Here is a 57,671-nt window from a genome sequence, read left to right as displayed (position 1 = left end):
TGCTCCAAGACACTGATATCACCAACTATCAAACAGTATTTGATATTGATGGACAAAAAGTCTGGTTAAAAATTCCAGTACCTGGATATTATGCTGATTGGACGGAGTTAGATCTTAAAGAACTCTTTGCCTAACCTTTATCAATACCTATTAATAAGTAATCTCAATATCTGAATATAAATCTCAAATGAATACAACTACACCCCTATTTCATTCCGCTACGTTATTCGTTTTATCACTAATTCTTTTGATAAGTTGTGAACAGCCAATAGACCCTGTAATTAATCATGTAAATGAGACAGAATCGGTACTTCATAAATACAAATGGTATTTAAATAATTTTCAGATTGAAACTAAAAGTGATGCCGTACCCCCTCCAATTTTATGGGGAGAAAACCAGTTTGAGTTGCCTCAAGGTGATTATGATATTGATGATATGCCATTCGATGCTATCTCAAATACTGTACATGAGTTTACCGCAGAAAAAGACATTGTAGCCGCTAGGGAAGTAAATGATTTTCAAATTGAAAATATAGGTAGTTACTTCATCATAAATGATCAGAAGATTAGAATATCAAATGATAATATCAAGCTAAACTATCGCTATCAATACCTTCCTGAATTGAAACATTTTGAGTTGACTGTCAATGAAGAGGATGTATCAAAGCTAATCAATGATGCTAATGAAAAATTGGTCAAGTATGCAGCCAACGGAACACCTGATAAAATTGGCGGTCTTGTGACAAGATTATTGTACCATAACGAAACAATCCAAGGAATCATCAATGACGCAATACGAAATTGGTTATCAGGAAAAGTCGAATTTATTGATACGATAACACCTGAAGAAAGTGCTCAATATGTATCTGAAGAACTTTTTAATTACCTAGAAAGTCTACAGTTAAGAAATAAATTGGCAATCATCATTCAAGAAGAACTCAATAATATATTAGATTTTGATGCAGAAGAAGTATCAAAAAAAATTAGTGAAGAGGTCGCTTCTCTTGTTTCTGAAAAATTAAGTACAGAACAAATATATGAGTATATCTTACCTTATATGGATGAAGCAACTAATCATCCTAAAGAAAGCGCTGAGAATATCTCTAAGGCATTAATAAAGTTAGTAGGCAGTGTTTTATCTGAGGAAAATGTTAGTGCGATAGTAAATAAAGCATGGGAATCATTTACTGAAATGAAGCCAGAAGAAGTCACTGAAATTGCTTTGGTTTTTACTTCTACTATTGAAGAAAACTGGATAAATGAAGCAAATATCTATTATGTATTGTACCCTTTTGTTCAAAAAATTGAAGATACTTCTATTCTAAAAATGGGAGAGTTAGCCGATGAAGCAACTGATGCGATCAAGAGTATTGTTGATATTGTAAACGATACTTTCGATGATATCCAATTGGATCCCGATTACGATACTATATCTTCCACTTTAAAAACAGCATTTACTGCTGCAAAACCTATTATTAGTTTAAATGGCGGAGCAGAAAAAACAACCACTCAAATCAGTAGTTTAGTAAAAAACGAATTCTTATCGACTCAATTTATTCAAAACACAATTGAATCGATCATTATTAAATTACAACAAATTCCTTCAGAAGAAGCTGCTAAGAAAATAACAGGATTGTTATCCCGAATTGGTCAATATCTTTCACCTGAGGTGGAAAAGTATATCACAACAAAATTAACATTAGCATTTACTGATAAAGATCCAGAGTATCTATCTTTTAAAATTGCTAAATCTGTAAATACAGCAATCACTAATCTAATTAATGAAGAGAATTTGACTAGTATAGTCTTCCCTGTGATAGAAAAGATACGAAATCTTGATACTGAACAAATCGGAAGTTTTGTTGCTAATAAGATTATGGATTTAGATATTATACAAGACAATATCAATCAGGAAAATGTGAGTAAAATTATTACTGATATTTTAGTAGAAGCACAAGATCTTGGATCTGAAAATATAGCACAAGGTATCATTAATGGAGTAGTAAATTCAGGAATTTTTGAAAATACGATTACTGAAGAAAGAGTTTCTTTGGTGATTTCACTAATTCTCTATAATGCTGCCTACCAAGATGTCAAGGTGGCCAACAACTTTAGTTCTGCTACAATAGTCTTAGAGCATAAATAAGAAAGAAGAGGTACCATAATCTATTTAGTTATAGTACCTCTTTTTTATTCTTCATTGATCGCCTGAAGCATTTTATCCAAAATTATTTTCATTTGGTGTATGTCTTCTTTACTGATTGATAAACTTTCTAATTTTTCAAGCAGTTGAACCGGCACTTGCTCCGCTTCTTCCTTCAAAAGTTTTCCTTCTTGAGTTAGCGAGATAGTAACAATTCTTTCGTCTTTTTTAGACCTTGTTCTAACTATCAATCCATTACCTTGCATTCTTTTTAGTAATGGAGTCAGCGTGTTTGTCTCAAGGAAAAGCTTTTCACTAATTTCTTTTATTGGAACTTCATCATTTTCCCATAGGACCAATAATACTAAGTATTGAGGATATGTAACTCCCAACTTATCTAATAATGGGCGATATAACTGTGTCACAAACCTAGAGGTTGCATAAAGTGGAAAACACAGTTGCTGATTTAGTTTTAATTGATCCATCTTAGTTTGAATTCTTTCTCTCTTTCAAGTATTGTAGGCCTCCTGATGACCATAAAGCCCATAATACTAAAACCGGTTGGAATAATAAACGAACAAAACGTTTAGTATCGGTATTTAAACCAAACGAGTCAATATGATTAATATATTGATTGATGTTTCCAGGAAAGATTAATATATAGAAAATAGCTAATGTGATACCTATTTGTACTTTCACATTTCTACCCCATACCATTAATGCACCGAATAAAATCTCTACAACCCCTGATGCTAAAACTACAAAGTCAACAAATGCCTCATCTGTAGTTAACCAAGTGGGCACTTGAGCTTGGAAGGCTATTCTCCTAAATGTTAGGTGACCGATACCGGCATATAGCATGGCTAAACCTAATAATACTCTAAAAATATTCTGTACAGTAGATGTTTTAACTTGTTTCATAATTAATATCGTTGTTGATTATATCGTTCACGATGTAATTATAGACGAATAATCATTCACATGCAAATTTTATGAAAAAAAATACCTCCATATCTAGTATGAAGGTATCATTTAGTATCAAATTGTCATATTATTATTAGAATCTTAATGTAAATTCACTACCGGCATCAATACTTGTCTTTAATGTAAGACGACCATGATTTCTTCTCATTATTTGTCTCGCAAGACTCAACCCAATACCAGTATGTCCTTTTTTCGTTGTAAAGAAAGGAACAAATATTCTTTGCTGAGCATCAGTATCTATACCAGATCCATTATCAATAATTCTAATAATAGGCTTATTTTTAATATCATCTTGGGTACATCTAATAATGATCTCTGCTCCTTCTTTTCCTTCTAATTCTTCGACAGCATTCTTTAAAATATTCTCAATCACTACTTTAATTTGATGAGGATCTGCCGTCACTAACAAGCCGTCTTGTTGGACTTGGAACTTCAGAGAGATTCCTTTTTGCTCACAGACTAAAACTTGCTGGTCATATATTTCTTTACATAATTCAGATACATTGATATGCTGCAACTGACTATCTCTCAGGTGAGCCATTACCCTAAAATCTTCTACTAAAGCAGACATAGAATTTGTTCTCTGAGTAATCGTTTGCATTGGCTCAATAAGATCCGTAATTTCTTCAAGTGTAGGTGCATCACCTTTTTCCTCATAGTTGCTTTTTAGGTATTCTAATTCCGATTTTACCGTATCACTAAGTGAAGAAACTGGTGCCATAGCATTCATGATCTCATGAGTTAGTACTGTAATCAGTGATTCCCATGCCTGAATTTCTACTTTCTCTACTTCTTCCTGTACTCTCATTATACTAAAGACTTTGATGACCTCGCCTTTTACATAAAGGATGATTTTTTGGACAATCACTCGTTCCGTAGCATAAACACCAGGAATTGTACAGTAATAAGTTTCTTTCTCCTCTTCACTCTTAAAAATATCATACAACTCCTCAGAGATGACTTTAAAGTCTTCTAAATGAGATGACTTAATGCCTGAGAACAGACGCTTAGTAACCATATTAGAAAAAATTACTTTTCCTTTAGTGTTAAAAGCCAATACACCTGTATCTACATGCTGTGCAATACTCTTATAAAACATTAAATCGGATTCCCTCTCTGTCCTGATTTCTCTAAAACGGTCCAAAGTCTTTTGAAGAGAAATATTCAATTCATCTTGAATCTCTCCACTACCATTTACTGTAAAGGTCTGAGTAAGGTCATCATAATTAATAGAATCCAAAAACTTCTTCATATCAAAAGCGATAGAATTCAGCTTTTGTATCAAGAGCCATACTTGATACCAAATCAGGCCAAATACAAATACGGAAGTGGCAAACAATTCTTTCTGTATAAAGAAGCCAAGAATAATTGCACTCAAGACAATCAGGAATACTCTTAAGGAGACCTGAAGTCTGAATTGTTTATAGACCATGTTTTTCTAATCTTCTATACAGGGATGCTCTCGTCAGTCCCAATGATTTTGCTGCCTTAGAGATATTACCAGAATATTTACTTACAGCTTTTTGGATCATCATTTTTTCAACCGTATCCAAATCAAATTCAGATAGGTCGAATTCTTCTTCCTCTTTATTTTTTTCCACTAAGAATGTGAAATCTGTTGGCTGAAGGGTATCCGTATCTGCCATAATTACAGCTCTTTCCAAAGCATGTTGCAGCTCCCTTACGTTACCAGGCCAATAGTATTTCTGAAGCTTTTTCATTGTAGCTGCTGCTACCTTCATAGTTCCTTTTCTATATTTATTTGCATAAATTTTTAAGAAATGTGATACTAATAAAGGAATATCTTCTGAACGATCTCTCAATGGAGGAAGATGAATCTCTACGGTATTTATTCTATACAATAAATCTTGTCTAAATTCCTTACTTTCAACCATTTCATAGACAGGCATGTTGGTCGCACAAACCAATCTGATATCTACGGGTATCGATTTATTATCACCAACCCTAATTACCTCTCTTTTTTGTAATACCGTTAATAGTTTAGATTGTAGAGTCATTGGAAGGTTACCAATTTCATCTAAAAATAGTGTTCCTTTATTGGCAATCTCAAACCTACCGGCTCTATCTTCTCTTGCGTCTGTAAATGCTCCTTTTTTGTGTCCAAATAATTCAGACTGGAAAAGCGTTTCAGAGATCGAGCCCATATCAACACCAATAAACACATTTTCATGTCTTAAGGATTGTTCATGAACGGCTCTAGCAATAACTTCTTTACCAGTACCGTTTTCTCCAAGGATTAAGATATTGGCATCGGTCTTTGCTACTTTTGAAATCAACGCAAAAACTTTCTTCATTGCAGGACTATCTCCAATAACAATACCCTCAGTACCTCCCGCTTGGTTTAATGCATTTGATAATTCAGATTTCTCCTCTTTAAGCGTCTTTACTTCATCGTAAGATTTCTTTAATCTTACAGCTGATGTAAGGGTTGCAATCAATTTTTCATTGTTCCAAGGTTTTAATACAAAATCTGTAGCACCTTGCTTAACAGCATTGACAGCAGTTTCTACATCACCATAAGCAGTAATCATTACGACAACAGCATTGGGATCAATTTCTATGATCTGTTCCAACCAATGGAAACCTTCTTTACCCGATGTTGTATCTTTTGTAAAATTCATATCCAATAAAATGACATCATAACTATCATTTTTTAGAAGAAAAGGAATTTTACCTGGATTGCTTTCCACCTGAACTAAATCAGCATGTTTCTTTAACAACATCTTGGCTGCTAATAAGATATCTTCGTTATCGTCAATAACTAAGATTTTACCGAGAGGTTTACTCATTGTTGGACGGTTAGTTTAAATTTAAATGTACGCTTTTGAACAGAACAATAAAGGAATAAAAAAAGAACATTAAAAATTTTTTTAGTGTTTTCTATTTATATCATCAATAAATTGACAAAAAAAGAGGGATATTAATTGATTCGTTACAATAAAACAGAATAAATATATAGAAATTTACAATTAGAAACACTTATAAAAATCTCGTTAGGAATCATTAAAAAATACTAAGCAACAAAAGTTATAATTTTGGAGTATAAATAAGTGTAGGTAATACAATAGAACATATAAACATCAACAACCATGGCTAAAAAATTAATTGGAACTTTACTTCTCGCTACTGTAGTTTCTATGGCATCTTTTGCTGATAATCCTATCAAGAAAAAGAATCAAGTTAGAAAGGGTTACAAGACAACTACAATTGCTAAAACTGAAAAAAGTATTAAGACAAATGATGATCTTGTGGTTACCAAAAGGTCTCGAAAAGGTGCTTACCACATACAAAACACAAATGGTGTAACTAACCTTGCTGATGCACAAGGTGTAAACGCAGGGAAAACTGTAGATCAAACTACGGTGAAGTATCCTTACATGAAATGGTCTAAATAATATATTTGATCAATAAAAAAATCCCGTTTCTATTTCTTAATTGAAATAAAAACGGGATTTTTTTTGTTTGACTTTTAATCAAAAATTTTAAATACCGGTGATATTAACCCAAACACTCCAAAAACTAATGCTCCAAAGACAGTTGCAATGGTTGACACAATAGTTATCCATGAGAAGTGGTGTAATATCGAAATCGTTCCTAATAGTAATCCAAAAACCATAGTTATTATTGCTAATACAATAAATACATATGAGTTGGGAAAGATTAAACTCGAAAATGCTCGTATGGCTCTCATTCTTTGATAGTTCTCTTAGTTGATGTTTTTAAATTACAGTCTTAAATCTATTGTACGAAGTTTATCTTGTTAAGTATTAAACATTTTAGAAATATTTAAAACCTAACAAGTATAGTGAATTTCATTTTAAATTAACAATATGTTAATGGATTTATTAGAAACAATTTATTAACGGTTGCTTAGGTACGTTCTTAATGGTTTTTCCTGAGCAATAATTCCAGTGTTTCTAGAAAAAGATTTAGGGATATCAATAGTCCTTTTGAAACAAACTTTATTTGTCTTATTTCCTTTACAGGCAAGACCTCCGAAAGCAAATATTCCAACGAAAGATATGAATAGTAATGCAGTAAGTGTAATGATGAATCTAAACATAAAAAAAGTCCTTAGGTGATGTTATTGAAATTAATAAACACAACTAAGGATCAATAGCAATTCTATTAATATCACAATAGATACCTCTAAAAATTACAAATTATTGCTGAAAATGCATCTTTATATGATTTTGATTTAACACACCATTAATTTTCAGCTCTTTTTCGATAGGAGCTTTATGGTCTAATTCTTTTTCAAATACTAATGCTAATGACATAGTAAAAAGTGTTAGAACACTCATTACTATTAATTTCTTCTGCGAAGTTGGGCTATATTTGGACATGAAATAATCAGTTTTGGTTGATATCACTATCTATACATTTAAAGGAGCTAAAAGGTTAGTTTCCTTCTCATTCATTAAGTAAGTTCTAGTCTGGCAGCAAAACTATTAATCAAGAATTTGTAATAAAGCACTAATTGCTAACGTCGGTAACTACTGCATCTGAGCATATCACTATAATTTAAGACTACATTTATATCAATAAAATCAGGAACCTTTTTCATGTATGGTATTTATTAAAAAGTTATATTTGTTTCAACAATACTTATGAGCATGAAACAAACTTTTATCAAAATTCTTTCTATCGTAACTGTGGTACTCACCTTAGGTTGTGAAAAACAACAACCTATGACTTTACAACCATCAAAAGTGATATCTCTTGAACAGCAGGACATCCCCTATTTCAATCATTTTGATCAGATGTCGAATCTTTTATCACACAGAGATGATACCTTAAGGGTAATTAATTATTGGGCGACATGGTGTAAGCCGTGTGTTCAAGAACTACCCTACTTTTTAGCATTAGACAAAGAATTCAAAGATAAAGGACAAAAAGCAAAAGTAATCTTGGTTAGTCTTGATATGACACAGAAGCCACTAGAGAACTTTATCAAAAGAAAAAACATAACTACTCAGGTCTTCTGGCTCGACGATCCGGATGCAAATTATTGGGTAGGGAAAGTAAATGCACAATGGGATGGAGCAATTCCTGTAACTCAAGCAATCAATAAAAATAAATCCCTCTTTCATAGTGCCGACTTTAGCTCACTAGAGGAAATAAAACAGTTTATCCAATCAAATTAACCAACATGAAAAAATTAATTCTTTCATTCATTATTCTTGGAGCTCTTATATCTTGTACTCCTTCAGAAAAGAAACAAAACAGTGAAAAGCAAGCAGCGACTGAAACTGTAAAAAGACAAGGTGTACAAATTGAGCAAAAAGCTATCGATTTTGAACTAAAAGGCATTGATGATCAAATGCATCAATTAAGTGCATTAGCTGGCGATAAAGGTGCTATTGTAATTTTTACTTGTAACCATTGCCCTTATGCTGTGGCTTATGAAGACCGTATTATTGCCCTTGATAAAAAATATAAAGATGCTGGCTACCCAGTAATTGCTATTAATCCAAATGATCCTACTGTTCAACCAGAAGATTCATTTGATAAAATGAAGGTGAGAGCTGAAGAAAAAGGTTTTACGTTCCCTTATCTATTTGATGAAGAACAAAAAGTATATCCTGCCTATGGAGCTACTAAGACTCCTCATGTATTCTTATTGAATAAAGAAAATGGTTCTTTGGTAGTTAAATATATTGGTGCAATAGATGATAATTACAAAGACGCTGCCGCAGTAAAAAGACATTATGTTGAAGAAGCTATCGAATCATTAAATAATAATAAGGTGATCGTAGATACTGAAACAAAGGCTGTTGGCTGTTCTATCAAAGTTTCGAAAGGGTAATTCATTATCTATTTATCAAAAAAGGTTGTTTGATGCATGTCAGGCAACCTTTTTTCGTTTAAATTTGTATTGAAATCAGAAACTACAGACAAACAAGATTCTATGTCCAAGAAAGTAAATATCTTTCCTTTTTCATCTTTCCTTTTGATATTTTTTATGGGATTGGGATACCTTATCAAAGAGAATCCTGATGTTAAAGCTTCATTAGGACCTTACATAGAAAAGAGTATCAATTTGGTCCTTAATGTAAGAGATTATATTGAGGTGCCTTTTTATAAACACATTGATGGATACGGAGTAAAACTCCCTAATAAATACAGTGTGCATGGCATTGATGTCTCTCACCATCAAAAATTGATCGATTGGAAGAGAGTTTCTGAGATGTATGCTCAAGACACCCAAGTTAAATTTGTTTACGCAAAGGCTACTGAAGGAGAAGATCATAAGGATAGACATTTCTATCACAATAGAAAAAATGCAAAGAAAGAACTTATCTCATTCGGAGCATATCACTTTTTTAGGCCCAAGAAATCAGGTACAAAACAAGCTGAATTTTTTATCGAAACGATTGGAGAACTTCATGCCTCAGAAATGGTACCTGTAGTTGATATAGAAATATTAGATGGAATCCCACCTGAAATAATGAGAGAACGGTTAGCTGATTTTCTACAGAAAGTAGAGGACGAATGGAATATCAAACCCATGATATATACTGGCGACTCTTTCTATAAAGACTACCTCAAAGGGCATTTTAGAAAATATAGAGTTTGGATAGCAAACTATGGGCAAGAAACTCAAGCCTCAACTAAAAGATGGACGATGTGGCAACATACACAATCTGCTACAATTGATGGCATTCCAGAGTCTGTTGATATGAATGTTTTCTATGGTGATTGGGAGGCTTTTAAAAAAGCAATGCTAGTAGGATATCAATCTCATTAAGATTTGTTGGAGTCATCATTAGAATAAATCATCTATTTTTGTGATATACAAAGTTGATATCAACTACATTAAATAAGCAACTTCACGATTTCATGAAAATACTTAAATATATAAATTTAGCATTACTACTCATTTTCTCATTTGCCTGTAAAGACGATTCTTTAATAGAAGATTTACCGGAGGTGACAGGTAACGTTTATACGGAATTATCAGCCATCAATAATGATGCAGTCAGTCGATCTGATTGGAGAGAATATATGATTTCTGAAGCATTTTTAGGTGTCAACACAATCACCTATCAAACAGAACAAAATGAAATTACAGATGCCAATTATACTGGACCTTTCGAGTACGAATTACTAACTAAGAAAAGTACTCCTACCCTAGATTATGCTACTGTAATTCCAAATACCTACCACTATATATCAGTCCAATTAATCAATCAACTTGAAAACAATAAATCGATTATTGTAAATGGACATTATACACCAAACAGTCCAACCAAAATTGATTTCGAATTTTCCACTGATGATACCATAACTTTTTCAGCAAGACATGAAGATGGCTTGGAAGTAAATAATGAAAAGCTTCTAAGTACAGGGTTTGTCTTCGATTTACGTCTTTGGTTTAATAATGTAGACTTTGCTTCTGCAGAACAAGATACAATTGATGTAGAACTTGGAAATGGAGAAATAGTAAAAAAGCCAATTATATATATCAATGAAAATAGAAATACAGCACTCTATGAAAGTGTCATGAATGAAATAGAATTTTCAACTTTTATTAGACCGCTGAATTAATAGAAAAAAGGGTGATTTAGTTTGAACTAAATCACCCTTTTTTTATTCAACTGTATATCCTTTACCTTCCATACATGCTGAAAATGCTTTCTTAAAGTTATCCTCCAATGCTTTATTTTGTGCAGCAGCCTGCTGATTATTCTGTTGTTGCTGAGCAGCAGCAGCTTTTCTATTAGACATACGCCCGCGTAGACCACCAGCAATTGCTCCTATAGCAGCGCCTTCACCAGCATCGCCCGCTATTGCACCGATTGCGGCACCAGCTGCGGCTCCTCCAGCAGCTCCTTTTACCATAGATTTTCCAGATTTTGTACTTACTTGAGTTGCTTCAACTTTTGTAGGATTCATAGGATCATAACCACTTTGTTGAACAGCCCATTTATAACAAGACATTTCATCAGCATCCATAGTTGCCTGATCTTGTCCTTTTGAAGGGAAAACATAAAGTCCAACATTCTTCGCTATTGAAGTTGTAGGGGTAGAGTTTTGTGCATTTACTGTTATAGCAGTGGTGATAAATACAATTAGAGAGATGATGAATTGTTTCATAAGAATAATTAATGATAATCGTCTATTTTATTATATTCCATATGAACGTATCTATCTCTTGCCATTTTTATAGAAACTTCTTAATTGATATCAAAAAGTGAACTTTTTACAATGAGCTATAGGGTTTTCAATAACAAAAAACACATATGATAGTAAATAGCTAACCTTACTATCTCATATGAAAACGATATTACCTTTATTATGCGTTATACTTCTCACTTTCTTGTTTACACAAGAGCTCAAAGAAGGTATACAACTGATTCTTCAACTCATCCCAATTCATCTGTCTTTAAATAGCTTAGAAGTTTTTTACTTTAATATATCCTCAATAATCTTTATATGATGATTAGTATGAATATACATTAACTTCTTTGTTGCTTTCACATTAAGGTGTCCAAATGCAAAATGTTTAATAAAGGCATTCTCTGGTAAGTTATCTACCTGTAGTACCAATTTTTTTGTCTTTTCTAATTCTGCTTGAACATTGGCCATAATTACTTCATTAGTATTGTCTGAATACTTAGGTGCCTTTGCCTTTCCTCTCGGTATCTTATTTAAAAACTTTACAACTCTCCATCCTAGGTTAAATGAGGGAGAATACAATTCAGGATTAGATTGAATTAACCCTTCAATCATCAAATTTATTGCTTTCAAACTATGCTCTACATGCCAATCTACACCCCTAGCAGAAATTGATGTATTGACTTGTTCGAAATGCTCAGAATGAAGTAAATTTTCTAGTTTTTGGATCTCTGTTTCTAGTAGCATAAAAAATTAATTTTCTCTCAATTGTATTTCATCAACTTATCTAACAACAATCATACAAATTATCACATTTCAAATCACATATTGTACTTTAATAATATTGAAGAAATATTCACAAAATATAATTTTAACAACAACGAACAGAAAAAGCATAGTTACTCACCTTTTCAAAAACACAACATTTAATGCTATAATACAGTATTTTACATATTTAAAGTTGACACTAATGATATTCCATTACTCTGAATTTTTAAATCATAATATAATTATTTAAAGAACTCATTTCAAATTACACTGAATATTTATACAGTTTATATATTCATATTTCTAGGTTTCGTATTTTTAAAGTGTTATTAGAGGTCGTTAATATTGTACTGCTATTATGAATTATTTTATCACAACAAACAAAAACTTAATGAAGATCAAGCTCCAGGGCAAGATCGATAATGAACAATTAGAACTCGCATTAATTGAATTTGCTAAAAGTATTACTGAAGAAAAACAAATTTGTGTGGTTGATGGAAAAGAACTAGAAAATCAATTAGATTTATCAGCAAAATATTCCATCATAACTGCATTAGATTCATTTGGTTTTCAAAGAGGCAATGTATTTTATGTTGCTGCAAATTCCCCGAGAGATCAATTAGACATTATTGAAAACATTGCTTTCAATAGAGGATGGAGACTTTATTGTTTTACAACTCTAGAAGAGACGCTTGCAGCGGCTGAAGAAATGTATCTAAAGCTGAACGGTTCAAAAGTTATATAAGTCAATTTACTTTTTATTAAAATAAAAATCCTGATTCTTCATTCTTATGAAAAATCAGGATTTCCTTTTTATAGATTGAATTTGATTTATTTATTATCAAATACTTTCTCAATTCTTGCTATAATATCATTGATATGTGCGGCTTCCATAGACGTAGATTTGTATTTATACCTCACAGATTTAGCATCTTTTAGAATCTTACTTAACTCTAATCGAACCACAGCTTGAACATCAAAACTTGAATTCTTATCATCCTTAAGTTTTAGTGCAAGTACTTTTATATGTTCTCTTTGAAGATCTCTTCGATAAGTGTCAATTTTTCTCACCGATCTTAATTCTGTCCAAATAGATTTTCTGAGGTCTTCGTTCATTTCTAGAATAGAATAAGCAGCTTCTCCATTCAACGCTTCATTATCAATCATTCTATTTAAACGATCATTATCAAACAGATTATTCAAGGTTCTTGATTGAAGTTTTTGTATTTCTTCAACATTACCAGAGTACTGGATTTTCGACAATACTTCTTTATTAATTAACCAGGTAGGTGTAGTAAAGAGTTGTTCATTTAAAAATGTGATGGCTCTTTTCTGTTTGTCCTTCAGTACAGGAACATATACCTCACCTTCTTGTTCTGTTGTTTTATGATTAATAATTACCCCACCAACATTGTTCGATACATGACCCATATATCTATTATATTGAGAGATTACATTAAAGTACAATTCTTCAAGATCGTTATAGAACTGGCCTTCTCTCTTAGTCCAAGTAATAAGTTGAGGAACTATTCTTTCTAAATTTTTAATTCCTAACTCACTTGCTTCCATCGCATCATCACTCAAATCTTCAGTCTGAGCCGATGGATCTATAACTTTTGGCCACTGTTGTGCTCCAAATCTGTACCATGGGTTAGTAGCTCTTTCTTTGATCCATTGATTTAAAATAGGCTTTTCCTCTAATGCAGAATTTGCTTCTGTTAATCGGTAACCATATTGAATTGACCATTTATCGTATGGGCCAATGATGGGATATAAACCTACACCTTTGTCTTCTGGTTGAGCAACATAATTCATCCTTGCGTAATCCATTATCGAAGGAGCAACACCATTCTCTTGTACAAATCCAGGTGTTCTTAACTGCTTTACAGAATAATTACTACTAGAACCCATATTATGAGGAAGACCTAAAGTATGCCCTACTTCATGCGTTGCTACAAACTCTATAAGTTTACCCATCAATTCATCATCAAACTTTGCTTTCTGAGCATCTGCATTTACTGCTCCTGTTTGGATTAAGCACCAATTCCTTAAAAGTTTCATGACATTGTGGTACCAAAGAATATCTGACTCTAAAATCTCACCTGTTCTTGGATCGTGTACATGAGGTCCTTGTGCATTTTGGATAGGAGTAGTAATATACCTAATTACTGAGTATCGTACATCTTCAGGGCTCCAATCTGGATCTTCTTCCTTTGTAGGAGCATCTTTTGCTATTATGGCATTTTTAAAACCGGCTAATTCAAAAGATTCCTGCCAAGCTTCAACACCATTTTTAATATATTTTCTCCACTTTAAAGGAGTCGCTGGATCTATATAATAAACAATAGGTTTTATAGGTTCTACCAATTCACCTCTTTTATAAGCATCCCAATCTTTTGGCTCTAACTTCCAACGTGTAATAAATCTCTGTGTAGCTGCTTTATGTTCATCTAAACTATAATTCGTCTGCATTACAGAAAAATATCCAACTCTTGGATCATAATAACGTGGTTGCCATTGAACTTCTGGAAGTTCAATAAACGATTGGTTCATTTCAATCGAAAGAGTTTTTGTTAATTGATTATCAGGAAGTTTATCTCCTTTGTAAGTCAAGACATGTCTCACTTCTACATTTTTAGGAAATGATTTCATTGAAGTAACGATACTCCTTTTTGAATCTAAACCTTTAATACCAAAGTGTTTCCTTTCTGAATCTCTTAATGCACCTAACATAGGTACATCAGTTGTAAATAAAGAAGTAACATCAATAACAAATGCAGATGAATCAGTACTGATGGCTTCTAGTGTAAAGGTCTGGATGATGGGTTCAAAATTGTTATTCTTAACCGATTTATAAATAGGATCTTCTAAACTAGCTACACTATTATAAGATACCGATCTTAACAAAACCTTCTCATCTTGTTTTTGCCAACGGATCACTTGTTGAGGTCTTGATTTCATTCCGGCTCCTCCGAAATTTAGGCCTTGCACATGGCCTGAAATTCTACTCACTACAAGGATCTCTTTCTCAAGAAGTTCATTCTTTATTTCAAAGTAATATTTATCCCCTACTTTGTGTGTAGTAAATAGGCCATCATCAGAAATGGCTTTATCTGTAATCACCTCATCGTAGGTTTTTAAATCACCTTTTTTCTTTTTGGTTGAAGTTGTTTCTGTTTCTTCTACTTTTTTACCTTTACTCTTTTTCTTCTTCTGAGCAAAAGTGTTCAAATGAATAGAACCCAAAAAAATGGTTAATAATAAAAATAGGAATTTACGTCTCATTGCGTTTAAATAATTGTTGATCACGCAAAGATAAAATAAAGAACGAGAACAGTTAGTAATCGTTAATTAAATCTGAAAAATTCTTAATTTTAAAATTTATTTTGTTTATAGTTAAACTTTAATTTTTATTAACCTATTCATTAATATCAATCATCTTAATTCTAATTATTTATAACCTATATTTGTTACAGCTTGTACAAATATACTTATCGTGACTCATCAGTATGAATATTAAAATTCACTATCAAACACTCATTGGGTATTTAGTTTTCTTATTGACATTAATCTCAGCATCAGACTTGTTTGGGCAAGACTTCTTATGGCTACATTATTTCAATAAATATAAATTATCCTACAAATTTTCTATTGATTCTGATTTTGGGTGGAGACAATATGGCAATCCAGAAGAATATCGAGGTCAATTTAGAACAGGTTTACATTATGATTTAAGTGATGTAAGCTATGTTAGGGGAGGTATTATGTATGTGAATGGCACTGTAGCAGCAGAGGAAATTAGATATTACCAAGACTTTGTTTATAAATTTAGAATTGGTGATGTTACTGTACAACAAAGAGTACGATTTGAAGAACAAACCTTTACAGATCCAGAAAGAGACTTTAGATTTAGGTTAAGGTATAACCCAGCAGTAAAGTTTCCATCCCCCATAGGTCAATTCACATTATCGGCTGAACCTTTCTTTACTTTGACAGACCCCAACTCAAGAGTCAGTTCTAACAGACTATTAGTTGGGCTAACAAATAAGGTATATAAGAATATCAGTTTATCCATTCAGTATATCAATGAGAGGAGCTACACTAAGGCAGAAACCAATTTCATAGATGAGGCACAGATGATCAGAATCAAAATCGATCATGTGATACATCCTCTGAAAACTGGACCTTTATTTGGACGAAATAAAATGTAATATAACACACTAATAAACAACCATATTTTGACATTTTCGTAGCAGAAAAAATCTTCAAAATTTAAACAAAATAACTGTAAATAGGCTCAACTCAACCCTACAGGGAGTCGTATTTATATGTGAAAATTATTTAAAACTCCTAAAAATAAAACACATGGAAGATTTTGCTACTCTTGATTTTGAAGACCAATTATTCGATAACGAGTCTGACTTATATGACACATTAGAAGATTTAAATATCGATGAATGGGGTGAAGATATCGATAACTTAGAAAAGTTTGAATTAGATATTGATGATGAAATTTAATTTTCATCTGTATTATAAATTATAGTAAAGCACCTTGTTATTAGTTCAACAAGGTGCTTTTTTATTATATTATTAAGGTTAATGAATCAATAATTTCTTTCTTGATTGTTTTTGACCGTCAGTGATCAGCTCCAATATATACAATCCGTTATGAAGTGAATGAATTGGTAATGATAATTTTTCTTTATCATCTATAACTTCCATTATTAACTTTCCATTGATATCAAATAATTTGACATGGCCAACATTAAAGTTCATATCAAACTTAAAGTTAACTACACTGTTCGATTGAGATGGGTTTGGAAAAATCACCCAATCATTAGTTTCAACAAGTTCATTTTCCAATGATAGAATAGTATGTGATGAATCTTCAAGTGCCAATATTGATAATTCGGAAAGCTGGTCTATCTCAGCATCAATCATCAATTTACCTTCTTCAACTACATAAGATAGCTTCTCTCCTCCTTTTGATTTTGGTAAGTTATATTTGATATCAAAGTTCGTTGTAGCTAATCCTAGTTTTTCAAGATCAACTATAAAATTACCATTCCAAACATTATCGTTGTGGCCGGTTAGTGCTGCAGGTACACCATCTTGATTTCCATGGAACTGGGCCGCTAATGTATAAGAAGCAGAATCATTCTGCATTAGAAAAGTTTCTACCCACTCGTTATGATCATCCGTTTCAACCAATGAAGCTGATGAGGCATATTCTTTAATATAATCTCTAAAATTACCTATTGTTGAAGCATTATCTGCATGATTTAATGCTTCAGCTGCTACTAGGATCAATTTACCTTCACCTACTTCGTACTCTACAATTTTCGGGTTTGTACCGTCCCATGTTTCTAATACGTTTCCTACATTCGACGGTATCTTGTAGGTGATATAGTTATTATTAAACTTAGTTGATTGGTCTAAGACCTCTGGTTGTGATCCGTTTGAATACGATAACCCTGCCGCACTTAATAATGAACCTCCTGTAACAGTACGTTCACCATATTTTTCTTCACCCAATGCCTGTCCTAATGCCATAATCAATGTACCTCCATTTTCTACATAGGCTTTTAGATTGTCTGATTGTGTCTCAGTCATTGCATTCAGGCCAAAAAGCATAATCATATTGTAGTTATTGAAAGTTGATGTATTTGCGTCAAAAGGAATCATATCCATTGTACCGTACGGTGTACCTGCAAAAAGCTTGTCTGGGTGCGATTCAAAACTGTAACCGAAGTTGGCTACAAATACATCTAAGTAATTAAAATCTCTATCGTATCTGGCTCTTCTTTCGTTTTTGTCACCATTAAAATTACCCCAAGAACTGTATGTGATTCTTCCCGATAACGTTCCTCTACCACTAATTACAGCAAAAGGTACTTTTAACTCTCCCCTTCCTGGGTGCTCACTCATCCATTTTGTAAAATCAAAGAGTGCTCTACCCATTTCGTTCGGATAAACTTTTCTGTCGATCACCTCAATGGCCTGTGCAGATTCATGATCAATAAAGTCTGCTCCCCCATAATAGAACGTTTTGTACACTTTCTTCATTTCCTCTGGCCACCAAACAATATTGGAAGGACCCCAAGCATCCAAACGCATCACAGCTTCTGTATTGGTTGCTTTTGCATGCCCCCTTGAGTTGGCCATCATCAATTGTACATTTTGCCTTTTGATGGTCTTGTTCATAAATGCATCAATACCACTCTGGAAATTCCATGAAAATGGGAACATCACCATATTGGAGTTGTGGATAATCTTAATCCCTTCAGGCCCTCCTTCAGTTCTTTGATTATCATTAAAAGCCTTCATATTTTCCACCCAATTATTTAGATGCTCGTATAATTCTGGTGTTGGAAAATCATAACCATACTCTTGTTCTCTTTCTTTGTAATAGACATTCTCTTGTCCTGTTAGCTCGGGTTGTTGGTACCATAAATCAACCTTTGGGCTATGCTCAGCAAACATTTCTGCAATTTCTTGCTGATTTTGTGTATCGTAATAATCTCTTCTTAACGCATCATTTTTTACAATTACTCTCTTCAGTTTTCCTTGTTCTGAAAGAGACTTGATCTTTTCTTTGAATCGAGTATCCACAATCTCTACTGATTCAATTTTTGGATTATCGCTTATCGTTGATGGTTTAGCATAATCAATAAAATCATGGTTGTGATGATCTCTAAAACTTTGAATATAAATGGCACTAACCCCTCTATTTGCAAGGTATTCATATACATCAGGGTTCAATCTGTCATAGTATAACTCTGTACCGATCATAGGTTTTGTTGGATCGTCTACGGTAGCAAATGCAGGGATTTCCAATGTTTGAATGCCTTTCTCGAATTCTGGTGCATTCGGGAAATAAAGTGGTGAAGATTTAATGGTAGAAGGTAAAACTTGTTGTGCATAACTACCTTTTTCATCTGTAGATGCAATCGTTTTACAAGAAACCAAAAGCCAATCTACAGCTCCATAAAAGATCTTATCATAAGGTGAATCTGTTACATCATCATGGTAGAACCAAACCCATGGAACTTCATCTTCTTCAGGAATATAAGTAAAAGTAAAACCTAAATTTTCTCTTAAATCAAAATCATCTGATGGACGTTCCCAAACGATGTTATTATTAAATAAGATTCGTTTAGGCCCTTTTGGTTCTTTATTTATTAAGTTCGCTGCATACCATACCTGAAAAGTATACTTGTACCCTTTCAGTAATTTCTTCATGGCAACTCCTCTTGCGATAGGATAATTTGGAGCTGCTTCGATATTGTAAACATCACCATTTCTATTGATGATTTCGACATCTGGGTCATCACAAGCAAGTTTCATATTTCCTGCAAAATGATAACGTATTTGTAAATCCGCTCTTACTTTTTCTACATCAATATCTTTGTGCGATACCTGAGTTAGAGAGAAGTTATCAAAATAAAAAACCTTGTGTTGATTTGCAGCTAACACATTACTAATCTTTAAACTTTGGTTATTTAAAGCAAGATCAGAAGTTGTAAAGTAAGTTGTAAACTCTTTCCAAAGCCCTGGCTTGATCAATAGCGTTTCATCTTTCAATAAATTCGTATTGCCATTCGATAAATTGATAAAGAGTGTATCACTGATGGTTTCGCTTGCTGATAAAACATGGAAAGACAGCTTGTAAATCACATTGGATTTTAAACCTGATATACCCTGACTTAACATGACCTCATCACTTTCAATAGATGTAACATCCAATTTCAAAAATTGATCAGCATCTATGGGCGTTATCTTAAAATCATTTTCTATTGCTTCAAAAGTAGCATTCTCATGTTCGGAAAATGTCCAGTTTGATGTGCCCGATTCAAAGCTTGGATTACTAATAATATTTTGAGCTGTTGAATAGTTAGTAAAGGCAGTTGTTATAAGTAATAAGAGTAAAAATTTATTCATTTCAGCTACGTTTAATGGTACATAGAGAATGAAGTGTCTATTTTAAAAACAATATGTATCTACAGTATGAGTTGAGTTATTGTCAATAAAAAAGTTCTACTTCGATTCATTCATTTCATTGATAATTATCTATCAACAAAACTATGAACAAACCGGAGTAGAACTTATATCTATATCTGACTTCTTCATATATGAAAAAGCCATTTACATATTATTTGCTTAAACCTGCCGTCTTCATCACTTTGTAATTGCCAGGCGTAGCATCAAATGAAATTCCATTTTTAGAAGTCAACTTTACCTTTTGCTCTTTACCATTTTCAATCTTTACTACTTTGCTGTTATCGGCATTCCATTTGTCCAATTGGATTGTCATTGGATGAGAAGATTTTGTATCTAAATCTGTGACTAAACCGACTAACCAATCTTTACCCCAAAGTGGTTTTAATTCAAATGCATTTGGAGCGATATAAAGGTTAATTTCCTGATCAGCAATATCCAATCTATATACTCCCTTTCCTTCGTATTTTACAACCTCAGAACTACCATAACCCAATACATGTTTTACATCTTTAGAGGGCTGTGGGTCAACATTTTGAGCAACATCTCCTGAGTAGAAATAGTTGTCTTTGTCACTATAAATACTAAGGTCTTTTTTGAATGAATACATAAAGTGATCCGTCGTATTTTCTACCGCCTTTTTCACATCATATTTGTGATATAATGGCATCGATCTGAACACCTCTCCGGCAACAGCATATGATGCTGCTTTGTGAGGAGTACAAGTTAAACTTAAGTGGTGTGAACCGTTTCTATAAGGAGCGTATCTTGGCATACTGTAGTGCCACATTGTAGCCATTTGTACACCCATAGCTCTGAAGAAAGCCGCTTGTGCAGGGTATAAATAACCACTTTGGTTGTAGAAAATTTCAAATTCGTAGGCCACTTTTGCTTTCTTCATAAACTTAGGTGTTAGTGCCCAATTGTACCAATCATCTTGCTGATATGCATCTGTAAAGAACGATGTGAAATCATAATTAGAAAGGTCTTCAGGGTTTTTAGTATATGGCTTTTTACATACACTTTGTCCTGGGTAATTACAGAAACTAACCACCTCCACTTTAGATTCGGCAACAGCATCAAACACATCTTTGTGCTTTGTGATCATACGGTGCCAGTTACAGTTCCAAACTACAGGCTGAACTGCTCCTGTTTCTCTGATTACATCGTACATTCCATCGATATAGTTCAACACTTTATCATGACGGAACTTGAAATAATTCTCCTTGTTATCTTTCAATTTTTGCTCAGTTAACCAAGTTGTGTATTGAGAGAAATAAGGAGTTTCTTTGATCTCTTTATAGCTGTAATATATAGGCTCATTTACAATCTCCCAAACAGCAATTGCAGAAGTTTCTTTGTATGATTTTGATGTGTATGGGTTCTTTCTATCCAACAATGCTTTTAGATACACCTTAGACTTTTCTATCAATTCTTTGTTTAAAAGAAGCTCTTTTCTTGTTTTTCCTTTTAAGTAAGAATTCTCTACAAAAGTAGGCGTATGTGCATGAGGATCTTCAACATTGATATCAAAGCCCATGTTTGAATTTAAGAAAGTGATATATACATACATTCCTCTTTTGGCTGCTTCGGCAACCATATAATCCAACTGATCCAAGTAAAAAGTCTCTACCAATTCTCCCTTATCATTTGTAAAATCAGACGGAGTTAAGTGAACTCTTACAAGGTCACAATCCATTTTCTCAATTTCGTCTAACGATAAATCTGTAGCTAACTTTAATGTGTCCGAATCCATCGGTGCTCCTACTAATTTAAACAGACTATTGTATTCCCAACTAAGTGCAGGTTGTAGGTTTACCCCCCACAAAGCAACTTCTTCGCCATTAGGAAAAAAGAGTCTACCATCTTTCGCATAAATAAACTCATTACTTTTACCTTCTTCTTGGGCAACATTTTTTTGCGGTCCTCCACACCCAATCAAAAATATTGAAAGGACAATCGAAGTAAAAGTTGTTTTTATGATATTATGTAAGTTCATATTGTTCGTCATTTCTTTCGTCGAGCAGTGCCCCACATCAAATTCTTATAAAGTTACTTTAGAATAAAATTTCTTCTTGTGAGCTTCAGCAAAAGCCTGTAATTCTTTTACTACTTCAGGATGCTTATCAGCCACATTGACTTTTTCATATGGATCATTCTCCAGGTCAAATAAAGAAAGCTCTATTTTCTCTCTAGTATATTTTCCATAGCCACCATCTTTACCATACTTTTTCACTTTTCTGTATTTGTGTGGTAAATGAAGTTTCCACTTTCCATCTGCACTCATAATTACTTCTAATTGAGCACCTGTTGAAAAGGCATAATATGGATGCGGATTATCTTTTTCGTCTCCCGATAAATAAGGCCAAATATCTTTTCCGTCAATTTCAGTTTCCCCTAAAGATACATCGCACAAGTTAGCAAGTGTTGGCAAAAGATCAATAGAACAAATCGCTTTATCAAACGCACCCGCTTTTAATCCGTTAGGATATTTGATAATTGTTGCCGACTTTGTTCCCCCATCAAAAGAAGTTGCTTTCGCTTCTCTGAAAGGTGTTTTGCCTGCATGATTTCCAAAGATTGACCATGGTCCGTTGTCTGAACTAAAAATCACAATCGTATTTTCATCAAGACCATTTTCTTTTAGTGCTTTTGTGATTTGACCTACAGACCAATCCAACTCCAACGTCACATCGGCATATAAACCTTTACCTGATTTCCCATCAAACTCATCACTACAGTAAATTGGAGCATGAGGCATTGAATGAGTAACATACAACAGGAATGGATCTTCGTTATTTCTATTGATAAAGTCTACCGCTTTTTCAGTATACCATTTCGTTAACTGCTTTTGGTCGTCTTTTGTGATATCATTGATTGTCACTTTTCCATTTTCCCAATATTGTAAAGGGTTTTTACCCCAAACTTCTGGAGCAACTGGGTGGTATTTCCACATATCATTGGAATACATTAAACCAGCAGTTTCTTGAAAACCTCTGTTATGAGGTCTTGTGTCTTCTTGATCTCCACAGTGCCACTTACCGAAAAGTGCTGTTTTATATCCACTCTTTTCAAACAACTCTCCCATAGTTGGGAATTGTGTATCCAAACCTCTTTCTTTTGCTTTGTGTGCGGCAAAAACTTTAGTTCGGCCAGGATAACTCCCTGTAAGCAACGCCGCCCTAGATGCAGAACAAACCGCTTGAGGTACATAGAAGTTCGTTAATTTAACTCCTTCTTGCGATAATTGATCGACATGAGGTGTAGCTACTGCATTTTTATCATCATTAAATGGGTTAAAGTCTGCGTAACCAGAATCATCCAAAAAGATGATAACTACATTTGGCTTTTTCTTATTTGAAGTATCTTCTACAAAGTTATTTTTTGATGAAGTACAACTACTAAAGAAAGTTAGTCCTAATAAAAGTAATAGATGTAGTTTAATGAATTTCATTTCAAAAAGAATATATATGATTATTATTACAAAGATAGCATCAGGAGTTTTAAATTATTTTATACAAATCTGCCAAAACGAATTAGTATATATAATCATATAGTTAAATAAAATTGTAACACTTATGTTAGTCTCATATAGGTTCATGCCAACCAATAAAATTTATTTAAAATCTAATACATCAAGCATATTGTATCCTTTTAAAGTTTCATCTTCTTCCATTAATAACTTTTCAATACCTTTATTGTTCTTAGCTTTTTCTTCTAGTTCCAACCACACCGAATATTGAAAATTATCTAATAACGATTTAATACTAGATTTGTACTTTTTATAGTTTTTCTCTTTTATAGTTTTAAACTTTTCAGGAATTGCTCCATATTCATAGATTGCTTCCAGATCACTAGAGAATCTTTCTCTCGCTGCCGCTTTCCAAAGCTCTTGTTTTGACTGTGAAAGTAAGAATCTATTCTGCATCTTAGACATTTCTGCATTTAAGATTAAGTTATGATTCATCATACTGTACTTCTCATCCAAATTCGAAAGCATGTAGGTAGTAAAATCAACCCTATCATTCATCCCTGTCACAGACTTTGGTGATTTAAAAGAAAGACTTTGTATTCCTTCTCTCTTTACTTGTACTTCAACATTACCTTGTTTCAAAGGAACATATGTAGTATGCAGACCCTTCGGTACATTTTGAATAAACTTACCGTTAAAATATAGCGATCCTTCTTCTTTCAAAAGTGTCAGTACTTCCAAGCTATCCAATGCTTCTTTTTTGTAAAATCTATTCAGCAGATTTACTTTGATATTATCATTCGAATTTAGTTCTCCAGGTAATACATTCTTATAGGAAGTCATGATCATTTCTTCATCAATCTGCTCTGTTTTTCCTACCCATTTATTTTTATAGAAGTTCAATAATACACCTAAACCATAACTGTGATGGATCTCTGGAGCAAAATGTGATCCTTCATCAAAAAGGTTCCATGAACTTAAGTTTATTAAATGTACATCATCAGTGATGTTATCTTCCATCAATCTTCTAAAGGTTGACGTTTGCTTATGATTGCTAGCTTTAAACTGAGTGTCTTTGTTAGGAATTGATTTTGCAAATTCAGAATTCTCAGTAAGACGTTTATTCTCTTCTACACTAAATAATTGAGTATGCTGCTGCTCTAAAAATACTGTAGGAATATATTCTCTATTGTGTTTCTTACATAGTGCTCTTAATTGTTGAACATTCTTTTTTCTTCTTACTGTATTTCTTGATGTGGTTACTGCTGCAAAATGTTCTAAAATTAAAGGCGTAGAAATCTTATTGTCAATATTAGAAATCTGATATACAAAAGCTACAGGTGCAAATAAGTCTTCTTTAAGTTGATCAAACTTATCTCCTAGCTGACCAATAATTGCAGGATTATTTCTTACTTCTTTTAAGAATTTTTTATTGATCCCTTCATCAATACCATGGTGTGGGTCCTTGGTAAAAACAATGATTTTATCATTCCCTGTTCTCATCCATTTTTTAGAGAATTTTGTCTCCTGAAATAAATGATTCAAGTCCTTTTTGATATCACTAAATAGATTATCACTAGAGTATTTTAAAGGACGAGTCATAATCACCTCAATAGAGAATTTGAAATCAATATTCTTTTGTTCAGCTACACTGATATAAGACGAAAGTACTTTTGCGAAGTTTTTCTTATACGCTTTTGCACTATAAACTCTATACTCAAACTTAAACCCATCAATTCCCATCATCATAGCTGAACGGATATCATATTCGAAAGCATCTAAGTTTTCCATAGGATTGGACATCATTGTCACTTCAGGTACAAAGTTCCTCCATGTTCCCTTAATATCATCTAACGGTTCTCCAAACGTATTTTCATATCTCATTCTGTTGATATATGCATAAGACGTACTGTAGTTATAATAAGGGTGTACAGCTGCTAGGATATATTTTTTCTGTAGAAAATTTGTAGCCGTTTCCTCTATATCATATACTTTGGAATCTTGAGCTAAAGTTGAAGTATAAGAAATCAATGAGATAAGCAATAGAGATATTAGTTGTTTCATAGCGTAAAGGTTTTGAAATCATTCAATATTAATTTAGTTAACTAGTAAAATCTATATTGGATGATGTGATTTTAAGGTTACGAATAATTTCTATTTCATTTCTTGATATATACAAATGTAAAGTATCTAAGCTAATTAGTCCTTACACATTTCAGCCAAAATAAATCACTTGCAAATCTTTAATAATCAAACAAAACCCCCAATTTTAATAAAAAAACCAAATCAACAATAAAATTTCATCTTATCATTGATTTGGTATATATATTTTCAAGCCAAAAAATACTTTTATAGAATTTACTAGTTTACTAAAGAAGCAGTTGTTGCGGATTCCCAACCGATTACAATCGTTTCTTCAGGTTTGATCGTAAACGCCGTTTTACCATTTACTTTTTTACCTAATGATTCACCATATAGAGAAACTCCTGTGAAGTCATTTAAACCTGTTAATTGAACGCTTTGAGTTTTTTGACCTTTATTGATTAACACAGTTAAATATGTGCCTTCTGTCTTTAGAGTTTTCAAAAGAACATTTGGTGTAGTAGTAGCAAATGCTATTATCTCTTCGTTTTTTTGTGGTAGGGTTACTTTCTTTAAAAACTCAACCAATGAAGTATTATCTTCACTAACTCTAGCTCCTAAACCAATACAAGAAGGCACCCAATATACTTCACCTTTACCAAACTTGTTTTTTGTACCTAAAATTTCATTCTCTGCCACAATAACAGGCTTTGCATTTTTCACTTCAATGCTTCCTTTCCATAAATGTGCATTTAATGCTGCATGTGTATCAAGCAACGGGATCTCAAAGGTATTACCTACTACCTTATATTCAGCAATATTACCTCCTAATAGGTTCTCAAAAGGAGTTGATGTATTCAATAAGCAAATTGCTCTTTTATCGTAGTAACCTGTAAGTCCCGTAACAATTAGTTTCCCACCTTTAGAAACAAAACTTTCTAGATCTTTCTTATATTCTGGGTCAAGACTCACTTGGTTAGCCAAAACAATTGTTTCGCCGATGTAATTCTTCTTAGTGAAATCAAATCCTCTGATATCTTTAATATTTGATTGAATCCCCAAATCATTGAAAGCTTTGTAGAAAGCCATAATCGATTTGATCGATGCTCCTTCCAATCTTCCTTCAAAATCCCCAGGTTTAGGAGATTGTAGTTTTTGTTCAATGTAAAAACTTGGGGAAGTATATAACAAGTTGACTCCTGATTCTACAACTACCGATTTTTCAAAATAAGTTGGGTTATCTTTGACTGCTTTTGCAACTTGTGATGCTGCAATTAGACGATCACTTGGTTTGTTTTGGAAATTAAGCATAGACCACTCACCAGCTTCTACACCAGAGGTTCTAGGGTTTAATGTCCAAAAAATTGCACCTCTAGCACCTCCCGCAAAAGAAGACCATAACCATTGTTCAATTTCCTCTTTGGTAGGACACATAGCGTCATAACCACTAAACGTATTGTTACCCCCTTGCAGTTCTGTCATCATCCAAGGTAAATTACCTGCACCTCCTCTAACGATTTCACCTATACCAGAAATACCATGTGTATATTCCTCCCTATTAAATATTCCTAAATGCCAACTTGCATGGGCAGATGCTCCTAACGAACCCAAAATAGGTTCCCATTCCTGCAGATCATACTCAGGTAAATTTTCAAAAATACCATGAGGGTTTACATGAACATGGCTTTCTGGATGATATTCATGTACTTGATCTTTTAACCATGTTAAGTACCATGTATTAGAATAACGGTAAAACTCATACCAAGAAAGGTCTAGGTATTGGTATCCAGTTCTTTCATCAAAACCTGTTCGATCTAAAGACTTCTTAAAGTCTTCATATTTCTCTAACGCAAAAGTATTTTCTTCTAATTCGCCACCACCAGGCTCATTAATTAACACCCAAGTATCTAAAGCAGGATGATCTTTATAATGAGAAACTACAGCTTTAATAAATGCAGATACTTCATCAAGCTTTTCTTTAGAGCCAGGAAATTTAAAGCCTCCCAAATCATCAAAGGCAGTTTCAGGAAAAATTGTAGCAAATACTCTAATATCGTTTTTCTTTGCTTCATCAAATGCAATATCAAACAACGAAAAATCCCAATTTCCTTGGGTGTCTTTCATGTACGTTTCAAACATTCTAATACGACATACATTCATATCATGGTCCTTTAGGATTTTGAACCATGTCCTAATTTCCTCTTTAGTCTGACCAGGCTCTATAAATACCTGACCTCCTACAAATGGAGTTTCAGTTAATACTGTTTGTGCCGATATGTTATTTGTTATTCCGATCAAACTAATAGATAGTAATATTGTACTAAGATGTAAATATTCTCTTAGCATTAAAAAAAATTTTTTCATTGTTATGCTTTTTATAGAAGTCACTATGTGCAATACTTTTGTTCATCGAATTCTATTTGCTTTTACCTTGGTCCCATTCAACACAATACTTTCCTGCGTTTACTCCAATATCAGTAACCAACTTATTTTTAAGGATTAAGGTTTTATGACCTTTCTCTATTCGATAAACATTCACTTTCTTACCTTCAGGGATTAAAAGCCCTACATCAATTTTATGTTTCTTATTGTAACTCAATTGTGTATTGATTTCACCTTTTGGATTACTTATATTATCCCAATGAGTGTATTTCCATTTACTATCTGGTTGAATATCAATAGAAATACTATTCTTATCTACAAATAAAGAATACATACCTTTACCATCATACTTTACCAAACCATTGTCTTCATACCCAATGACTGTAAAAGGATATTGCAAGTTGATATCGATGTTTTTTTCATGCTTTCCTAAAGAAATAAAAAAATGGTCATCACTGTAAAAACAATCATCATTTTTAAAAGAGTAACCATACTCCGCCTTATTATTTTGCAAAATGTTATGGTTAAATATTTTACTCGCTGTCATAAAGCTAACTGCTTTTACAGGTGTGGTTTTTAAGTTGAAGAAATGTGATCCATTGTAATATTCTGCATAAATAGGCAAACCATAAGTCCATTGTGTTGCCACTTGTACTCTTAAATTTGTAAAAACATCCGCCATAGCTGGATATAAATAGGCACTCTGATTAAAGAATGTTTCAAATTCATAACAAGCCACAAACTTTTCCTGAAACTGTTTCTCATTTACCCATGCTAGGTACGAATTTTTTGTTTCTACTTTTTCTAAGTATTCTGTAAAGTCAATATTTTCCAAGTTTTCAGGGTGTTTCCAATAAGGCTTCTTTGTATTGGCCTGTCCAGGATATAAACAAAAGGCCACTCCTTCTACAGAAGATTTTGCAATGGCTCTTTTTAGTGCATTCCTTCCATTAAAGAACTTGTTCCAATTACAATTCCAAACCACTGGGTGTTTTGCTCCTGTAGACCGGATAACTTTATACATTCTATTGATAAATTCGGTAGTGTACTCCGCTGTATATGCATCGTAATTTTGCAGAGTGGATACTTTCTGATTTTCAGTTAACCAAACATTATATCCTTTTAAGTATGTTCCATTATTTTCAATATGTTTGAAATTAGGGTAATGAGGCTCATTTAATATCTCAAAAAAAAGAATATTTGACTCATCTTTGTATGCTACTTTTGTGTAAGGATTTACATGATTCAAAAGTTCTTTAATATATACTTCTATCTTATCCAAAGATTCTTCCTCCGTTAAGATGAGTTCTTTATTCTTTAAATATTTATTGAGAAATGAAGATTGGTCATATCCTTTTGTCATCACATTAACCAAAGTAATATAAACCTTAATGTTATTTTTCTTAGCTAAAGAAAGCGTATAATCAAGATTCTGAGAATAGATATTATCTACAAGATGTCCTTCCTCATTAGTAAAATCATTGGGGGTTAGGTGTAGCCTAATTGCTTGTACCCCTAAAGTTATTAACTCTTTTATTCCTTCATCTGAATTATATTTTAATAATTCGTTTGAAAATTTTTTACCTGAAGACTTTAGTCGCTCTTTATATTCCCAACTTAAACATGATTGAAAGTTCACACCAAAATATGCAGCTTTAGAACCATCTGCATTAAATAACTCACCATTTTTCACAAAAGTGAATGAGTTTCCCTGTGCAAACAATACTGATGCAAAGTAGGTTGAAATAATATAAAGTGTAACTAATAATTTCATGTCATTTCTTTCATTCAATCTAAAATGTCAAATTCAAGGCATTCTAAAATGATCATATACAAATGTACTTTCTGCCTATCCAAGTTTTGTTATATAACCTAGTCAACTAAATACACAAGATTGCCAAGTTTAAAATTTACTGTATCATTTATAATGAAAAGCTGATATAATATATATTATATGACTCATTATTATCCATTACCTGTTAGTCACTAATATACACTTTGATAAAGTACCGCTATTAACAATACTGTTTATCCAAAGAAGTTAATTGAATATTTTTTGAATAGGATTAGTTAATGAACAATAAAGCCTTCCCAAACTATTGTAAAAAGTAACCACATAATTATCACAAAAAAAATAGGTAGTTTCATCTTGTGAAAATGGAAAATTATTGATTTTTGTCCGTTTTCCTCCAAACAATCATAAATTGTAAGGTTTTCAAAGTTCTTTCTTTTTGAATTAATTGAAAGAGCAAAGGCGACAATAATCGTAATGAAAAAGGAGAATATTCCTCTATACACAAAGTTTATATTGGTAAGGAAATGTATACTCACAGAAATAATAATTCCAATAAGCATAGCATAAAAAGCTGATTTACCATTTATTCTCCTTGTGAAAATTCCTAAGCAGAATAATGCGGAAATCACACTGAATATATCAGCAACTACCCCTTGAATAAAATCTGTAATAATAGGTGATTTCATTGCCATAGGCATCACAAGAAAAAGGGCAATAATCATTGTTGATACCTGTACAATTCTAGCTACTTTTTTTAATTCATTACTACTAGCTTTTGGTTTGAATAATTGCTTATAAATATCTAAAGAAATGGACGTTCCTGTTGCTGTCAGCAAACCATCTACTGTAGAAATCAATGAAGCTATTAACCCTGAAATAATAAGGCCTCTTCCTCCCTTCGGTATAACCGCCTGTATACTTAATAGATATGATTTATCGGGTAGCACATCTGGGAATTTTTGTGATGAGATAATTCCAATAATATAGGCAATACTAAAGGTAATCACATGTAATACACCCATCATTAGAATACCTTTTTGTGCATGCACTTCCGATTTGGCTGTCAATAATCTTTGCACCATTCCGTAATTACAAGCAATCCAACTCATACCTGCAATACAAGCCCAAAGAATACCAAAAGGTAGTGGGTACCATGACTCTGTAAAAATATCAAGGTCGTATTTACCTAAAGTGCTTAATAGAGAAGTCTCTGCTTTCGTTTGACCTTGAATATTGATGAACGTCTCCCAACCCCCAAATGAGATAAAAGTAACTACCCCAATCACAAACAATGTAATAAGAATAAAGATACTTTGGAAAATATTGACTTTAAGTACGGTGTTCATCCCTCCGAAAATTACATATCCTCCTACTATTAATAGTAATAGCAATGCTCCAAATTCGGTAGAAATTCCTATAAACTCATTGAGAATTAACCCTCCTAAATAGATAGATGTTCCAAGAATGACAACGTTATAAATCGCCATCATCAAAGAAAATAGCGTACTTGTTCTGGTATCGAATCGTTTTTCTAGATATTCGGGTGTTGTTTTAATTCCCGATTTCCAATAGATCGGTATAAACACTAAAACCACCAATGGAGCTACAAACCACATATTGGCGGCATTGGGTTGAATCGCAAAACCCCAAACATAACCAACACCTGCTACTCCCATTATGCCTGTATCGATAGACATAGACAGAATAACAAGTGCAGTAGAAAACCATCCTAGTTCTCTCTTTCCTGTTAAAAAATCTTCTTTTGCATCTCTCTTACTCTTTTTTGAAAAGTAGGCTCCAAGTAGAAAAATTGAAACCAAATACAAGAGAATTACTAAATGATCTATATCGAAATCTAATAATCCCAATTCAATATTTATTCTGTTGTAGAGGGTTCTAGCTGGTGATTTAAAGTTCTGTATTCACTTGGGCTTTGACCAGTATGTTTCTTAATCACTCTGCTTAAATGAAACTGTGATGAAAACCCTGTAAGATCTGCTATTTCGGCTAATGAAATTTGTGAATGTTCCAATAGTTTTAAAGCTCTATTTACTTTAAACTGTAATATATATTGATGTACAGAAACACCTTTTTCTTTTTTGAAAAATCGGAATAAACTTCTTTGACTCATAAAGACTACCTCTGCTAACTCTTGAGATGTAATATTCTTCTCTAAGTTGTCTACAATATAGGTATCAATAATCTTATTTCTTTTGTTGGTCAATTCCATTTCAGGAAAGTTGTATTCCATGCTCTTCTTGTCCCACATATGACGAGAAAAAGCTACAATTATCTGTTGTAATAAACCTTTAACATTAACAATATACCCTGGCATTCTAAATGAGGCTTCTTCTAAAATAGACTCAAATAACTTCCCTACGTTATGATGATCTTTATAAACTTTCCCCGTACTCTGCGTAATCAACTCCATAACTTTCTTTAAATCTTGATTTATGGTATGTATATCAGCATCAAGTTTTTTTGGCTCGTAAGTACATCTAAAACTGTATTCTACTATTGGATCGTCTTTGTCTGCGATTTGGAAATGGAATTGCCCTGCCGGGTTTACAAAAACATCTCCTTTCTCAACATGATAGATTGTGCATAAATCCTCTAACTCCTTTTCTTTATTTTTCTTGAGATAATACTCTAATAAAGAATCTACATTGGCACTGTTAGACAGACCTTTCATCTCTAAGACATGCTCACTATTCAAAAATTTAGGGTCTAAGATCCCAATCGTTCCCTTACCGGAAGCGATATAATGAAACTCGAAATTGGGATGAGCGTGAAGTCTGAACTTTTCTTCTGAATCAAAACGATAAATATGCAAGTAATCTAAAAGAATACATAAATTTTCGTCATCATAATCCAGATTTAGCTCGTCAAGGATTCTGGTTCTTTCGTAATTATGTGCCATAAATAAAGGTTGTAATCACAGATTATTTAAAAAAATTCCTTTATGGATGTAAGTGTTTTTTTTTCTATAAGTTATATCTTAAAGATAAAAGTATAATCTTCTAATTTAAAATTTTCATAGCTGAAATTGGTATTTTATACACTTAAAATCCGATATATTATTCTTGAATCGAACAAAACGACATAAAGCCGACCTTTCAGCATTTTTGCAAGAAAGATCGGCTCTTAGGTTGAATAATGTCAACTTATCATTTTATAATATGTTTTTTCGTGATTCTTCTATTCCCATCTGTAATATCAATGATATATACACCTTTAGCAACTGTACCTAGATCCATTTTAATTTTCTGACTATCGAATAATTTTGTTTTGATCACCTCACCAGTTAATGAATATACTTTTAGAATCCCTGAGTTAAAATTAGTTTCAAGAGTAAAGTTACCATTACTTGGTACAGGATAAACTGTCAATTGATCTTCTAAATTATCATGAATATCATTAATGATAGTCCCTTCTGAATGTATAATTAATGTATCTGTTACAGTGCCTTGATAATAAGGATCGTCAATACTTAATTTGACAATATATTCACCAACTTCAATTGGTAGATCTGTAGAATCATTATAGGTAATAAGAATATCTTCGAAATAATAGGTCGAATCTGCTATTTCTATATCATAATATACCTCTTTCGCTCCTTGATCAAATACATGCTCTAGATTCGATAATGTAATTATGAGGTTTATTTTCTCTATCTCATAAGTTAACAATGCACTACCTTCATAACCTTCTTGGTTAATTTCTATGTATACTTTGTGCTCTCCTAATGAAGACCCATCCCCAGTATTGAACTCATAAGTGTATTCCAATTCATAGTCGCCAGTAATAACAGTCGGTAATACTTCTTCACCAAAATTGTATTCTACTACTTTATCTGCTAGAGTAATATCCACTTGGATTGGTACAATTTCATAGTTGAATTCTTTACTTATTTCTTCATATCCTACTTCATCAATCGTAGCCACTACAGTATAAGCTCCTAACCTGATTGGATCTATATCTCCTACTATTTTAAAGTCGATGTTTAAATCCTTTCCATCTGTATAAACTGTAGGGTAAACTATTTCTCCAGTATAATACATTTCAGCATCTGCAGTAAAGCTATTTACCTTAATTGTTTTCACCTCAACTTCAAAAGTCGCCTTCCCTGAATAACCACTTGTTATTACTTCCGCCGTAACACTATAAATACCTGGAAGAATAGGATCTGCTGAATATGTTAGTGAAAAGTCTACATCCTTAGATAGGGTGAATAAATCTTTAGTTACTTCAATATTACCTGTATAATCATACGAAATAGGCTGTGAAATAGTAATGTTTACTGGCTCAAGCTCTGTCAATGTGATTTCAAAAGTTTTTGAACCATTATACCCCACTTGATTTGCAGTAACGATGATATCGTAAGAACCTGCAGTAGCAAGATCAATCGCTGAAGTATTTACATCAAAATTCACTTCTGGATCTGAAGAAATTAACGCTTCAAAATCAACTACAGAATTTGTTTTGAATGTAGTTTCTGAGATTGTAAAATCTACTGTTACAGGATTGATTGTGATTGTTTTTTCGTATGCACCTTCATACTCAGTAGAGTTTACAGTTGCAATCACTTTGTATGTACCAGGGTTAGTTGGTGCAGCTCCTAAATCATTCCCTTCAAGATCTTCATAAGATAAATCTACTGTTAAATCATTAGGATATACTTCGTATGTAACCTCAATTGCCGTATTATTAAAATCAAATTCTTCTGTTTCTTCAAATGTGATAAATGCAGGCATTAATGGATTTTCTACCTCATTTTCGATCAATAATGCTAACTCATTTAACTCTAACTTTTGATCAAAATCAAACTGATAATGCATATAACCTCTTGGGTTATCGATCTTACCATTGAACACCTGAAGTGCTTCGCCTTCTACATTGTCAATAGAATACATTCCTAATTCTTCATACACTTCTCCATCAGCAGAACCTTTCAATGTCCATGAAAGTGACTCCTTCTTGTTATCAAATTCATTTGATAAAATCAATGTTGAAGCATCTGGAGCAACAGCACCTTCTAATGGTGTTGCACTTTTTTGATTGTACAAGTACTTCACTTCTTCTGGAGACAATACGCCCTCATAAATTTCGAAGTTATCTACTACAGATGGAATACTGTTCTTTTGAGAGTTTGATGATACTCTACCATCGTAACCTAAGTATAGTTTTTTGTAGTTAATATCACCTGTTAAAGTTGGATTTCCACCTTTGACATTGTTCGTCTGAACACCATCCACATAGATTGTAATTGAACTGTTAGTTTCACTTCTCTTTGCAATAGAAACCACAACATGATGGAAAGTATTTGCTTCAAAAGCATAATCTACTTTTTGGAAAATTCCACCTGCAATATCTCCAGCCAAACCAATTCCATAAGCAGGGGTACCGTCATCATTCTGATTGTTACTTGAGATACCAAACATTAGATCATTACTACCTTCTAAAGTCAATAATACTCGGCTACTTGCAATTGAATTGTCTGTTTGAATCCATGTAGAGAATGTAGAGTTTTGAACTGACTGATCTAAATCCTCTAAATCAATAGTGATTCTTCTATCATTTGTCACAAAACTTAACGCTCCATTTTCTTCACCATTCACACCCTCAACTCTTGTAAATTCTTGGTCAAACAATGTCGCATCTTTATAGTAAGAATCTGCATACGCATTTGGACCAACAGTAGAAATGAATTCATTGGTGTTGTACTTCAATTGGAAGTTATCCACTACAGTTCCTTCGTCTAAAGTAAGATCTAATGTAGTGTTTTTCACAGCTTTCCAATAGCTTGCATCATCATTATCTCCAACGTTTTCAGGACCAAATTCTTCTTCGAAATCTGATGAAGCATATGTTGTCACTTCTTTTACAATTGGCTCATCTGTATCCGGGTCTGGAGTTTCAACCGAGTTGATTGTAAACGTTACTGCATTAGATACAATTTCTTTGTACCCTACTTTCTTGATCGTAGCAGTTAAAGCATTGTAAACCGTAGCTGCATTTGGAGTAGCACTCCATTCTAAATCCTCTTCCGTAATTCCGTCTCCTAATGTAACCGATGGGAACTGATCTTCACCTGTAAAATCAACCACTTCATTATCTGCTAAAACAACAGATGATTCAATACCTTCTACTGTTACATCAAATGTTTTTGTACCTTCATAACCGTCTGCAGTGACTGTTACTTTTACTGAGTAGTCTCCTGGTAAAATTGGCTCTCCATCTTCAAATGTAAGATCAAAAGTAACATCTTCTGATAAATTGAAAAGTGCCGCATTTACTTCGTTGCTTCCTGTATATGTATAAGTAATTTCTTCGCCAGATACTAAATTGATATCCACTGGAATATCACCCGAAACTGTGATTATAAAATCCTGAGTCCCTTCATATCCTGTTTGATTTGAAGTTGCAGTGATAGTATAATCTGTAGGAACTGCCATATCAACAGCCTCTGTATTTACAGTAAATTCTACAGCAGGAGACGGTGTGATAAATGTTTTAAAGTTTGGTGTTGTATTGATATCAAAAATCAATGTTGACATCTCAAAAGTTACTGCAACAGCATTGACTGTAAATGTCTGCTCGGCTTTAACTTCAGCATCATCTGTTAAAGATGCTACCACTTTATAAGTTCCTGGATTTGTTGGTGCTTCTGCTAAAGGAGTATCATCTTTATCAAAGAAAGCTAATGTTACAGCAGCATCGACAGGCGTTGTAGATGTTGTGATTGATACAGGGTTTCCATCAAAAGTAAATGTATCTTCACTTGTAATAGAAATAGCATTTGGTTCTACTACTCCACCTTCAACAGGATTGGCATGAATTGCAATATTATCCAATAACAATTGGTTTGTCCCTTGGAACCTAAGTATTGCATTTCCTTCAACTGGAGTATCTAAATTGAATGATGTTTCTTGAACTTCAGCAGTACCAGTTACAGTACCTACTTGTTCTCCGTTTACCATTACTTGAACTGTACCTGTTCCAAAAGAGCTATTTTTATATAGAAAAGCCACTTTTGATAAACCATCTACTAAAGCTATTTCGATAAAACCGTCATCTTTAAACCTTGCTGTATTACCATTGATTGTATTGTCTGAATCCGTAGAAGTACCTGACCCCAATAAGTTTTTATAAGACCACTTGTACTGTCTTAATGAAGAACCAAAATTCTGTTGGTTAAACTCTCCTTCTCCGTCAGTTTGATCTAAAACAACGTTTGCAAATTTTTCTTCGAAGCTAGTTTTTGTAGATAATTCAATTTCTGCAACTTCAGCTGTATGATCAAAAACTAATTGATAGTATTGATAAAAGTTTTCAGTTATAGCATTTGAGTAGTTTTGTGTTTCTCTAACTTCATCAGTTGTTGATATCGTTTCAATATCAGTATAATCTACTCCGTTCGTTGAACCTTTTAATACCCATTGAGAAGTAGTTGGAAGGTCATTAAAATTATTTTCGAATAGAGGCACATCTACAAATGCTTCTTCACCATCAAGTAAAGTAGATGTTTCTGTTCTATATAGATTTGCAACCTGATTAATATCTAAAGCAGTATTAAATATCTGAACTTTGTCGAAAGTTACATTCGTATTAATTTTATCCCCATTACCATTTGATAGCCTACCATCGTAACCTAAAATAAGTTGTGAGAATCTTTCAGCTGCATGCATCGATGATGTATTTGATGAATTGGTTGCATTGTATTGAACACCATCAATATACAGTATGTTTTCAGCTTTTGAATTCTTTGCATTATTCACAATGACAACATGATGGTACGTATCAGCTAGAAACTGACCACCTGTGATTTGGTATACACCATCACTTGAAATTACCCCATCATCACCCAAATCCAATTCAGCATTAAAACCTTCACCAGCCAAACCAGCAGTATGGGATGCTGTATTTTTTGTTAAGCCAAACCTTCTATTATCGTTTGTAATCACAGTAAAAATCAATCTCCCTTTACCATCAGAATCATCCATCTTCACCCACATAGAAAGCGTAGAGTTAATCATCGGAATATCTAATTCATCCAAGTCAAACACTAGTCGACTTGAACGGTCTCCAGCACTGAAGTTGACTTCTTCGATTGGCCCTTCAAGTACTTTAGCTGTATAAACTAATGGCTCTTTATATTCTTGTCCATTTTTTGACAAATAACTTTCTTCATAACCAGAAGGACCATGTGTTGAATTTACTTTAGTGTTTCTATATTGGATTGAATAGGCATCAATTGGCATAGGTTTATCCAATTCCAATGTAATTGTTTTGCTATCAATTGCGTTCCAATAAGTATTGTTACTACCATCAACTGCCTGTGATGCACTGAAGTTAGTTGCATTATCATCAGAAGATGCAGTTTGTACAGGATACCCCAACTGTGCTTGTGCCAGCTGTCCTCCTAAGATGAATAAAAAAAGTAATAATATATTTTTCATAATCTAAAAAATCATTTCAATGTTAGTTATCTATTTACCAGTGTAGTAAGGCTTCTGAGAGATATTTCTATTCGATTGTACCTCTTTGTAGTAGTATGGCCAGTACCAGCTTCTTGGTTCATCTACAATAGAACTGATAATATCGATTGATTCTTGTGGCAATACTCCATCGATCCAGTTGTAACCGTACAGTGAAAGTGCATTTCTCATATAATCTGCATTTCCTCTACGCTTACTCAAACGAACTAAGTCGAACCATCTTGAACCTTCATAGGCTAATTCTCTTGCCTTTTCATCCATGATGGCATCTTCAATAGTTTCCATATAATCTCTTGGAGATAAGAATCTTGGATTGTTTTTCTGATAGTCGTTTGCCGGCTGAATACCTGCTCTTGCTCTGATTTGATTGACAATGTCTAGTGCTTCTTGTTTTCTACCCAAACGGTTCAATGCTTCTGCCTTATTTAGCATCACACCTGCCAGACGGTAAAGGATATAGTTTACATCTCTGTTTCTTCTCACTTCAGTATCTGAAATACCTACATATTTCCAAGGAATCGTTCCCTCTCCAGAGTAAGATGCATTAATACCTCTAATGTTATCAATATTGTTTGCATTGTCTGCTTCCCAATATTTCTTGTTTCTGAAATTCGTTTTATAAATCTGGCTACCATAAGGAACACCACCTTCTCTGTTGTCTCTTCTGTTGAAAATCTGTAATAGATCATTCTCCACTAAATACACTACATCGTATTGTAATTCGAAGATACTTTCTGGTTGGTTTCCTACTCTAAATAAGTCTACCCAAGTTTCACCAGTCTGCAGTTGGTATCTTGGAATCGACAATACAGAATCTGCAGATACAACTGCATTTGCATAGTCTTTCATCCATAAATACACATCCGTTTTCATAGAATAAACAGCTCCTCTTGTTGCTCTACCATGATTTTGACGTTCGTCTACTTGATAGTCTATCACAATATCCAATGCTAAAGCAGAATCTAAATCTGCAATCACATTCTCAAACATTTCCATTTGAGAAATTGGAGCATTATGGAAATCCTGACTTGCAGAAGTTGTAGGTACTTTTACATATGGAGCACTTTCAAAAACTCTAGCCAAATAGAAGTGTGCTAAAGCTCTCATGAAGTATGCCTCCGCCATGATATTGTCTCTCTCCACAACAGTAAAACTATTATCTCTATCTACAATTTTTGGCGTATTTACAATAATCTGATTCGCTTGGTTGATCACTGAATACATCGACTGCCAGTTAGCACTTTCTGATAATTCTGTGATTCCATTTCTACGAACATTATTAAAGATATCGTCGAATGTTGCGCCTTCTCCCCCATAGAGGATATCGCCTCTACCATCTCCCCAACAAACAAGACGTTTTGTTTCATCTCCAAACGTTCTGTAACAGCCCATGATTGCGGCTTCAGCATCCAATCCGTTTTGCCAATAGTCATCCATTTTTACAGATGATTTTGGATCTACTTCCAAAAGACTACTGCAAGAGAAAGATAAAACGGCTAATGCTATTGATATAATATTATTGATTGATTTCATCTTAAATTTCTTCTTAGAATTGAACATTTACACCCATTGTTACGCCTCTGTTTGGAGGATAAACATATCTGTCGATTCCAATTGCACCTGGATTGTTAGAATAATTCACTTCTGGATCATAACCTAAGTAGTTTGTCCATGTTAAAAGGTTGTTACCTGTGATGGTGAATCGGATACTGTTGATTCCAGCGTTTTTAATCGATTCGTTCATGAGGTTATATGAAAGTGTAACTGTTTTTAATCTTACATAAGAACCATCTTCTACCCATCTTGAAGATTGGCGACCATTTAACATTGGGTCACCTTGGTAAGCTCTAGGTACATCCGTGACATCTCCATTCTTTCTCCAAGATCTCAAAGTAGCTGTTGTCATTGCATCTTGTGCCGCCTGACTCTCTAATTGACTTCTTGTATAGTTATAAATTTGATTACCTATTGAGTACTGTACCAATACGTTAAGTGAGAATCCTTTATAACCGAATGTGTTATTAAATCCACCAAAGAATTTTGGTTGTGCATTTCCGATAATTTGACGGTCATCATTATTAATCACACCATCACCATTTAAATCTTCCCAAATTACATCACCTGCTTCGAAAGGTTGATTACCATTTAAACCATTTTTCATTGGAACTTTTTCGCCATTAGCTTTAGTAGTCATCACGTCTTCCGGAGTAGAATAAACTCCTAACGCCTTCCAACCATAGAAATTTCCTAATGGCTGACCTTCTTCGATGATAGTGAATAACTTACTTTGATTATTACCTACTTCTAAGAAGATCGGTTCATTGTTTGGTAAATCCAACACTTGGTTTTTCGCAAATGTGATGTTACCACCAGTAGTCCATGTAAATTTCTTATCGAATACTGTATAATGTAAACCTAATTCAAGACCTTCATTTAGGATAGTACCAGAGTTTTGTAATACCTGATCAAAACCAGAAGTCTGTGAGATATTTTTAGCAAGTAATAAGTCTTCTGTAGTCTTGTGATAATAATCCGCAACCAATTTCAATTTATAGTTGAAAAGTACTAAATCTACACCGCCGTTAAATTGCTTAGTTGTTTCCCAAGTAAGGTTTTCAACATTCATACCCGTTGGAACTGAACCGCCTAAGATATAGTTGGCTACTGGAGAATATAGACCGTAAGCGTTGAAATCTCCAATGTTTTGATTACCTGTTAGACCATAACTTGCTCTGAATTTCAGATCACTCAATGGTTTAAAGTTTTTCAAGAACTTCTCTTTTGATGCTCTCCAAGCCAATGCAAACGATGGGAAAGTACCAAATTTCACATCTTCACCAAACCTTGAAGAACCATCGTATCTAACGTTTACTGTAGCATAGTATTTACCCATGAAATTGTAAGCTACTTTACCAAATGTTGATACTAATTTGTTACCTGTCCAGATATAATCAGAACCACTTAGTCTTAAGTATGAGTTTACAAATTGGAAGTTATCTGATGCACTACCGTAAGTATTGATTTTCGATCTTGGCTTCTCATTATGTAAGTAGCCAAAACCTGCAAGTACATTTATGTTGTGCTTCTTGTTGAATGATTTTTTATAAGATAAAGTATTATCCCAGTTGATACTCGACAAGTTAGATGTTGCATTAGAGCCTTGTGCTTCTTGTAAGTAATTGTAAGACTCTTTAGAAGTAAAGATATTTTGCTCTACATGATTATAGTTGTAAGATAAACTTGTTTTGAAAGTTAAATCTTTAAAGATTTTCCAGTCACCATAAACATTCGAGTTTACAACATTATTTGTCGTTTCCGATAAGTTTCTTTCCATTGCGATAAATGGATTTAAATCTCTTGCGAAAGCTGACGTCTCAAATGATGGCAATACATTTCCGTTGATGTCTCTTTGGTATGGATATAAGTAAGTTGGCAATGTAGTCATCGATTTAATCACCGCATGTCCACCACCGTTGTCCATTTTTGTTCTTGCAAATGATACTCTTGCACCAATTGTCAATTTATCATTTACGTCATAATCCAATGTCATTCTACTAGATACTCTATCAAAACCTGTTGCTTTAATAGTACCATCTTCAGTATAATATCCACCAGAAATAAAATACCTTACACCATTTTTACCACCATTCAAACTTAAGTTCATGTCTGTAAACTGACCCGTTTGCTGTAATGCTTCTTGCCAATTAGTGTTATTATTATAGGCATAGAAGTCATTACGAGCAGGGTTGTTGGTTAAAGGGGCATAGTATGAGCTATTATAAATATCTAATGCTGGGTTTCTATTGTATGCAGCTTCGAAGATCTTTGTTTTGTTTTGATCTCCCGAAAGCATAGAATAGTTATTTGTAATCTGTTTAAAGCCTTGTTGGAAACCTACATTAAATGTTGTCTTTCCTGCTTCTCCTTTTTTCGTTGTGATCATTACAACCCCATTAGATGCTCTTGCTCCATAGATTGAAGTCTCTGCAGCATCTTTAAGGATAGTCATAGATTCAATATCTTTAGGATCTAACCAACTCAAAGGGTTGCTTCCACCAGACTCTGCTCCACCACCAATTCCTGTATTATTTACGATTGGTACACCATCTACAATATATAATGGATCGTTACCTGCACCAATCGAAGTCGTTCCCCTAATTTTCACAGAAACTCCACCACCTGGAGCTCCAGAACTATTGACTACCTGTACACCTGGCGACATACCTTGTAGCATACTTTGTACATCAGTTACCTGCCCTGTTACATCTTCTGATGACACTGTTGAGATCGAACCCACTACATCTTTTCTAGCCATTGATGAATAACCAACCACCACAACTTCTTCTAGTTCAGTAGAACCAGATACCATCTCTACTTTTAGTCTCTCCTCATCACTCTCTACTTTGATTTCCTGATCTTGGTAACCCAAATATCTAAATACCAAAGTCTCTCCTTTATTGATTGCAATCTTATATTTACCATTAAAATCGGTAGACACACCAAAAGTGGTATTTTTTACATTAATGTGTACACCTATTAATGTTTCACCTGTAGCAATATCTTTTACTACTCCTCTTACAGTTAACTGTTCTTGAGCCTGAGCTACAGTAACACTTGCAGCAAAGCACAAAAGAATAGATAAATATGTCAGTAATATTTTTTTCATATGAATAGATTCTATGAGTAATAATTTGGGGGGTAAACGTATTTGATTTTACTAGTTGAAAAGTACTTGATCGATCTTATGTATATAGTAATCATCATTTGTCATGATATTACTTTCAACTATGGCTGGTTGGCCGTTTGTCAATTCTACAAATACACTGTCTTCCCCACTTATGTCTTTTGTAATATTATTTTCTGTGATAACAATTTCACCGTTTACACTTTCAAATTGAACCTTATGATCTCTAAATCTTAGTACGTTAATATTACCACCATTAAGAAGATCATCTTCAGACATTGTTGGGTCATTGTTATAAATGATATGTTTCATCATAAACTCTACAGCTAGTGCTGAAGGTAATGCTTTGATATTTTCCTTTGAATAGCCTGCTGCAATCATAGCATCATTTGTTGGAGCAAGTAAAGTATATCCCTTGTTATCCACAGGATATTGCCAAGAGTAAGCCTTATAACCTCCTAACCCATTATCGTTATTTAATACCAATTGCTCATCTGCTTTATTCATCATTTCATAGAATAATGAAAGGTCAGAATGCGAATAAAATGTTTTAAGTGTATATTTCCCATCAAATTCTTCAATCATTGGAAGTTCATCAAGAATATATAAATGACCATTACTTGCAATAGCAGCTTCATTCGATTGTAATGAAGATTCTTCGCCTTTATTAAATAATTTACCTGAATTGTTTGTATGGTAAATACTTAATGGACTCTCAACTGCTTGCCACTTTTTAGCATGTCCGTTTAAGATTTTGATTAAGGCATGATCAGGCAATTCATCAACTGTTGAGTAACCAGCAGTTCTTTCATCAGCAAAGAATTCTGCCCAAGCATCGTTAGTTACAGCCAACATGGTTAAGGCTTTTTCTTCATCTGCTGGGTTAGCACTTAACGAAGGAGTTATTTCCTTTTCGATCTCGTAATAATTACCGTTGCTGTCTTGATTAACAGATAAGGTAATTTGTATTTCTGTATATCTTTGTATCGCCTCTAAATGAGTAGTCAATTCTGGTTTTGTTTCCATAATTTCCTTGATGTTGTTTCTATATGGCAATACATTGTCAACAACATGAACTACTCCATTAAAAGCAAATAAGTCTTGAGTTTGTGCAGGATTTGCATTCACATAAACCACACTGTCATTAACATAAACAGAAAGATATTTTTCAATAAAGTTTCTGATTAAAAGTGTTTGATTGTCTTGTAGTAAACCTTCTAATTCATATGATAAATATGCTGGTGTAATAATGTGATTTAATAATAATTTTTCTAACTCCTCGTCGGGCATTTCTTCAATAGAACTGTACGTAGTATCTGCCGAAAAATAAGTTTCCCAAGCCTGATCAGATGGAGCAAAAACAGTGAAATAACCAGTGCTACCAATCATTAAAGGATCTAGACCAGTTCTTTTAAGTGCATTTGATGTGGTTGTAGCATTGGGCTGCTCTGCTAAAATTTCTGGGATAAAAGCCATGTCGTCAGGTTCTCCATAATGCTCATTATAGACTTCTGATTCACAACTTGTCATTCCGGTAGTACATAATAGACTTAAGCCTAATATGTATGTTAGTTTTTTGAAATTAGTCATCATTCTTTAACTGTTCTTTCAGTTTAAATTCATTTCATTACAATTCATACTTTGTGAAGTTTCACAGTTCCCAAATAGACGACTGGGAACTGAAAACTTAATCACAAATTCATAGTATCAACTACTTCAAAGTCATTGAAAGATCTTCCTTTTTATCTAATCTTTCAAAAAGCAACATTCTGAAATCCATCACTTTTTTGTTAGGGATCTTCGTTGCTTTCAGTGTCATTCTGAAATCTCCTTTTTCAATATTAATCTCTCCTAAATCCAATGTTTTGAAGTCTTTTACATAAGATTCAATTCTTGGATAAAGATCTTTATCAGCACCTTGTAATGGTGGATCCCATGCTTCAACAATCTTACCGTCAAGTACAGATTCACCAATCGTTAATGAAAATTCTGAACCTTCATCACCTTCTGGACAAGTATAGTATAACTTAACATTGTACTTTCCTTTTGAAGGAACGGATACATCCCAAGTGATACTGTCATTTATGCTAGTCCAATCTTGCATAAATGAGCAGTTGGGCCATCTGTTTGAGCGTTTGATGTTACCATGTGGTTTTGCATCTCTTGCTGGTATTTGAGTAAATATCGCATCTGGATGACCTAAAATAAATGGTCTTTTATCTTCAGATGGATTGTACTCTTTAATTTCTTTAGCATATCTTTCTTGATGTGCCACCAATTCTTTCTTTACATCTGGGAATTGATCACTTACATCTACTAATTGCTTTCTATCTTTCTCAATATCATATAACTCTCCTGTAAACGCCAGTCTGAATTTTTGATTACGAATACTGATTTTGTTGTAGAATTGATTTAATATAATTCTGTCTTCTAATGATTTCGAGCTTTCACCTTTTGTCAATAAACCATTCAATGACATGCCATCTAGTTTGTGATTTGTTGCATAAGGAATCTCGCACATTTCAGCTAACGTTGGTAGTAAATCTGTAACCGAAGCTATTTGATTTACAACTTCACCGCCTTTTATTCTGTTTGGCCATTGGATAAAGAATGGAGAAAGAACACCACCTTCATCTGGTCTACCCTTCTTACCTTTCATTCCGCCATTCCAACGATAGAATGCAGGACCGTTATCAGAAAAGAAGATAACAATAGTCTCATCTTTAATGTCTAATGCTTCTAGCTTATCATTGATTCTTCCAACATTGTAATCAATATTCTCCACCATTGCCAAAGCTGCATTAGTTTTCTGAGGCTTCTCCTTTTTCTTGTGAGTTTCTGAAAACATCTTTAAAGGCTTATCCTTAAAATTATTCCAGTTTTTGTGTGGAGCTTGTAGTGGGGTGTGGGGAGTGTTAATTGCAAGGTAAATAAAGAATGGTTCTTCTTTATTCTCTTCCATGAACTTCATTGCATGATCAGTAAAATCGTCAACAATAAATCCATTACCTTTTACAATTTTACCGTTATCTTCAAGCATTGGAGCAAAATAGTTCCCCCAATGACCGGAACAGAATCCATAGAAATCTTCAAAACCTCTAGCATTTGGGTGATAAGGATATTGCATCCCATTGTGCCATTTTCCGTACATTCCAGTTTTATAACCAGCTGCTTTAAATACTTCTGCAATGGTAGTCTCATCAACATTCATTCTTTCTGCTCCTTCTGAAGTATCATAAACTCCCATTTTGTGGCTGTATCTTCCCGTCAGAAACTCAGCCCTGGTAGGAGAGCAAACTTGTTGAACATAGAAGTTACTTAAGCTCGCTCCTTCCTTAGATAATTGATCGATGCGAGGAGTATTTATGTTTTTATTTCCATTGTAACTAATATCACCCCATGCCATATCGTCTGTCATTATAACAATAACATTGGGCTTCTTTTCAATCTCATTCGATGCTTTTTGTTTTGCACATCCAAAACAAAAAAATAGTAAGTAGACAAAACAAGTTAAAAAGAGTTGTTTCTTATTAGTATTCATTGAGTTCATTAATACATTCTTTCATTTCAAAAAATAGTACCATTGACTTCAAAATTGTATTAAATAACAATTTGTCCGTATTACAAATGTAAGAGAAACGATTTTCAAAAGAATATACAAGATTGCCTATTGTATATGTGATTTTGCCATTATTATAAGTTACTAGTACAAATACACTAGTTTATTAGATAGTCAATTTTAATCGTAGTCTCACTAATTTTTTAATTCCAAAAATAGGTTAATACAATATAAAAAATTAGTAAGATGTTTTAAATAATATATGTAAGAATATTTAAATTTTAACATTTCATTATTTATGCAATAATAATACGTAAGTCACTTCTAATTAACTGATATTAAACCTACAACATAAATTATAGTTATGTTGTAAATGTACTAAGATCTAATTATTGACAACCTATCAATAATTAATTCTTCATTTTGTTATAAAATAAAATTTATTCATTTCTCATTTTCATAAAATGATGTTGAAGGATAGTTAAATTAAATTTTATCATTTTTTTTAGTTTACTTCCCTCAATTAGGATCATATATATTTTTGTCAAAACTTAATGATTTCAATCAATCCATTTAGATAAAACTGTATTGATCCAAGGCAAAAAAGGGTCTTCTAAAAAAAATTTAAGAAGACCCTAAGGTTATTTGTTATTCAGGTATACAAGTCACACATCTTAGAAATTCACAAATAATAGTCACGCATGTTACTAGAATATATAATCTTGATTTGCAGGGTAGACTGGCCCCTCCCATCGTTTAGTATTATCAAGATAGTTTTTCAATTCATTTGACAAGTCTTGAGCAACTTTCTTCTCTTCTTTCACTACATTCATTTGCTCAATCTTGCCATCTGTCATATCATATAATTCAGAAGCAATGACTTCTCCTGTTTTAGTATCTCTCCATTCTGTATATCGCCAGTCATCGTTACGTAACGAATGTCCCAAAACATTTTTTGGACGAGTATACAATGACACTGCATAGTCTTTAACGTCTTTAGACTTACCAGTAAGAATAGGCATTAAACTCTCGCCTTGTGCATTATCTGGCGTTTCAATTCCTGCTGCATCACATAAAGTAGGCATTAAATCTACCAACTCAACAATTGCTTCTGTCTTACCAACAAACGTCTGACCTTTAGGTAACTTAACAATAAATGGCACTCTTGTATCCAACTCTAGGTTAGTCGCTTTTGCCCATTCTGAGTAGTCACCTAACTTAAAGCCATGATCACCCCACAATACTATAATTGTATTTTCTAATTCACCTTCCCTATCTAAAGCTTTAAGTAATTTTCCAATTTGAGCATCAACAAAAGATACACAAGCTAAATAACCATGACGCAATTCCTTCACTTCTTTCTCTGTCACAGGATTATTCACCTTATAACTGAAAATCTCTTTATATTCTGATAAAGTATACTCTGTTCTTCCTTCTGGAGGTGTTGTAATTTCAGGTAACGATACTTTATCTCTGTCATACATGTCCCAATATTTTTTTGGAGCAACAAACGGCAAGTGAGGTTTAGCATATCCGACAGCTAAGAAGAATGGTTGCGATTTATCTTCTCTATTTTTTAAAAACTTAATAGCTTTGTTCGTATTAGAACCATCAGTATATTTTCCGTCTTCAACATCCATAGCTTCAACAGCCGGGCGACTATTGAAATCTTTTTTGGCCAATTGTTTAGTCTCTTCGTTCTTGTACATCCCCTTCCAACCTGGAGTCATCTGATCCCAAGAATATTCTTTATCTAATCCTAAACGATCATCATAGATTTTACCAAAACCGGCACTGTAGTAACCATTCTTTCTAAACTGTTCAGGAATACTTACAATACCTTTTCGAGTATCTCTCCACTCTATTTTTGGCTTCTTTTTCATACCATAAACACCAAGAGTTTCAGGCCTCATTCCTGTCATCACACTTAATCTTGAAGGCCCACATAAAGCTTGCTGACAATATGCATTCATAAAAACTGCACCTTCTTTTCCTAACTTATCAATATTAGGACTGATCACTTCTTTATTACCATATACTCCCAATTCGGTTGTCATATCATCAATTGCGATAAACAAAACATTGGGTTGTTTTTTATTCTGTGCTTGTAACTGTAATGTTAATGCAAGAACGGAAATTATGATATTAAATGATTTCATACTTAAGTTTAATTGGCGATAAAATAAGATTATGCCTTATGGTTAACGGTAATTCAAACTGAAATAAATATACTTTAATGAGCCATTTTATTGATTGGTGAAAACCTACCTTAACTTTACAGTTAAGTATCTAAGTGTTTATCATCAAAATTTGAATTGAACTTCAAAATTGTAAGAATACAAAACATATCATTATGTACTATTAAGGTATTTCACACCTTAACAATTATATATTTTAAGGATCATTGTATATAACAAATGTACGATTAATGAAATATATAAGTATATCATTTCTTGCCAAAAAAAAATAAGATTATTGGCATTTTTAAGCATTAAAGTACTCTAATATAACAGAAAAACTCAGTAAGAAATTCTTACTGAGTTTTTGTACAAGTAGTCTATGTTAATATAATTTTCATGTTACTTCGATTTTGCTGTATTAGGTTTTCTTTTTACAAAATCTTTTAAAGCGAGTTTCTTTAACTCTGCAACAATCATTTTATTCTTTGGGTCATCAATTACATTATACATTTCTTTAGGGTCAATTTCCAAATTAAATAACTGGTCTTTCGAATCTTCATAATGACAATATTTCCAAGCTCCTTTCTTCACCATTCTAGACCCATAACTAGATCTATAGCTTTCAGAAATTGCAAAACGTTCACTCGCATCTTGTTTACCATTTACTAATGCTACTAAAGTTTCGCCTTCTATCACTTCTGGAGTTTTGATTCCTGCCAATTCACAGATAGTAGGATAAATATCCATGTTGTTTACATCTGCTTTTTCAATTTTGTTCTTAGGAAAATGCTTAGGATATGAAATAATCATCGGTACTTTGGCAGAGCCTTCATAATAGCTATTCTTATACCAACAACCTTTTACACCACACATATCTCCATGGTCAGTTAGGTATACAATAATTGTATTGTCTCTTAAACCTTTCTCCTCTAAAGTATTGATTACTCTACCAATCTGCTCATCAATATAAGTCACCATGCCATAATACATTTCCAATGCTCTTTGCGTTTGGTGAGGAGTCATTTGATCTAATTTAAATCTGTAGTATTCTCTTTTTGTATTCTTTGGCAGGTCTTCAATCATTGATGAAGTTACTTCAGGAGCTGAAAGTTTTCCTTCGTATAAATCGAAATATTCTTGCTGAACCTCAAACGGAAAATGTGGCTTTCTGAAAGATACTCCTAAGAAAAATGGTTGGTCTTCTTTAGCGTTCTTGATATAATCAATAGCATGATCTGCGGTTACAAAATCATCATCATTTTCTTTTGGATAGTTACTCACTTCAGCATTCTGAGGAAGTCTACCAATTTTCTTACGCATCATTTTGGCAGGCTTACTTCTCGTTTTTTGCTCTAACTCAACAGCATCACCTTTATCACCAAAACCTAAATCCTGATTTGAACACCCCCAATGTTGTTTCCCCATCCACTCTGCTTCATAACCAGCAGCTTTTAAGGTATGTGCCAATGATGGTCCTTGGTCTTTCAAATATTGTTTATCCTTATGGTCTGCATCATTTCCAAACACATTTACATTAGATGGAAGGCGTCCCATAATAAATGAAGCCCTAGATGGAGTACATACAGGATTCTGACAATATGTATTATCGAAGTAGACACCTGTAGAAGCTAATTTATCTAGGTTTGGTGTCTGAATAATTTTATTTCCAGTTACACCCAACACATCAGCATTATGCTCATCCGTCATAATCACCAATACATTAGGTTTCTTCTTATTTTTATTGTTTTTATCTCCAAATTCAGTCGCAAAGATAGATTGACTGAATACGAGTAAGGTTACAAGTAATATGTTTTTTTTCATTTCTATTGATAATTCGTTGAAAAAATTCTTGATCAAAGAACTGTTGCTGTTGTTATACAAATATATGTAGTCAGTAAATGAAATATGATATACATTTCTGTCAAAAACATTTCAATGTTGATGTCCAAGAAATATATATCATATTATAAAAGTCTATTTACTTAAATCTATCTTATGTGATTTTTCTTCTTTAGTAAACTTCACTTCAAATGACTTTTGACCTTCAATAGATACTTTATAAGTACCATAAAAGCCATTGAACTTTACTGATGAATCACTTACTTTACCAGACCAGCTTGTATGCCACTCTTCTTTTATCAACTTTTTCAATGCATAGTAATTGGGTTTGAATTTTCCTTTCTCATCAATTACACCTGCATCCATACCTTTTCCTCCAACATTATCAATTGTAAACCATCTTGAAATGCCATCAATATATGGTTTTGAGAACATCAAAGTGTAAAAGTTCTTCTCCCATGCTGCAACCTCTTTTTCCGTCAAACCTACTTGATTAGGATTTTTACTTCTACTGCTTCTTGAAGGAGGATTAAATTCTGTAATCACAATTCGTTTACCCAAACTAGCCATTTTCTCGATACCTGCATTAATATCATCCATCATAAACGTTCTAGGCCCAAACTCCTTTGTTCCTTTTTGAAATGGCTTATTTTTCAACGCATAATAATGACCTTGATAACCGATATAATCATAATCAACTCCTTCTTCTATTAATGACTTGTGGTAATCATAAATTTCTTGGTATACCGGATTGGATGTTGACCATAAATTTGTTTCCAAAACTACAAGCTTTGTATTTGGCATATACTTTCGAGTCAGTTTCAAAACTCTTGCACCATTCTTTGGATCTGCGAAATCTGGAAAATTAGTTGTCTTTAAATACTTTGCATGTGGGTTATTTTCCCAATACTGCCAATTGATAAATTCATTAATTACATCAATTTCCGGAATATCATTACCATACTTATCGATCACATCTTTAATACGTTGTTCTATAAAACCCCATAGCTCTTCTTCTGAATAAGTTGAAAACCATTTAGGGTAAGAGAAAAACAAAGCATGATAACGGTAGTCTTTATTGTGTTTTTTTGCCAACTTCATATGATAATCAGTCATTTTCCAATTCATTGGCTGGTTCTGCTTTTTCTGGGTTCTACTCCAATAATCACAAACAATAACAGTATTGAATACATCATCGATTGCAGTTAAAGCTGCTTTTTTAATTGGATCAGAATTGTCCATTTTTTCTAAACCATAAAGATCTGTACCAAATGTAAAATCATGTTTAACCAATTCTATAGTAACTTTTTTATTATCAACTCCATCAATATTTAGAGTAAAGTTACCTTTTCTTACCTCTTCGATTTGCTTTTGAGCATCAGACATTAACTGATTAGTTTTCTTATCTGTACCATCAAAAAAAGGAAAATCTTGTGCAAAGATACTGTTAGAAATTAATGTCGTTATTATAAATAATAGTTGTTTCATATTCATTTCTATTGAATAAAAAATAAATAATCAAAAGAGCGAGAGTACTGTGTCTCGCTCCTTTGTAATCTTAATGGAATACGTCTTGTCTTAAATGTTCGGCTCTACTAAAAACAGAGTCTTGCGATAAATTTTCAAACTCATCTCTCTTAAATTCAGCAAAACCACCTGGTAAGTCGTCAATGTAAACTTGAAGTTCTTTCTTCATATCTGCAAGAACAGCTTTATACTCTTCTTTATTTGCGAGGTTGACTTGTTCATCAGGATCATTTTCTAAATCATACAACTGATCTGGTTCAAAATAAGCAGGGAATTTCTTCATAGCTTTCCACTCATTATCCCATCCACCAGGAATCTGACCAGAATGTCCAAAGTTACCCATTGGATCATTATCAAATGGTAGTCTTCCAATAGCATGCATATAGGTTGTCATTGCACCTAACCATGCTTTGCGTTCGCTAATAGGCATATTTTTGGTATAATCAGAATATCTCAAAGCAATGTATTTATATTTCCCTTTAATCACAGCTCTAGAGTTTCCTACTTCACCATAAACAGTTTCTCTTACTTTATCTTTTTCACCTGTCAAGATTGGCTTAAGGCTTACACCATCATAAGGGTATTTTGAAACATCCCCACCAATCATATCCATCAAGGTAGGAACAAAGTCAACTGAACTACTTAAACTAAAGTCCATTTTACCACCTTCAATATTCTTAGACCAAATAAAACCTTCCGTTTTCATTCCTCCTTGGTAAGCAGTAGTCTTTCCACTTTCAACACCATGATCAGATACATAAACGATAATTGTATTATCGAGAACACCTTTTTCTTCCAACTTCTTTACAACTGCACCAACGTTATCATCTAACCATAACAAATCGCCTCTATCCATCTTTAATCCTTTCTCTTTCAAACGAGTTGGAATAGTAGATCTATCAGTACCAATATTTGGAGAGTTTTCTAACATACCTGCGGGTGTAGCTTTTGGATCACTTTTCCACCCTGCATGCGGACCATGAGGAACCGTCGTAGCATAATACAGATAAAAAGGTTTATCACTATTTTGATCAATAAAATCTAAAGCTCCTTCAGTAACCCACTCTAAGTTATGTACAGAGATTGCTCTTGGACCATGAGCTCTTGGGTTTGTATGATATACTCTATCAGCATAATCAAATCCAGATTCCTTGATCGCATTACGAACCATATCATGCTGTTCTTTTAAATACTTACTCGATTCAGGAGTAGTAACATCAGCATCTACTGGTAACTTTTTCCAATCTCTTTGCTCAATACTATGATTCTTTCCATAAAAACCTGTCACATAGCCTAAGTCTTTCAGCTGCCTAGCAAAAGTCGGTGTATCAGGTAGAATTTCTGGCTCTTGAGCTACAAAAGTATGTTTATGAATTCTATGTAAATCTTGCATCCATCCATTGGTAGCCCTAGATGCATACCTACCTGTTAGGTAATTGAATCTACTAGGAACACAAATTGGGCTAGGACAATGTAAGCCTCTTAAAATAACGCCCTCATTGGCTAACTTATCAATGTTAGGAGACAAGTTTTTTAAGGAACCATCCTCATTTCTTCCTTCTGGCAAAAAGTTATACTGATCTCTATGTTGATCATCTGTCAGTATAAAAACTATATTTGGTCGCTTCTCTTCCACCTTCTTATTCATTGTTGAAGAACATGAATACAGAAACATGGCAGACACAAACAATACTGATCTAAATGTGATGCTCATTTTATTTACTATCAATATTTTCAAAAAATAGACTACAAAAAGTATTCAGTTAATCTGAGTTTTTTATCATTTCATGTCAAAAGGTAAAATCAAAAAATAATGTAGTCCTTTAAATTATTTCTTATTCAACAAAAATAGATAATATATTGATTTGCATTAATATCAAATCATGCCATATCAATATATAAGCCTGTATTATTAATTTGAATTGGTATTATCTAATTCGATGAAAAAATGTTCAAATAAAAAAGTCACCTCAAAAATAACTTTTAATTATTAATAAGGTGACTCTTGAATGTATTATGTAAGAAATTAGTTTAATACATCTCCTAATGGAGGTTGTAATTCTAACTCATTGTATTTTCTAACATTCTTCTTAAACTGATTAATCGTCTTCATTTTCTGATCAGCATCCGAAACATTGTATAATTCTCTACCTGTCGGAATTTGAGGAGCTTCTGTTTTAGGAAGCCATTTATCAGCTAATTTCTCCATCATAGCTGCATATTTTGGATCATCAGCTAAATTAGTCCATTCATTAGGGTCCTGTAACTCATTATATAACTCCTGCGAACCATCATGATATCTTGTATATCTCCACTCTTTAGTTCTTAAAGTATAGTTACCTCTACCCCATGTAGTCATAGCTGGTGACTCTTTTTCCAAACCTGGTTTTTTTAACCAAGGTGCTAAACTGATACCGTCAACATAATCAGGTTCTTTAATTCCCGCTAAATCACATAACGTTTTGTATACATTGATAAGTCCCACAGGTTCTTTACAACTCTTACCATTTCCTTTTTGCCCTCTAGCATCATAAATAATAAAAGGAGTTCTAGTTGCTTCTTCCCATAGTGAAAACTTACTAAACGTTCTCTTCTCACCTAGATGGAATCCATGATCAGACCATAACACAACAATTGTATTATCTGCATATGCGCTTTTTTCTAGAGCATCCAACACTCTACCAACATTATCATCAGTAAAATTAATAGATGCTAAATATCCTCTTCTAACATCTTCCCATGCATGATCTTTTTGTACCGGAATTTCAACATAAATTTGAGCGTTACTTCTACCAACTAATGGTATATCTGTCAAATCATTCGCCTTAATTTCAGGTGCTTCAATAGGGTCTTTAAATCTATCGAAGTTTTCTTCTGGCATAATGAATGAAGTATGCGGTAATACAAAACCAACAGCTAAGAAGAATGGTTTATCATGGTCTTTTTCTAAATATTTCACCGCATGCATGGCAGATCTATAATCTTGAAAATCTTCTAGCGGATTACTTGCAGGACAGGCTACAGTACGCTTGTTATATGGCTCAGGATAATACCCTTTCTCCTTTATCACATTAAGCTTCTTATTTCCATAATATTTGTATTCATCCCATAACTCCTCTTGCTTATACTTATTATCCGGGTTATGAAATACCTTAGTTAAACCTACCGTTTCATAACCATTATCTCTAAATGTTTTTGGCATTGCAGTATACTTATCCAAAACATTTCCTTCTATGTTATTGATATTGTAGAAAGGATAAAGTCCAGATTTTGAAGGTTCGACACCAAACATTAAAGCATTTCTACTTGGAGAACACCCTGGTGATGTACAATATGCTTTTTCAAAGTTAACACCCTTTGATGCAAGCTTATCCATATTGGGAGTCTTTGTCTGAGGGTGCCCACCAAGAAAACCTACCCAATCATTCATATCATCGATACAAATCATTAAAACATTAGGTCTGTCTTTATCATTTTGAGCATGACTAACTTGAGTACCTAGTAATAATACTAAAGCTAATAGTGATTTGATATTATTTATCATATTTCGTAAAGTCTTTAGTTAGATTATTGTTTAGAACTAAACTCACCAAAAGAATGAGGAAGTTCATTCATATACTCAGTTAAAATTTCCTGCATTTTCTTCACCATTCCTTTTTCCTTATCTGCAATGTTATTCTGCTCGAATAAATCTTCATTTAAGTTATATAACTGGTCTGCATCCCAGAATCCTGGATAGATTTTTTCTGTACCATAGTTATGATGATCTCTACCAGTCCAGAAAACTTTTTTAGGGTTGGCTTTCATTTTTGCTTCAATTTCAGGCGTAACTCTATTCGCGATATATTTATAATCTTTAGTTACAATACCTTTAGAACTACCTGCTTCGATTAGCATATGCTCTCTCCACTTCTTCGGCTCACCTTTACCCATTAACTGATTTACAAAACTTAAACCATCTTCAGTCATATCATTTGGTAAATCTATTCCTACAATATCAGCCAATGTTACTACTACATCATTTGAAGCAATTAAACTACTACTTCTTGTGCCAGCTTTTATATGTCCTGGCCAATATGCAAAAAATGGAACTCTTGCACCGCCTTCGTAACAACTATTTTTACCTCTAGAACCATGATCACTTGTAAAAATCACTAATGTGTTTTCATCAATTCCTAGTTCTTTTAATTTGTTCATCACTGCACCAACATAATCATCCATATGTGTTGCCATAGCGTTCTCCTCAGGAATATTATTTTCCTGTAATCTCTTATATAGATCTTCAGAAGAAGGCAAAACTGTAGGTTGTCTATCTAATATTCCTTCAGCTGATACCATCAAATTTAAATCTTTGACTCTATTATAATCAAATCTATATTGACCATGAGGAACTGGCAAAGGTAGATATAAGAAAAACGGTTCGTCTTTACTTTCTTCTATAAAATCTAATGCACCTTCGGCCATCCATCCTAAGTTAACAACAGAATTTCCCCATTCCATTTTATCTACAACATCCCAACCATAGCCTTCTTCGAAATAATCCATATTAGCATTATAATTATTTACCATCTTATGATTGTATGACTCAAATTCCTCAATAGTTGGATGTGGCTTTCTTTCTTCTTTCTTTAGTTTCTGCGTCTTAATTTCATCTTCTGGCATATTATGCCATTTACCAACAATTCCTGTTCTATATCCTTTCTTCTGAAACTCTTTTGCAATATTTGTTTCTTCCTTCAATAAGGCTGGATCCCAATTTAATGTTGCTTGAGTTCCTTCAGGAAATAAGTCTAACATCTGAGGACCTTTTGTAGCATATCTACCTGTTAATAGAACATATCTACTTGGAGTACATACAGTTGCTGTAACATAAAAACGATCAAATATTGCTCCCTCAGAAGCAAGTTTATCAATGTTAGGAGTAAGTAATCCTGGAGTTCCAGCCTTTTTTCCCACTTTTACACCATTTGCTTTGGCAGTTGAAAAAGTAGCCCAAGCAGGGTCTTTAGCAGTAATATTTACTTCATCAGCATCTAAATCATCTGCAAAAATTACGATAACATTTGGCTTCTTAGCTGATTTTTTCGACTTTGTCTGAGCAAATACAGAAAAAGAAATAATCAATAAAAGAGTAAGAATTAAATTAGTGGGATATATTTTCATTTCATTATTCAAATTATATTTCTAAGTATCACTATGTAAAGGTAGATGAAAAAATATAGATGAATAAACTTTAACTTGCCAATTATATATATAATATTGCCACTAAAATTAACTGCTCATCAATATATTGAATAGAATATTATGTATTACATTTTTTAACATAAACATTTAAGAAATTCTTGATATACAAAAAAAGGTTAGCCAACATCTTGTGTTAACTAACCTTCTATATCTAATGAATGTGGCGCCGACTTACTCTCCCGGGGGTTAACCCAGTACCATCAGCACTGTAGGGCTTAACTGCTCTGTTCGGAATGGGAAGAGGTGAACACCTACGTCATTGGCACCATCAATTTCTTAATGATCTAATGATTTTTTGAATCTAATCACTATCATAAAGTTGTACTATAACTTCATTGACAGCGAAAAGGAAAAACTCTGTCGCTACCTCTCAT

Annotated in this window: 38 protein-coding genes and 1 rRNA gene (1 of these 39 running past the window's edge); 10 read left to right on the top strand and 29 right to left on the bottom strand. The window is 33.3% G+C overall.

The genetic code is table 11. From position 1 onward, the window contains the following. Nucleotides 1-134, top strand: the 3' portion of a protein-coding gene (locus tag HGP29_RS22480) for a C45 family autoproteolytic acyltransferase/hydolase (RefSeq protein WP_168884699.1). The gene continues 1,027 nt to the left of window position 1, outside the view; the window shows 134 of its 1,161 coding nt (coding positions 1,028-1,161); its start codon lies beyond the left edge, outside the window; its stop codon occupies nt 132-134. 53 nt (nt 135-187) lie between these two features. Further along, nucleotides 188-2,146: a hypothetical protein gene (locus HGP29_RS22475; protein ID WP_168884698.1), complete on the top strand. Its 1,959-nt coding sequence runs from the start codon at nt 188-190 to the stop codon at nt 2,144-2,146. Between the two features lie 44 nt (nt 2,147-2,190). Here HGP29_RS22475 and HGP29_RS22470 read toward each other — a convergent pair whose 3' ends face one another. The 4 genes from HGP29_RS22470 to HGP29_RS22455 form a co-directional block, all read right to left on the bottom strand. Beyond that, a complete protein-coding gene (locus HGP29_RS22470) occupies nt 2,191-2,628 on the bottom strand; it encodes a MarR family winged helix-turn-helix transcriptional regulator (protein WP_168884697.1) in 438 nt (145 codons plus the stop codon). Nucleotide 2,629: 1 nt separating this feature from the next. Further along, the gene (locus tag HGP29_RS22465; protein WP_168884696.1) at nt 2,630-3,064 is read right to left on the bottom strand and encodes a DoxX family protein; all 435 of its coding nucleotides are present in this window, start codon (nt 3,062-3,064) and stop codon (nt 2,630-2,632) included. A gap of 136 nt (nt 3,065-3,200) precedes the next feature. Beyond that, a complete protein-coding gene (locus HGP29_RS22460) occupies nt 3,201-4,559 on the bottom strand; it encodes a sensor histidine kinase (RefSeq protein ID WP_168884695.1) in 1,359 nt (452 codons plus the stop codon). Continuing rightward, nucleotides 4,549-5,937, bottom strand: coding sequence for a sigma-54-dependent transcriptional regulator (locus HGP29_RS22455; protein WP_168884694.1), 1,389 nt, complete (start codon nt 5,935-5,937; stop codon nt 4,549-4,551). The genes HGP29_RS22460 and HGP29_RS22455 overlap by 11 nt, the downstream gene beginning before the upstream one ends. A 300-nt stretch (nt 5,938-6,237) precedes the next feature. Between HGP29_RS22455 and HGP29_RS22450 the strand changes: the two genes are divergently transcribed. Further along, entirely contained in the window at nt 6,238-6,543 is a 306-nt protein-coding gene (locus HGP29_RS22450) for a hypothetical protein (protein ID WP_168884693.1), read from the top strand. 464 nt (nt 6,544-7,007) lie between these two features. Here the strand turns inward: HGP29_RS22450 and HGP29_RS22440 are convergent, their stop codons facing one another. Together HGP29_RS22440 and HGP29_RS22435 are read right to left on the bottom strand one after the other, a co-directional pair. Next, nucleotides 7,008-7,211, bottom strand: coding sequence for a hypothetical protein (locus tag HGP29_RS22440; RefSeq protein ID WP_168884691.1), 204 nt, complete (start codon nt 7,209-7,211; stop codon nt 7,008-7,010). Nucleotides 7,212-7,311: 100 nt separating this feature from the next. After that, the gene (locus tag HGP29_RS22435) at nt 7,312-7,494 is read right to left on the bottom strand and encodes a hypothetical protein (protein ID WP_168884690.1); all 183 of its coding nucleotides are present in this window, start codon (nt 7,492-7,494) and stop codon (nt 7,312-7,314) included. 270 nt (nt 7,495-7,764) lie between these two features. On the opposite strand from HGP29_RS22435, the gene HGP29_RS22430 reads away from it, so the two are divergent. The 4 genes from HGP29_RS22430 to HGP29_RS22415 all read left to right on the top strand — a co-directional run bounded on the left by HGP29_RS22430 (nt 7,765) and on the right by HGP29_RS22415 (nt 10,699). Next, nucleotides 7,765-8,295 (top strand): TlpA family protein disulfide reductase, encoded by a 531-nt coding sequence (locus HGP29_RS22430; RefSeq protein WP_168884689.1) that lies wholly within the window; start codon nt 7,765-7,767, stop codon nt 8,293-8,295. A 5-nt stretch (nt 8,296-8,300) separates the two neighbouring features. After that, the gene (locus tag HGP29_RS22425) at nt 8,301-8,957 is read left to right on the top strand and encodes a thioredoxin family protein (protein WP_168884688.1); all 657 of its coding nucleotides are present in this window, start codon (nt 8,301-8,303) and stop codon (nt 8,955-8,957) included. Nucleotides 8,958-9,059: 102 nt separating this feature from the next. Further along, nucleotides 9,060-9,899, top strand: coding sequence for a glycoside hydrolase family 25 protein (locus HGP29_RS22420; RefSeq protein WP_168884687.1), 840 nt, complete (start codon nt 9,060-9,062; stop codon nt 9,897-9,899). A gap of 92 nt (nt 9,900-9,991) precedes the next feature. Then, nucleotides 9,992-10,699, top strand: a complete 708-nt coding sequence (locus HGP29_RS22415; RefSeq protein ID WP_168884686.1) for a hypothetical protein — start codon at nt 9,992-9,994, stop codon at nt 10,697-10,699. A 42-nt stretch (nt 10,700-10,741) separates the two neighbouring features. Here the strand turns inward: HGP29_RS22415 and HGP29_RS22410 are convergent, their stop codons facing one another. Both HGP29_RS22410 and HGP29_RS22405 read right to left on the bottom strand, forming a co-directional pair. After that, nucleotides 10,742-11,248, bottom strand: coding sequence for a YMGG-like glycine zipper-containing protein (locus tag HGP29_RS22410; protein ID WP_211093384.1), 507 nt, complete (start codon nt 11,246-11,248; stop codon nt 10,742-10,744). 309 nt (nt 11,249-11,557) lie between these two features. Beyond that, nucleotides 11,558-12,016 carry a DUF1569 domain-containing protein gene (locus HGP29_RS22405; RefSeq protein WP_168884685.1) on the bottom strand — a complete coding sequence of 153 codons (459 nt, stop codon included), beginning with the start codon at nt 12,014-12,016 and terminating at the stop codon, nt 11,558-11,560. A gap of 412 nt (nt 12,017-12,428) precedes the next feature. Between HGP29_RS22405 and HGP29_RS22400 the strand changes: the two genes are divergently transcribed. Next, nucleotides 12,429-12,782 carry a hypothetical protein gene (locus HGP29_RS22400; RefSeq protein ID WP_168884684.1) on the top strand — a complete coding sequence of 118 codons (354 nt, stop codon included), beginning with the start codon at nt 12,429-12,431 and terminating at the stop codon, nt 12,780-12,782. Nucleotides 12,783-12,868: 86 nt separating this feature from the next. Here HGP29_RS22400 and HGP29_RS22395 read toward each other — a convergent pair whose 3' ends face one another. Next, the gene (locus HGP29_RS22395; protein WP_168884683.1) at nt 12,869-15,322 is read right to left on the bottom strand and encodes a zinc-dependent metalloprotease; all 2,454 of its coding nucleotides are present in this window, start codon (nt 15,320-15,322) and stop codon (nt 12,869-12,871) included. A 224-nt stretch (nt 15,323-15,546) separates the two neighbouring features. Between HGP29_RS22395 and HGP29_RS22390 the strand changes: the two genes are divergently transcribed. Both HGP29_RS22390 and HGP29_RS22385 read left to right on the top strand, forming a co-directional pair. Next, entirely contained in the window at nt 15,547-16,248 is a 702-nt protein-coding gene (locus HGP29_RS22390; protein WP_168884682.1) for a DUF2490 domain-containing protein, read from the top strand. 154 nt (nt 16,249-16,402) lie between these two features. Further along, the gene (locus HGP29_RS22385) at nt 16,403-16,555 is read left to right on the top strand and encodes a hypothetical protein (protein WP_168884681.1); all 153 of its coding nucleotides are present in this window, start codon (nt 16,403-16,405) and stop codon (nt 16,553-16,555) included. A gap of 78 nt (nt 16,556-16,633) precedes the next feature. On the opposite strand, the gene HGP29_RS22380 is transcribed toward HGP29_RS22385, so the two are convergent. The 20 genes from HGP29_RS22380 to rrf all read right to left on the bottom strand — a co-directional run bounded on the left by HGP29_RS22380 (nt 16,634) and on the right by rrf (nt 57,567). Beyond that, on the bottom strand, nt 16,634-19,978 hold the full coding sequence (locus HGP29_RS22380; protein ID WP_168884680.1) for a T9SS type A sorting domain-containing protein: 3,345 nt from the start codon (nt 19,976-19,978) through the stop codon (nt 16,634-16,636). 211 nt (nt 19,979-20,189) lie between these two features. Continuing rightward, nucleotides 20,190-22,034 (bottom strand): glycoside hydrolase 5 family protein, encoded by a 1,845-nt coding sequence (locus HGP29_RS22375; RefSeq protein ID WP_168884679.1) that lies wholly within the window; start codon nt 22,032-22,034, stop codon nt 20,190-20,192. A gap of 45 nt (nt 22,035-22,079) precedes the next feature. Next, nucleotides 22,080-23,489 carry a sulfatase-like hydrolase/transferase gene (locus tag HGP29_RS22370; protein ID WP_168884678.1) on the bottom strand — a complete coding sequence of 470 codons (1,410 nt, stop codon included), beginning with the start codon at nt 23,487-23,489 and terminating at the stop codon, nt 22,080-22,082. A 162-nt stretch (nt 23,490-23,651) separates the two neighbouring features. Further along, nucleotides 23,652-25,571: a glycoside hydrolase family 71/99 protein gene (locus tag HGP29_RS22365; RefSeq protein WP_168884677.1), complete on the bottom strand. Its 1,920-nt coding sequence runs from the start codon at nt 25,569-25,571 to the stop codon at nt 23,652-23,654. A gap of 297 nt (nt 25,572-25,868) precedes the next feature. Continuing rightward, entirely contained in the window at nt 25,869-27,953 is a 2,085-nt protein-coding gene (locus HGP29_RS22360; protein ID WP_168884676.1) for a beta-galactosidase trimerization domain-containing protein, read from the bottom strand. 52 nt (nt 27,954-28,005) lie between these two features. Further along, complete coding sequence (locus tag HGP29_RS22355; RefSeq protein ID WP_168884675.1) at nt 28,006-29,745, bottom strand: glycoside hydrolase 5 family protein; 1,740 nt, start codon at nt 29,743-29,745, stop codon at nt 28,006-28,008. Nucleotides 29,746-30,041: 296 nt separating this feature from the next. Beyond that, a complete protein-coding gene (locus HGP29_RS22350; protein WP_168884674.1) occupies nt 30,042-31,634 on the bottom strand; it encodes a sodium:solute symporter family transporter in 1,593 nt (530 codons plus the stop codon). An 8-nt stretch (nt 31,635-31,642) separates the two neighbouring features. Next, nucleotides 31,643-32,686 (bottom strand): AraC family transcriptional regulator, encoded by a 1,044-nt coding sequence (locus HGP29_RS22345; protein ID WP_168884673.1) that lies wholly within the window; start codon nt 32,684-32,686, stop codon nt 31,643-31,645. Between the two features lie 247 nt (nt 32,687-32,933). Beyond that, on the bottom strand, nt 32,934-38,225 hold the full coding sequence (locus HGP29_RS22340) for an MBG domain-containing protein (RefSeq protein WP_168884672.1): 5,292 nt from the start codon (nt 38,223-38,225) through the stop codon (nt 32,934-32,936). Nucleotides 38,226-38,255: 30 nt separating this feature from the next. Next, nucleotides 38,256-39,797: a RagB/SusD family nutrient uptake outer membrane protein gene (locus tag HGP29_RS22335; protein ID WP_168884671.1), complete on the bottom strand. Its 1,542-nt coding sequence runs from the start codon at nt 39,795-39,797 to the stop codon at nt 38,256-38,258. A gap of 13 nt (nt 39,798-39,810) precedes the next feature. Further along, on the bottom strand, nt 39,811-42,930 hold the full coding sequence (locus tag HGP29_RS22330) for a SusC/RagA family TonB-linked outer membrane protein (RefSeq protein ID WP_168884670.1): 3,120 nt from the start codon (nt 42,928-42,930) through the stop codon (nt 39,811-39,813). A 51-nt stretch (nt 42,931-42,981) separates the two neighbouring features. After that, entirely contained in the window at nt 42,982-44,541 is a 1,560-nt protein-coding gene (locus HGP29_RS22325; RefSeq protein ID WP_168884669.1) for a fasciclin domain-containing protein, read from the bottom strand. A 118-nt stretch (nt 44,542-44,659) separates the two neighbouring features. Beyond that, entirely contained in the window at nt 44,660-46,489 is a 1,830-nt protein-coding gene (locus tag HGP29_RS22320; RefSeq protein WP_168884668.1) for an arylsulfatase, read from the bottom strand. Nucleotides 46,490-47,214: 725 nt separating this feature from the next. Then, nucleotides 47,215-48,666, bottom strand: coding sequence for a sulfatase (locus tag HGP29_RS22315; protein ID WP_168884667.1), 1,452 nt, complete (start codon nt 48,664-48,666; stop codon nt 47,215-47,217). 420 nt (nt 48,667-49,086) lie between these two features. Next, nucleotides 49,087-50,508 carry a sulfatase family protein gene (locus HGP29_RS22310; protein ID WP_168884666.1) on the bottom strand — a complete coding sequence of 474 codons (1,422 nt, stop codon included), beginning with the start codon at nt 50,506-50,508 and terminating at the stop codon, nt 49,087-49,089. Nucleotides 50,509-50,661: 153 nt separating this feature from the next. Next, a complete protein-coding gene (locus HGP29_RS22305; RefSeq protein ID WP_168884665.1) occupies nt 50,662-52,014 on the bottom strand; it encodes an endo-1,4-beta-xylanase in 1,353 nt (450 codons plus the stop codon). A 70-nt stretch (nt 52,015-52,084) separates the two neighbouring features. Next, nucleotides 52,085-53,767: a sulfatase family protein gene (locus HGP29_RS22300; RefSeq protein WP_168884664.1), complete on the bottom strand. Its 1,683-nt coding sequence runs from the start codon at nt 53,765-53,767 to the stop codon at nt 52,085-52,087. A 312-nt stretch (nt 53,768-54,079) separates the two neighbouring features. Next, on the bottom strand, nt 54,080-55,597 hold the full coding sequence (locus tag HGP29_RS22295; protein ID WP_168884663.1) for a sulfatase: 1,518 nt from the start codon (nt 55,595-55,597) through the stop codon (nt 54,080-54,082). 23 nt (nt 55,598-55,620) lie between these two features. Next, on the bottom strand, nt 55,621-57,216 hold the full coding sequence (locus HGP29_RS22290) for a sulfatase family protein (protein WP_168884662.1): 1,596 nt from the start codon (nt 57,214-57,216) through the stop codon (nt 55,621-55,623). Between the two features lie 239 nt (nt 57,217-57,455). Further along, nucleotides 57,456-57,567 (bottom strand): 5S ribosomal RNA (gene rrf / locus HGP29_RS22285). Between the last annotated feature and the right edge of the window lie 104 nt (nt 57,568-57,671).

This window comes from Flammeovirga agarivorans, assembly GCF_012641475.1.
Classification (GTDB): Bacteria; Bacteroidota; Bacteroidia; order Cytophagales; family Flammeovirgaceae; genus Flammeovirga; species Flammeovirga agarivorans.
Note: the sequence above shows the minus strand (reverse complement) of the source record. Positions and strands in the feature narration are given on the sequence as shown.

What these genes read in the sequence shown, in the direction of transcription:
- HGP29_RS22475 (WP_168884698.1), top strand. Translation starts at nt 188, where the DNA reads ATGAATACAACTACACCCCTATTTCATTCCGCTACGTTATTCGTTTTA.
- HGP29_RS22470 (WP_168884697.1), bottom strand. Translation starts at nt 2,628, where the DNA reads ATGGATCAATTAAAACTAAATCAGCAACTGTGTTTTCCACTTTATGCA.
- HGP29_RS22465 (WP_168884696.1), bottom strand. Translation starts at nt 3,064, where the DNA reads ATGAAACAAGTTAAAACATCTACTGTACAGAATATTTTTAGAGTATTA.
- HGP29_RS22460 (WP_168884695.1), bottom strand. Translation starts at nt 4,559, where the DNA reads ATGGTCTATAAACAATTCAGACTTCAGGTCTCCTTAAGAGTATTCCTG.
- HGP29_RS22455 (WP_168884694.1), bottom strand. Translation starts at nt 5,937, where the DNA reads ATGAGTAAACCTCTCGGTAAAATCTTAGTTATTGACGATAACGAAGAT.
- HGP29_RS22450 (WP_168884693.1), top strand. Translation starts at nt 6,238, where the DNA reads ATGGCTAAAAAATTAATTGGAACTTTACTTCTCGCTACTGTAGTTTCT.
- HGP29_RS22440 (WP_168884691.1), bottom strand. Translation starts at nt 7,211, where the DNA reads ATGTTTAGATTCATCATTACACTTACTGCATTACTATTCATATCTTTC.
- HGP29_RS22435 (WP_168884690.1), bottom strand. Translation starts at nt 7,494, where the DNA reads ATGTCCAAATATAGCCCAACTTCGCAGAAGAAATTAATAGTAATGAGT.
- HGP29_RS22430 (WP_168884689.1), top strand. Translation starts at nt 7,765, where the DNA reads ATGAAACAAACTTTTATCAAAATTCTTTCTATCGTAACTGTGGTACTC.
- HGP29_RS22425 (WP_168884688.1), top strand. Translation starts at nt 8,301, where the DNA reads ATGAAAAAATTAATTCTTTCATTCATTATTCTTGGAGCTCTTATATCT.
- HGP29_RS22420 (WP_168884687.1), top strand. Translation starts at nt 9,060, where the DNA reads ATGTCCAAGAAAGTAAATATCTTTCCTTTTTCATCTTTCCTTTTGATA.
- HGP29_RS22415 (WP_168884686.1), top strand. Translation starts at nt 9,992, where the DNA reads ATGAAAATACTTAAATATATAAATTTAGCATTACTACTCATTTTCTCA.
- HGP29_RS22410 (WP_211093384.1), bottom strand. Translation starts at nt 11,248, where the DNA reads ATGAAACAATTCATCATCTCTCTAATTGTATTTATCACCACTGCTATA.
- HGP29_RS22405 (WP_168884685.1), bottom strand. Translation starts at nt 12,016, where the DNA reads ATGCTACTAGAAACAGAGATCCAAAAACTAGAAAATTTACTTCATTCT.
- HGP29_RS22400 (WP_168884684.1), top strand. Translation starts at nt 12,429, where the DNA reads ATGAAGATCAAGCTCCAGGGCAAGATCGATAATGAACAATTAGAACTC.
- HGP29_RS22395 (WP_168884683.1), bottom strand. Translation starts at nt 15,322, where the DNA reads ATGAGACGTAAATTCCTATTTTTATTATTAACCATTTTTTTGGGTTCT.
- HGP29_RS22390 (WP_168884682.1), top strand. Translation starts at nt 15,547, where the DNA reads ATGAATATTAAAATTCACTATCAAACACTCATTGGGTATTTAGTTTTC.
- HGP29_RS22385 (WP_168884681.1), top strand. Translation starts at nt 16,403, where the DNA reads ATGGAAGATTTTGCTACTCTTGATTTTGAAGACCAATTATTCGATAAC.
- HGP29_RS22380 (WP_168884680.1), bottom strand. Translation starts at nt 19,978, where the DNA reads ATGAATAAATTTTTACTCTTATTACTTATAACAACTGCCTTTACTAAC.
- HGP29_RS22375 (WP_168884679.1), bottom strand. Translation starts at nt 22,034, where the DNA reads ATGAACTTACATAATATCATAAAAACAACTTTTACTTCGATTGTCCTT.
- HGP29_RS22370 (WP_168884678.1), bottom strand. Translation starts at nt 23,489, where the DNA reads ATGAAATTCATTAAACTACATCTATTACTTTTATTAGGACTAACTTTC.
- HGP29_RS22365 (WP_168884677.1), bottom strand. Translation starts at nt 25,571, where the DNA reads ATGAAACAACTAATATCTCTATTGCTTATCTCATTGATTTCTTATACT.
- HGP29_RS22360 (WP_168884676.1), bottom strand. Translation starts at nt 27,953, where the DNA reads ATGAAAAAATTTTTTTTAATGCTAAGAGAATATTTACATCTTAGTACA.
- HGP29_RS22355 (WP_168884675.1), bottom strand. Translation starts at nt 29,745, where the DNA reads ATGAAATTATTAGTTACACTTTATATTATTTCAACCTACTTTGCATCA.
- HGP29_RS22345 (WP_168884673.1), bottom strand. Translation starts at nt 32,686, where the DNA reads ATGGCACATAATTACGAAAGAACCAGAATCCTTGACGAGCTAAATCTG.
- HGP29_RS22340 (WP_168884672.1), bottom strand. Translation starts at nt 38,225, where the DNA reads ATGAAAAATATATTATTACTTTTTTTATTCATCTTAGGAGGACAGCTG.
- HGP29_RS22335 (WP_168884671.1), bottom strand. Translation starts at nt 39,797, where the DNA reads ATGAAATCAATCAATAATATTATATCAATAGCATTAGCCGTTTTATCT.
- HGP29_RS22330 (WP_168884670.1), bottom strand. Translation starts at nt 42,930, where the DNA reads ATGAAAAAAATATTACTGACATATTTATCTATTCTTTTGTGCTTTGCT.
- HGP29_RS22325 (WP_168884669.1), bottom strand. Translation starts at nt 44,541, where the DNA reads ATGATGACTAATTTCAAAAAACTAACATACATATTAGGCTTAAGTCTA.
- HGP29_RS22320 (WP_168884668.1), bottom strand. Translation starts at nt 46,489, where the DNA reads ATGAATACTAATAAGAAACAACTCTTTTTAACTTGTTTTGTCTACTTA.
- HGP29_RS22315 (WP_168884667.1), bottom strand. Translation starts at nt 48,666, where the DNA reads ATGAAATCATTTAATATCATAATTTCCGTTCTTGCATTAACATTACAG.
- HGP29_RS22310 (WP_168884666.1), bottom strand. Translation starts at nt 50,508, where the DNA reads ATGAAAAAAAACATATTACTTGTAACCTTACTCGTATTCAGTCAATCT.
- HGP29_RS22305 (WP_168884665.1), bottom strand. Translation starts at nt 52,014, where the DNA reads ATGAAACAACTATTATTTATAATAACGACATTAATTTCTAACAGTATC.
- HGP29_RS22300 (WP_168884664.1), bottom strand. Translation starts at nt 53,767, where the DNA reads ATGAGCATCACATTTAGATCAGTATTGTTTGTGTCTGCCATGTTTCTG.
- HGP29_RS22295 (WP_168884663.1), bottom strand. Translation starts at nt 55,597, where the DNA reads ATGATAAATAATATCAAATCACTATTAGCTTTAGTATTATTACTAGGT.
- HGP29_RS22290 (WP_168884662.1), bottom strand. Translation starts at nt 57,216, where the DNA reads ATGAAAATATATCCCACTAATTTAATTCTTACTCTTTTATTGATTATT.